At 59.5% G+C, this 57671-nt stretch carries 51 protein-coding genes (1 of these 51 only partly in view); 28 read left to right on the top strand and 23 right to left on the bottom strand.

Annotation, left to right across the window (positions count from 1 at the left end):
* From DQN55_RS02175 to DQN55_RS02130, 10 genes are all read left to right on the top strand, one after another.
* On the top strand, positions 1–272 hold the 3' portion of the coding sequence (locus DQN55_RS02175) for an Lrp/AsnC family transcriptional regulator (RefSeq protein WP_048381678.1). Its footprint begins 181 nt before the window's first position; 272 of the gene's 453 nt are visible here — the last part of the coding sequence; the start codon falls outside the window, past its left edge; its stop codon occupies positions 270–272.
* Between the two features lie 172 nt (positions 273–444).
* Positions 445–2127 carry a flavin monoamine oxidase family protein gene (locus DQN55_RS02170; RefSeq protein WP_048380777.1) on the top strand — a complete coding sequence of 561 codons (1683 nt, stop codon included), beginning with the start codon at positions 445–447 and terminating at the stop codon, positions 2125–2127.
* Between the two features lie 45 nt (positions 2128–2172).
* Positions 2173–2967: a carbon-nitrogen hydrolase family protein gene (locus DQN55_RS02165; RefSeq protein ID WP_048380779.1), complete on the top strand. Its 795-nt coding sequence runs from the start codon at positions 2173–2175 to the stop codon at positions 2965–2967.
* Positions 2968–3015: 48 nt separating this feature from the next.
* Positions 3016–5472: a pyrroloquinoline quinone biosynthesis protein PqqF gene (gene pqqF, locus DQN55_RS02160; protein WP_048380781.1), complete on the top strand. Its 2457-nt coding sequence runs from the start codon at positions 3016–3018 to the stop codon at positions 5470–5472.
* 135 nt (positions 5473–5607) lie between these two features.
* Entirely contained in the window at positions 5608–5682 is a 75-nt protein-coding gene (gene pqqA / locus DQN55_RS02155) for a pyrroloquinoline quinone precursor peptide PqqA (RefSeq protein WP_003444522.1), read from the top strand.
* An 85-nt stretch (positions 5683–5767) separates the two neighbouring features.
* Positions 5768–6679, top strand: coding sequence for a pyrroloquinoline quinone biosynthesis protein PqqB (pqqB, locus tag DQN55_RS02150; protein ID WP_048380783.1), 912 nt, complete (start codon positions 5768–5770; stop codon positions 6677–6679).
* A 69-nt stretch (positions 6680–6748) separates the two neighbouring features.
* Positions 6749–7501 carry a pyrroloquinoline-quinone synthase PqqC gene (pqqC, locus tag DQN55_RS02145; protein WP_048380785.1) on the top strand — a complete coding sequence of 251 codons (753 nt, stop codon included), beginning with the start codon at positions 6749–6751 and terminating at the stop codon, positions 7499–7501.
* Positions 7498–7773: a pyrroloquinoline quinone biosynthesis peptide chaperone PqqD gene (pqqD, locus tag DQN55_RS02140; RefSeq protein ID WP_048380787.1), complete on the top strand. Its 276-nt coding sequence runs from the start codon at positions 7498–7500 to the stop codon at positions 7771–7773. Before pqqC ends, pqqD begins: the two co-directional genes overlap by 4 nt.
* Before the next feature lie 7 nt (positions 7774–7780).
* On the top strand, positions 7781–8917 hold the full coding sequence (gene pqqE, locus DQN55_RS02135) for a pyrroloquinoline quinone biosynthesis protein PqqE (RefSeq protein ID WP_048380788.1): 1137 nt from the start codon (positions 7781–7783) through the stop codon (positions 8915–8917).
* Positions 8883–10712, top strand: coding sequence for a S9 family peptidase (locus DQN55_RS02130; protein WP_048380789.1), 1830 nt, complete (start codon positions 8883–8885; stop codon positions 10710–10712). The genes pqqE and DQN55_RS02130 overlap by 35 nt, the downstream gene beginning before the upstream one ends.
* A gap of 52 nt (positions 10713–10764) precedes the next feature.
* Here the strand turns inward: DQN55_RS02130 and DQN55_RS02125 are convergent, their stop codons facing one another.
* Both DQN55_RS02125 and DQN55_RS02120 read right to left on the bottom strand, forming a co-directional pair.
* Positions 10765–10923, bottom strand: coding sequence for a YqaE/Pmp3 family membrane protein (locus DQN55_RS02125; protein WP_010207008.1), 159 nt, complete (start codon positions 10921–10923; stop codon positions 10765–10767).
* 184 nt (positions 10924–11107) lie between these two features.
* On the bottom strand, positions 11108–12388 hold the full coding sequence (locus tag DQN55_RS02120) for an aminotransferase class III-fold pyridoxal phosphate-dependent enzyme (protein ID WP_048380792.1): 1281 nt from the start codon (positions 12386–12388) through the stop codon (positions 11108–11110).
* Positions 12389–12617: 229 nt separating this feature from the next.
* Between DQN55_RS02120 and DQN55_RS02115 the strand changes: the two genes are divergently transcribed.
* Positions 12618–13505 (top strand): LysR family transcriptional regulator, encoded by an 888-nt coding sequence (locus tag DQN55_RS02115; RefSeq protein ID WP_048380794.1) that lies wholly within the window; start codon positions 12618–12620, stop codon positions 13503–13505.
* Between the two features lie 289 nt (positions 13506–13794).
* On the opposite strand, the gene DQN55_RS02110 is transcribed toward DQN55_RS02115, so the two are convergent.
* The 7 genes from DQN55_RS02110 to bioB form a co-directional block, all read right to left on the bottom strand.
* Positions 13795–15573, bottom strand: a complete 1779-nt coding sequence (locus DQN55_RS02110) for an acyl-CoA dehydrogenase C-terminal domain-containing protein (RefSeq protein ID WP_048380796.1) — start codon at positions 15571–15573, stop codon at positions 13795–13797.
* Positions 15574–15867: 294 nt separating this feature from the next.
* Complete coding sequence (locus DQN55_RS02105) at positions 15868–17673, bottom strand: phenylacyl-CoA dehydrogenase (protein ID WP_048380797.1); 1806 nt, start codon at positions 17671–17673, stop codon at positions 15868–15870.
* Positions 17674–17933: 260 nt separating this feature from the next.
* Positions 17934–18614 (bottom strand): dethiobiotin synthase, encoded by a 681-nt coding sequence (bioD, locus tag DQN55_RS02100; RefSeq protein WP_048380799.1) that lies wholly within the window; start codon positions 18612–18614, stop codon positions 17934–17936.
* Entirely contained in the window at positions 18611–19423 is an 813-nt protein-coding gene (gene bioC, locus DQN55_RS02095; protein ID WP_048380801.1) for a malonyl-ACP O-methyltransferase BioC, read from the bottom strand. Before bioC ends, bioD begins: the two co-directional genes overlap by 4 nt.
* Complete coding sequence (locus tag DQN55_RS02090) at positions 19416–20147, bottom strand: alpha/beta fold hydrolase (RefSeq protein ID WP_048380802.1); 732 nt, start codon at positions 20145–20147, stop codon at positions 19416–19418. The genes bioC and DQN55_RS02090 overlap by 8 nt, the downstream gene beginning before the upstream one ends.
* Positions 20140–21312 (bottom strand): 8-amino-7-oxononanoate synthase, encoded by a 1173-nt coding sequence (gene bioF / locus DQN55_RS02085; RefSeq protein ID WP_048380804.1) that lies wholly within the window; start codon positions 21310–21312, stop codon positions 20140–20142. The genes DQN55_RS02090 and bioF overlap by 8 nt, the downstream gene beginning before the upstream one ends.
* 133 nt (positions 21313–21445) lie before the next feature.
* A complete protein-coding gene (bioB, locus tag DQN55_RS02080; RefSeq protein ID WP_048380805.1) occupies positions 21446–22501 on the bottom strand; it encodes a biotin synthase BioB in 1056 nt (351 codons plus the stop codon).
* An 88-nt stretch (positions 22502–22589) separates the two neighbouring features.
* Here bioB and DQN55_RS02075 point away from each other — a divergent pair, with 88 nt between their 5' ends.
* The 5 genes from DQN55_RS02075 (at position 22590) to rarD (ending at position 28413) form a co-directional block, all read left to right on the top strand.
* On the top strand, positions 22590–23330 hold the full coding sequence (locus DQN55_RS02075; RefSeq protein WP_048380807.1) for a ComF family protein: 741 nt from the start codon (positions 22590–22592) through the stop codon (positions 23328–23330).
* 57 nt (positions 23331–23387) lie between these two features.
* A complete protein-coding gene (locus tag DQN55_RS02070; protein WP_048380809.1) occupies positions 23388–24152 on the top strand; it encodes a TOBE domain-containing protein in 765 nt (254 codons plus the stop codon).
* A 73-nt stretch (positions 24153–24225) separates the two neighbouring features.
* Positions 24226–26127, top strand: coding sequence for a PhoX family protein (locus DQN55_RS02065; protein WP_048380811.1), 1902 nt, complete (start codon positions 24226–24228; stop codon positions 26125–26127).
* 212 nt (positions 26128–26339) lie between these two features.
* The gene (locus DQN55_RS02060) at positions 26340–27314 is read left to right on the top strand and encodes a serine/threonine protein kinase (protein ID WP_048380813.1); all 975 of its coding nucleotides are present in this window, start codon (positions 26340–26342) and stop codon (positions 27312–27314) included.
* A 211-nt stretch (positions 27315–27525) separates the two neighbouring features.
* Positions 27526–28413, top strand: coding sequence for an EamA family transporter RarD (rarD, locus tag DQN55_RS02055; RefSeq protein WP_048380815.1), 888 nt, complete (start codon positions 27526–27528; stop codon positions 28411–28413).
* Positions 28414–28521: 108 nt separating this feature from the next.
* On the opposite strand, the gene DQN55_RS02050 is transcribed toward rarD, so the two are convergent.
* The gene (locus DQN55_RS02050; protein ID WP_048380817.1) at positions 28522–29040 is read right to left on the bottom strand and encodes a glycine cleavage system transcriptional repressor; all 519 of its coding nucleotides are present in this window, start codon (positions 29038–29040) and stop codon (positions 28522–28524) included.
* Between the two features lie 369 nt (positions 29041–29409).
* Between DQN55_RS02050 and DQN55_RS02045 the strand changes: the two genes are divergently transcribed.
* The gene (locus DQN55_RS02045) at positions 29410–31587 is read left to right on the top strand and encodes a malate synthase G (protein WP_048380819.1); all 2178 of its coding nucleotides are present in this window, start codon (positions 29410–29412) and stop codon (positions 31585–31587) included.
* A 129-nt stretch (positions 31588–31716) separates the two neighbouring features.
* Here DQN55_RS02045 and DQN55_RS02040 read toward each other — a convergent pair whose 3' ends face one another.
* Positions 31717–32163, bottom strand: a complete 447-nt coding sequence (locus DQN55_RS02040) for a response regulator (protein WP_048380820.1) — start codon at positions 32161–32163, stop codon at positions 31717–31719.
* 298 nt (positions 32164–32461) lie between these two features.
* On the opposite strand from DQN55_RS02040, the gene DQN55_RS02035 reads away from it, so the two are divergent.
* The 7 genes from DQN55_RS02035 (at position 32462) to DQN55_RS02005 (ending at position 40680) form a co-directional block, all read left to right on the top strand.
* The gene (locus tag DQN55_RS02035; RefSeq protein WP_048381680.1) at positions 32462–34396 is read left to right on the top strand and encodes a putative nucleotidyltransferase substrate binding domain-containing protein; all 1935 of its coding nucleotides are present in this window, start codon (positions 32462–32464) and stop codon (positions 34394–34396) included.
* Complete coding sequence (locus tag DQN55_RS02030) at positions 34393–35103, top strand: 3'-5' exonuclease (protein ID WP_048380822.1); 711 nt, start codon at positions 34393–34395, stop codon at positions 35101–35103. The genes DQN55_RS02035 and DQN55_RS02030 overlap by 4 nt, the downstream gene beginning before the upstream one ends.
* Before the next feature lie 237 nt (positions 35104–35340).
* Entirely contained in the window at positions 35341–35865 is a 525-nt protein-coding gene (locus DQN55_RS02025) for an RNA polymerase sigma factor (RefSeq protein ID WP_162199351.1), read from the top strand.
* Complete coding sequence (locus DQN55_RS02020; protein WP_048380824.1) at positions 35862–36839, top strand: FecR family protein; 978 nt, start codon at positions 35862–35864, stop codon at positions 36837–36839. Before DQN55_RS02025 ends, DQN55_RS02020 begins: the two co-directional genes overlap by 4 nt.
* Positions 36840–36929: 90 nt before the next feature.
* The gene (locus DQN55_RS02015) at positions 36930–39344 is read left to right on the top strand and encodes a TonB-dependent receptor (RefSeq protein ID WP_048380826.1); all 2415 of its coding nucleotides are present in this window, start codon (positions 36930–36932) and stop codon (positions 39342–39344) included.
* A gap of 41 nt (positions 39345–39385) precedes the next feature.
* Positions 39386–40495 carry a PepSY-associated TM helix domain-containing protein gene (locus DQN55_RS02010; RefSeq protein WP_048380828.1) on the top strand — a complete coding sequence of 370 codons (1110 nt, stop codon included), beginning with the start codon at positions 39386–39388 and terminating at the stop codon, positions 40493–40495.
* Entirely contained in the window at positions 40495–40680 is a 186-nt protein-coding gene (locus tag DQN55_RS02005) for a hypothetical protein (protein WP_048380830.1), read from the top strand. Before DQN55_RS02010 ends, DQN55_RS02005 begins: the two co-directional genes overlap by 1 nt.
* A gap of 34 nt (positions 40681–40714) precedes the next feature.
* Here the strand turns inward: DQN55_RS02005 and rloA2 are convergent, their stop codons facing one another.
* The gene (gene rloA2, locus DQN55_RS02000) at positions 40715–41215 is read right to left on the bottom strand and encodes a retropepsin-like aspartic peptidase RloA2 (RefSeq protein WP_048380832.1); all 501 of its coding nucleotides are present in this window, start codon (positions 41213–41215) and stop codon (positions 40715–40717) included.
* Positions 41216–41446: 231 nt separating this feature from the next.
* Here rloA2 and DQN55_RS01995 point away from each other — a divergent pair, with 231 nt between their 5' ends.
* Positions 41447–42334, top strand: a complete 888-nt coding sequence (locus tag DQN55_RS01995) for an acyltransferase (RefSeq protein WP_048380834.1) — start codon at positions 41447–41449, stop codon at positions 42332–42334.
* A gap of 3 nt (positions 42335–42337) precedes the next feature.
* Here the strand turns inward: DQN55_RS01995 and DQN55_RS01990 are convergent, their stop codons facing one another.
* Positions 42338–42895: a DUF2780 domain-containing protein gene (locus DQN55_RS01990; RefSeq protein ID WP_048380836.1), complete on the bottom strand. Its 558-nt coding sequence runs from the start codon at positions 42893–42895 to the stop codon at positions 42338–42340.
* 264 nt (positions 42896–43159) lie between these two features.
* Between DQN55_RS01990 and DQN55_RS01985 the strand changes: the two genes are divergently transcribed.
* Entirely contained in the window at positions 43160–44236 is a 1077-nt protein-coding gene (locus tag DQN55_RS01985; RefSeq protein WP_053070910.1) for an RHS repeat-associated core domain-containing protein, read from the top strand.
* Between the two features lie 65 nt (positions 44237–44301).
* Positions 44302–45336, top strand: a complete 1035-nt coding sequence (locus DQN55_RS01980; RefSeq protein ID WP_074702834.1) for an RHS repeat-associated core domain-containing protein — start codon at positions 44302–44304, stop codon at positions 45334–45336.
* 67 nt (positions 45337–45403) lie between these two features.
* Here DQN55_RS01980 and fdhA read toward each other — a convergent pair whose 3' ends face one another.
* The 7 genes from fdhA to glyA form a co-directional block, all read right to left on the bottom strand.
* On the bottom strand, positions 45404–46603 hold the full coding sequence (gene fdhA, locus DQN55_RS01975) for a formaldehyde dehydrogenase, glutathione-independent (protein ID WP_048380838.1): 1200 nt from the start codon (positions 46601–46603) through the stop codon (positions 45404–45406).
* A gap of 88 nt (positions 46604–46691) precedes the next feature.
* Positions 46692–47549 (bottom strand): formyltetrahydrofolate deformylase, encoded by an 858-nt coding sequence (gene purU, locus DQN55_RS01970; RefSeq protein WP_048380840.1) that lies wholly within the window; start codon positions 47547–47549, stop codon positions 46692–46694.
* Positions 47550–47679: 130 nt separating this feature from the next.
* On the bottom strand, positions 47680–48312 hold the full coding sequence (locus DQN55_RS01965) for a sarcosine oxidase subunit gamma (RefSeq protein ID WP_048380842.1): 633 nt from the start codon (positions 48310–48312) through the stop codon (positions 47680–47682).
* Positions 48313–48410: 98 nt separating this feature from the next.
* A complete protein-coding gene (locus DQN55_RS01960; protein WP_048380843.1) occupies positions 48411–51428 on the bottom strand; it encodes a sarcosine oxidase subunit alpha in 3018 nt (1005 codons plus the stop codon).
* Positions 51425–51757, bottom strand: coding sequence for a sarcosine oxidase subunit delta (locus tag DQN55_RS01955; RefSeq protein ID WP_048380845.1), 333 nt, complete (start codon positions 51755–51757; stop codon positions 51425–51427). The genes DQN55_RS01960 and DQN55_RS01955 overlap by 4 nt, the downstream gene beginning before the upstream one ends.
* A gap of 14 nt (positions 51758–51771) precedes the next feature.
* Positions 51772–53022 (bottom strand): sarcosine oxidase subunit beta, encoded by a 1251-nt coding sequence (locus tag DQN55_RS01950; protein ID WP_048380847.1) that lies wholly within the window; start codon positions 53020–53022, stop codon positions 51772–51774.
* Positions 53023–53044: 22 nt separating this feature from the next.
* Complete coding sequence (glyA, locus tag DQN55_RS01945; protein ID WP_048380849.1) at positions 53045–54298, bottom strand: serine hydroxymethyltransferase; 1254 nt, start codon at positions 54296–54298, stop codon at positions 53045–53047.
* Between the two features lie 359 nt (positions 54299–54657).
* Here glyA and DQN55_RS01940 point away from each other — a divergent pair, with 359 nt between their 5' ends.
* The gene (locus tag DQN55_RS01940) at positions 54658–55698 is read left to right on the top strand and encodes a threonine aldolase family protein (RefSeq protein ID WP_048380851.1); all 1041 of its coding nucleotides are present in this window, start codon (positions 54658–54660) and stop codon (positions 55696–55698) included.
* A gap of 147 nt (positions 55699–55845) precedes the next feature.
* Here DQN55_RS01940 and DQN55_RS01935 read toward each other — a convergent pair whose 3' ends face one another.
* The 3 genes from DQN55_RS01935 to gbcB form a co-directional block, all read right to left on the bottom strand.
* Positions 55846–56148 carry a cell division protein ZapA gene (locus DQN55_RS01935; protein ID WP_048380853.1) on the bottom strand — a complete coding sequence of 101 codons (303 nt, stop codon included), beginning with the start codon at positions 56146–56148 and terminating at the stop codon, positions 55846–55848.
* Positions 56145–56375 carry a hypothetical protein gene (locus DQN55_RS01930; RefSeq protein ID WP_048380855.1) on the bottom strand — a complete coding sequence of 77 codons (231 nt, stop codon included), beginning with the start codon at positions 56373–56375 and terminating at the stop codon, positions 56145–56147. The genes DQN55_RS01935 and DQN55_RS01930 overlap by 4 nt, the downstream gene beginning before the upstream one ends.
* A 146-nt stretch (positions 56376–56521) precedes the next feature.
* A complete protein-coding gene (gene gbcB / locus DQN55_RS01925) occupies positions 56522–57622 on the bottom strand; it encodes a glycine-betaine demethylase subunit GbcB (RefSeq protein WP_048380858.1) in 1101 nt (366 codons plus the stop codon).
* Positions 57623–57671: the final 49 nt, after the last annotated feature.

Raw genomic sequence — 57671 nt, 5'->3', positions numbered from 1 at the left:
GCTTGGGGCAGCGTCTGATTGATGGCGGCCTGCAGGCTTATGTGGGGATTACGGTGCAGCCGCGCTCCGGCAAGGATGTGGTGCGTCGCTTGAGTGCGATGGCTCAGGTGCAGCAGTTGTGTGCGGTCAGTGGCGAGTTCGATTACGTGGCCTGGCTGCGCAGCGAGTCCCCTGAGCAACTGGATCAATTACTCGATCAGATCGGTAGCGTGGAAGGGGTGGAGAAAACCACGACGTCTATCATCCTCAGTAGCAAAGTCGATCGCGGATAAGCCGTTCTGTCCGACAGATAGAACATTATGTAATCCATATTCGTCATATTGACTAAAAGTAAGTCACAACGACGGCAGTTTGTGTCTTATTACCGTCTTCCATGCCCCCTATCATGGCGCCTGCCTTTTCCTATACTCAGCCTTACAGCGCGGGTCACCAGCAAGGTCAGCCATGAACAAGAATAATCGCCACCCCGTCGACGGTAAAAAACCCATCACCATCTTTGGCCCGGATTTTCCGTTTGCTTTCGATGACTGGATCGAGCATCCGTCAGGCCTGGGCAGTATCCCCACAGGCAAACATGGCGCTGAAGTAGCGATTGTCGGGGCCGGGATGGCCGGGATGGTCGCGGCTTATGAGCTGATGAAGCTGGGCCTCAAGCCCGTGGTGTATGAAGCCTCGAAAATGGGCGGACGCCTGCGCTCCCAGGCCTTTGAAGGCACTGAAGGGGTGATCGCCGAGCTGGGCGGCATGCGTTTCCCGGTGTCCTCGACAGCGTTTTACCACTACGTCGACAAACTGGGCCTCGAGACCAGCCCCTTTCCCAATCCGCTGACGCCCGCTTCGGGCAGCACCGTGATCGATCTGGAAGGTCAGACGTTCTACGCTCAAAAACTGGCGGACTTGCCTGCGCTGTTTCAGGAAGTGGCCGACGCCTGGGCTGATGCCCTGGAAGCAGGCTCGCGCTTTGGCGATATTCAACAGGCGATCCGCGATCGTGACGTACCGCGCCTGAAAGAACTGTGGAACACCCTCGTCCCGCTGTGGGACGACCGCACATTCTATGACTTCGTAGCCACCTCCAAAGCCTTCGCCAAGCTTTCGTTCCAGCACCGTGAAGTGTTTGGACAGGTTGGATTTGGCACCGGCGGCTGGGACTCGGACTTCCCCAATTCGATGCTCGAAATTTTCCGCGTGGTGATGACCAACTGCGATGATCATCAGCATTTGATCGTGGGCGGTGTCGAACAAGTGCCGCTGGGCATCTGGCGCCATGTCCCGGAGCGTTGCGCTCACTGGCCAGCCGGGACCAGCCTCAGCTCGCTGCACCACGGCGCACCTCGCACCGGGGTCAAAAGTATTTGCCGCTCACCGGACGGGCAATTTTCGGTGACCGATAACCTGGGCGTCACACGCCCTTACGAAGCCGTACTGGTCACCTGCCAAAGCTGGTTGCTGACGACGCAGATCGAGTGCGAAGAGTCTCTGTTCTCGCAAAAAGTGTGGATGGCGCTGGACCGTACGCGCTACATGCAGTCCTCCAAAACCTTCGTCATGGTCGACCGCCCGTTCTGGAAGGACAAAGATCCCGAGACCGGCCGCGACCTGATGAGCATGACCCTCACCGACCGCCTGACCCGTGGCACGTATCTGTTCGATAACGGCGACGACAAACCGGGGGTGATTTGCCTGTCGTACTCGTGGATGAGTGATGCATTGAAAATGCTCCCTCACCCGGTCGAAAAACGCGTCAAGCTGGCACTCGATTCGCTGAAGAAAATCTACCCCAAAGTCGACATCGCCAGCCGCATCATCGGCGATCCGATCACCATTTCCTGGGAATCCGACCCGCATTTCCTCGGTGCTTTTAAAGGCGCACTGCCGGGTCACTACCGTTATAACCAGCGGATGTATGCGCACTTCATGCAGCAGGATCTGCCCAGCGAGCAACGCGGGATCTTCATTGCCGGCGATGATGTGTCCTGGACACCGGCCTGGGTTGAAGGCGCGGTGCAAACCTCATTGAACGCCGTGTGGGGCATCATGAATCACTTCGGCGGCAAGACGCCTGCCGACAACCCGGGGCCTGGCGATGTGTTCCATGAAATCGGCCCCATCGCGCTGCCGGATTGACCCCGGACTCCGCCTACAGGCTCGGCTAACCACAGGAAACTCCCCATGCACGTTGCACTTTATCAATGCCCGCCCTTGCCACTGGATGTCGCCGGTAACCTGCAACGCTTGAAAACATGGGCGCTGCAGGTACGCGACGTCGATCTGCTGGTGCTCCCGGAAATGTTCCTCAGCGGTTACAACATAGGAGCCCGGGCCGTGGCCGAGCGTGCGCAGCCCCAGGATGGCGATGCCGCGCAGCAGATTGCCGAGCTGGCCAAAACCTGCAACATGGCCATCGTCTATGGCTACCCCGAGCGCGGCGAAGACGGGCGCATCTATAACAGTGCTCAATTGATCGACGCCAGGGGCCAGCGCCTGCTCAATTACCGCAAGACCCATCTGTTCGGTGAACTCGATCGCACCATGTTCACGCCCGGGCCCGATGCATTTCCTGTGGTTGAGCTCAATGACTGGAAGCTCGGCTTGCTGATCTGCTACGACCTCGAGTTCCCGGAAAACGCCCGCCGGCTGGCCTTGGCCGGTGCCGAGCTGATCGTGGTGCCCACCGCCAATATGACGCCTTACGACTTCATCGCCGACGTCACCGTGCGCAGCCGGGCCTTTGAGAACCAGTGTTACGTGGCCTATGCCAACTACTGCGCAAATGAAGGTGACATTCATTATTGCGGCCAAAGCAGTATCGCCGCGCCCAATGGCCAGCAAATAGCCCTCGCGCAGCACGAACCCGGCATGATTGTCGCGACCCTGGAACACGCGCAGCTGGCTGCCGCCAAGGCGGGGAATACGTACCTTGCCGACCGCCGTCCTGAACTTTACCGTGAGCTGGGCAAGCGCTGATTACCCGTAATCCGCTAGCATATGGGCTTCTCTGCTCCGGAAGTGCCCATGCCTGCGCTGAACCACCCTCACACCCAACGTTTGACCCTTGAAAACGGTCTGACTCTATCAGTGCGCCATGTGCCACGGCTCAAGCGTTGCGCGGCTGTATTGCGGGTCGCCGCCGGCAGCCATGACGTGCCTGCGGCCTGGCCGGGCCTGGCACATTTTCTGGAGCACTTGCTGTTCCTGGGGACCGAGCGCTTCCCGGCCCCGGACAACTTGATGGCTTACGTGCAACGTCACGGCGGTCAGGTGAATGCCCGGACCAGCGAGCGGCATACCGATTTCTTTTTTGAACTGCCGCCCACAGCGTTTGAAGGCGGCGTTGAGCGTCTGTGCGATATGCTCGCGCATCCACGCATGAAGCTGGATGAGCAGTTACGCGAACGTGAAGTGCTGCACGCCGAGTTCATTGCCTGGGCTCGCGAACCCGCGGCGCAGCGTGAGATCAAACTGTTTCAACCCCTGAACCCGGCCCACCCGCTCCGTGCATTTCACGCCGGCAACCGTTACAGCCTGCCCGTGCCGCGTGCGAGCTTTCAGCAGGCACTGAGCGGTTTCTACCAGCAGTTTTATCACGCCGGGCAGATGAGCCTGAGCCTGGTGGGGCCACAGACCGCGAACGATCTCAAAGCCTTGGCGCAACGCTGTGGTGCTCAGTTGCCCCCGGGCCAGAGTACGCCACAGCTTGACCCGCCTACGCTAATGACGGACGCGGAGCGCGCGTACCTGCATCTCGACGGTCATTGGCTGAGCGTGATGGTTGCGTGCGAGCAGTTACCTCCCGGCGCTCCCGAGGCCCTGGATTTCCTGTGCCACTGGATCAATGCCGATAAGCCGGGCGGTCTCATCGCTCATCTGCGCCAGCAACACCGGATCGACACCCTCAAAGCCGTACCGCTGTATCAATTCAAGGCGCAGGCACTGCTGCAGATTGAATTCAGCGCAACTGCCGACATCACTCAACACGCCACTCAGATCCATGAGGCATTCGCTGACTGGCTGGCCTTTTTCAATGCACAGGACTGGTCAGCCCTGCGCGATGAATACCTATTGCTGCAACAACGTCGCCAGGACGTCAGTGGTGCGCTGGAACTCGCCCGCCATGATAGTGAACAACAATCGCCGGAGCTGACGGAACACGGCGTAATGGCGCTTAAAGCGCTGCTGGAGCAGTTGCAACCCGCCTCGACATGGCAACAGGCTTGGCAACTGCCAACGCCAAACCCCTTCCTGCGCGCCGCGAAAGAACCGCTCAGTGCGGGCCTGATTCGTGGTCAGACCAGCGCTCACCGGGGCTTGCGCACGTTTGCGCAGGATCGTTTGCGCAACCGCCGAGACCTGTCCGCCATGAGTTTCAGCACGGCGCTGCCTAGCCACAGCGGTGAAGCAGCGATCTATCTGCGTTGGCAGCTGGCGGTTAACCCCGGCGCCGAGGTGCTGCCACAACTGCAAAGTCAGCTGCGCTCACTTCAGCACGATGCACGTCAGGCCGGCGTCGAGTTGTCGTTCAGCGCCGTGGGCCAGGACTGGCAACTGAACCTGCAGGGCTTCCACGAGCCGATGCCGGCGATTCTGGAGCAGGCACTGCGTGCGCTCGGCGCGGCGGCCGCCGAGCCGCGGGTCAGCAGCCCCCCAGCCATATCGTTAATACCTATTCGCCAACTGCTCAAGCGTTTACCGGATATCTGCCAGCCTTGCGCCGAGCTCTCCGTTGGCGACCTGGAGCACTGCTGGGCTTCTGCTCGCTGGGACGGTTTGGCCGTCGGCCTGCCCGCCGCCACGCAGGCCTTGATCACACCGGTGCTGAGCAAAGTCCCCGGAACACCGGATGCGCACCTGGCGCAGCCCCGCGAACACACTGCACGGCACCACTGGCACACCGAAGCCTGCGGTTCCAACGAACAGGCCGTGCTGGTGTTTTGCCCCATACCGCGACCGGATATCGCTGACGAAGCGGCCTGGCGCCTGATCGCTCACGTGGCGCAAACCCCGTTTTATCAAAAACTGCGTGTCGAGCAGCAACTGGGTTACGCCGTATTCAGCGGTTTGCGTCAATGCCATGGGCAAACAGGCCTACTCTTCGGCGTGCAATCGCCTCACGCCTCTACGCCTGAAATCTTCGAACACATCCGAACTTTCATCCGCGCCCTGCCGAATTTAATGACAGCACTCGATGAAAAATCTTTTGCAGAAGCCCGAGCAGCTTTAGCCCAACAGTTCTCGATCGAAGCATTGAGCGTGACCCGGGGCAGTGAACTGTTGTGGCATGCAAAGCTCGCAGGCCATCCGTCGGATTACCTGAAGTCCCTCTATACCGCGCTTATGACGCTGGATACAGGCACTACACTGAACGCTGCGCAGCGGATCAATCAGGATAAATGCAGCTGGCTGTGCTTGGCGACAGATCCAGAACCTGAATCGTTTATTCAAGGAAGAAGCGGATCATTACCAACGATGTAATGAGCTTTCTTTATCTCGAGGCGTTCACAAGCAGTCAAATTTAGTAAGATAGCCACCTAAGCATTTGAACAACTCCTACGGGAGCTGGACTAAATTACTACACCCCACCCACTCTACCGCTGAAGGAGTCATCTCATGGCTTGGACTAAACCGGCTTACACCGATTTGCGCATTGGCTTTGAAGTTACCATGTACTTCGCAAGTCGTTGATCTGCGACGCTTCTGAGCAGAGCAACCCAACGCCTCGGTTCGCCGGGGCGTTTTTATTTTCAGATTTGCAAGAGAACAGCCTCCCATGTTCGTCCAGATTCTAGGTTCCGCCGCCGGCGGCGGTTTCCCGCAGTGGAACTGTAACTGCGTCAACTGCGCGGGTTTTCGCGATGGTAGCCTGCGCGCCACCGCACGCACCCAGTCCTCGATTGCGATTTCCGATGATGGCGTGAACTGGGTCCTGTGCAACACGTCACCCGATATCCGCGCCCAACTCCAAGGCTTTGCGCCGATGCAGCCGGGCCGCGCCCTGCGTGATACCGGGATCAGCGCCATCATTTTGATGGACAGCCAGATCGATCACACCACCGGTTTGCTCAGCTTGCGCGAGGGCTGCCCGCACGAAGTGTGGTGCACCGACATGGTCCATGAAGATTTGAGCACCGGCTTCCCGCTGTTCACCATGCTCAAGCACTGGAATGGTGGTTTGAACTGGAACCGTATCGAGCTGCAAGGCACGTTTACCATCCCGGCCTGCCCCAACCTGCGTTTCAGCCCTCTGCCTTTGCGCAGTGCCGCGCCCCCCTATTCGCCACACCGTTTCGACCCGCATCCGGGCGACAACATTGGCCTGATCGTTGAAGACCTGCGCACCGGCGGCAAACTGTTCTATGCCCCGGGCCTGGGCAAAGTCGATGCCCCTTTACTGGAAATCATGGCCGGCAGCGACTGCCTGCTGGTAGACGGCACGATGTGGGACGACGATGAGATGCAACGCCGTGGCGTCGGCACCCGCACCGGTCGCGAAATGGGCCACCTGGCGCAAAACGGCCCCGGCGGCATGCTTGAAGTACTGGAACAATTGCCCGAGCAGCGTAAGGTGCTGATCCATATCAACAACACTAACCCGATCCTCGACGAAGACTCTGCCGAGCGCGCCGAACTGGTTCGCCGGGGCGTTGAAGTGGCCTTTGACGGAATGAGTATCAAGCTGTAAATCTCGCATAAACCCTGCAGCAGCGAGCTTGCTCGCTCCTGCAGGAGAATCATCTTCTGGAGGCATTGCATGACCCAAGCCCCTCTCTCCACCACCGAATTCGAAGCAGCCCTGCGCGCCAAAGGTGCGTACTACCACATCTACCACCCGTATCAGGTAGCCATGTATGAGGGCCGCGCTACCCGCGAGCAGATTCAAGGCTGGGTCGCCAACCGCTTCTACTATCAGGTGAACATTCCCCTGAAAGACGCAGCGATCCTGGCCAATTGTCCGGACCGCGAAGTCCGTCGCGAATGGATCCAGCGCCTGCTCGACCACGATGGTGCGCCGGGAGAGGATGGCGGCATCGAGGCCTGGCTACGCCTTGGTCAAGCGGTTGGCCTGGACCCGGATCAGCTGCGCTCTCAAGAGCTGGTGTTGCCCGGCGTGCGCTTTGCGGTGGATGCCTACGTCAACTTCGCCCGCCGCGCCAGTTGGGAAGAAGCGGCCAGCAGCTCGCTGACCGAAATGTTCGCGCCGCAGATCCACCAGTCGCGCCTCGACAGCTGGCCGCAGCATTACCCGTGGATCGATCCTGCCGGTTATGAGTATTTCCGCACTCGCCTGGGCCAGGCCCGACGCGACGTGGAGCATGGGCTGGCGATTACGTTGCAGCACTACACGACCTATGAAGGCCAGCAGCGCATGCTGGAAATTCTCCAGTTCAAACTGGACATCCTTTGGAGCATGCTTGATGCCATGACCATGGCGTATGAGCTGGATCGTCCGCCCTATCACAGCGTGACCGACCAACGTGTCTGGCACAAAGGAATCACCCTATGAGCTTCGATCGCAGCAAAATTCCGACCTGGCGCCCTGGCTACCGCTTTCAATACGAGCCCGCGCAAAAAGGCCATGTGCTGCTGTATCCCGAAGGCATGATAAAACTCAATGACAGCGCCGCCTTGATCGGAGGCCTGATCGACGGCCAACGCGATGTTGACGCTATCATTGGTGAACTGGACAAACAGTTCCCCGGCGTACCCGAGCTCGGCGCTGACATCGAGCAATTTATGGAGGTCGCTCGTGCAGAGCACTGGATCGAACTTGCCTGATAGCCTGATGCCCTTACCGCCCAAGCCAGAGGTCGGCCTGCCACTGTGGCTGCTGGCCGAGCTGACTTATCGCTGCCCGTTGCAATGCCCGTACTGCTCCAACCCGCTGGACTTCGCCCAGCAAGGCAAAGAGTTGAGCACCGAGCAGTGGATCAAGGTGTTTCGCGAAGCGCGGGAGATGGGCGCGGCACAGCTGGGGTTCTCCGGGGGTGAACCGCTGGTACGCCAGGATTTGGCTGAACTGATTGCCGAGGCGCGCAAGCTGGGCTTCTACACCAACCTGATTACTTCGGGCATCGGCCTGACCGAGCAGAAGATCAGCGACTTCAAAAAAGCCGGGCTGGACCACATCCAGATCAGCTTCCAGGCCAGCGATGAGCAGGTGAACAACCTCCTGGCTGGCTCGAAAAAAGCCTTCGCGCAAAAGCTTGAAATGGCCCGGGCCGTGAAAGCCCACGGGTATCCGATGGTGCTGAACTTCGTCACCCATCGGCACAACATCGACAAGATCGACCGCATCATCGAGCTGTGCATCGCCCTTGAAGCCGACTTCGTCGAACTCGCCACATGCCAGTTTTACGGGTGGGCCCAGCTCAACCGTGTCGGGCTGTTGCCGACCAAGGAACAACTGGTACGCGCCGAACGCATCACCAACGAATACCGGGCCAAGCTTGAGGCCGAAGGTCATCCCTGCAAGCTGATTTTCGTGACGCCGGACTATTATGAAGAGCGCCCGAAAGCCTGCATGAACGGTTGGGGCAGCATCTTTTTGACCGTCACCCCGGACGGTACTGCCCTGCCGTGCCATGGCGCCCGACAAATGCCGATCGCCTTTCCCAACGTGCGCGATCACAGCATGCAGCACATCTGGTATGAGTCATTCGGCTTCAACCGTTTTCGCGGTTACGACTGGATGCCTGAGCCTTGTCGCTCGTGCGACGAGAAAGAAAAGGACTTCGGCGGCTGCCGCTGCCAGGCCTTTATGCTCACCGGCGATGCCAGCAACGCCGACCCGGTGTGCAGCAAGTCACCGCAACACGACTTGATCCTCAAGGCGCGCGAAGAGGCCGAGCATGCCACTCAAACCATCGAACAACTGGCCTTCCGAAATGATCGAAACTCCCGACTCATCGCTAAAGGCTGAACCGTTCAGCGCCGCCCTCGCGGTGGCCGCCGGGGTAGACTTCGCCGAGCTGCGGACCAGCGCTCTTGGGCTGTTCTGGAATGAATACCGCCCCGCAGACGCCGCCTGCCGTATCTGGCACTGGCGCAACGGCCAGGCCTGTTGCCTGACACCCGCTGGCTTCAGCGTGCGCAGCCGGGTTTACGAGTATGGCGGCGGGGCCTTTTGCCTGAGCGACGACGCGGTAGTGTTCGTTAACGAGTCCGATCAACAGCTGTACCTGCAACCGCTGGATGGCAGCACCCCGCACGCCCTGACCCACGGCAACTGCCGTTATGGCGACGTGAACCATGCCCAAGGGCAGGTGCTGGCCATTGAAGAAAACGCCAATCAACATCGACTGATCAGCCTCAACCTGAGCTCACTTGAGCGCCAGGTGCTGGCCGAAGGTGCTGACTTCTACACCGCCCCCTGCCTCAGCCCAAACGCTCAACACCTGGCCTGGATTGAATGGAGCCGGCCGCATCAACCCTGGACGTCCACCCGCCTGATGCTCGCCGAGCGCCAGGACGATGGCGGCTGGGGCACCGCACGCTGCGTTGCGGGAGACAGCCGTGAGGAATCGCTGCAACAACCCCGCTTCGATGCACACAATCGACTGTACTGCCTGACGGACCGTGCGGGTTTCTGGCAACCGTGGGCCGAATCGGCCGGAGGTTTAGTGCCTGTACCAAGTGCCGCTGCCGATCATGCCCCGGCTCCCTGGCAATCGGGCGGCTGCACCTGGGTACCTCTGGAGGGCCACGCGTATCTGGCCAGCTGGACCGTAGAGGGTTTCGGGCGCTTGGGCATCCGCCATGCTGATGGCACTCAAGAAGACCTGACGGGCAATTACAGCCGCTTCCGCAGCCTGGCGCTGGATGACGCATTCATCTATGCCATCGTCGCATCGCCAGTCAGCCCGTCGGCGGTGATCCGTATTCGCCGCAGCGATCAACAGGCCGAGGTGCTGGCCGGTGGCATCGCGCCGCTGCCGCCCGAGCAGATCAGCCGCCCGCGTACTCTGCGCTACCCCTCGGGCAACAGCGAAGCACACGGTTTTTTCTACCCCTCGATGCACAATGAGGTCAAACCGCCCTTGGTGGTGTTTATCCACGGCGGCCCGACCTCCGCCTGTTACCCGATGCTCGACCCGCGCATTCAGTACTGGACCCAGCGCGGATTTGCCGTGGCCGACCTTAACTACCGCGGCAGCACGGGCTATGGCCGTGATTATCGTCAGGCCCTGCATTTGCAATGGGGGATCGTGGATGTCGAAGACGCATGTGCGGTCGTCAGCTACCTCGCCGAACAGGGGCTGATCGATGGTCAAAACGCGTTTATTCGCGGCGGCAGCGCAGGCGGCTACACCACGTTGTGCGCCCTGGCATTCCAGGATGTGTTCCGCGGGGGCGCCAGCCTGTACGGCGTCAGCGATCCGGTGGCCCTGGCCCGGGCCACCCACAAGTTTGAAGGCGACTACCTGGACTGGCTCATCGGAGATCCCGAGCGCGACGCCGAGCGTTATGCCGCCCGCACCCCGCTGCTGCATGCCAGGCAGATCCACGTCCCGGTAATTTTCTTCCAGGGCGAACTGGATGCGGTCGTGGTTCCCCAGCAGACCCGGGACATGCTCAAGGCCTTGCAGGACAACGGCATCCCGGCCAGGGCCTATTACTATCCTGACGAGCGCCACGGTTTTCGCAAAGCCAGTAATCAGGCACATGCCCTGGAGCAGGAATGGTTGTTTTATCGCGAGGTGATGGCTGCTCGGTAGGCGCTGCGCAGGCGGCACCTACCGGCGTTATTCATCGCTCGGCAGAGGGGCGTTAACGTTTTGCAATGATGTAGACCGCGTGGATGATCCCCGGGAAATAACCGCACAAGGTCAGCAGAATGTTCAACCAGAATGCCCCCGCGAAACCCACTTGCAAGAACACCCCCAGCGGTGGAAGCAGGATGGCGATGATGATTCGAATAATGTCCATCAAGTAACTCCCCAATAAGTGGGCTTAATCAAGCCCTACGATCAATCGACTCCACCGGCGTGCAGAAGGTTCAGTCCGCACGTTTTCTCCAGGCAAAAAAACGCCCCGTGCCGAACGAAACAGGCACAGGGCGACGCGTTATACCGCGAGACGGTTCTTTAAATTCTGTATACGGCGACGAGTTTCAGACGGCGACTCCACGACGGCACTGCAGCTGCGCAGTACGTACCCGGGCAAACGCACGGGCCAGACGCAGCAGCATCTCATCGATGTTACCTTTGCTGACGCACAGCGCAGGTGTGAAACGCAAACAGTCAGGCTGTGGCGCGCTGAGCAACAAGCCTTCATACCGTGCAGCCTTGACCACCGCGTCCGCCGATTCATCCGACAAGGTCAGCCCCCAAAACAACCCTTGGCCACGCAGTTCACCGTGGGCATAACGATTAGCCAGCCGGCTCAGCCCTTCACCCAGGTATTGGCCAGCGTCCCGCACCTGTTGCAAAAAACCTTTTTCCAGCAGCGTCGCGAGCACGGCACCGCCGGCCGCTGTCATCAAGGCGTTGCCATGATGGGTGCCGCCCAGCTCACCCGGTTCCAGGCAACAGGCTTTGCCGCGTGCCAGCAACGCGGCCAGGGGGACTCCGCCGCCCAGGCCTTTGCCCAGCGTGATGATGTCGGCGCGAACGCCGTAGTTCTGTTCAGCCAGCAAGGTGCCGCAACGGCCCATGCCGGTCTGGACTTCATCCAGAATGAGCAGGATTCCCAACTCACGACACAACCGCTCTACCCCTTTGAGGTAGTGCTCCGTGGCCGGAATCACACCCGCATCGCTCTGCACGGGCTCCAGCATGATGGCCACGGTTTGCGCATCAACTGCCGCGTGCAATGCTGGCAAGTCGTTAAACGGCACATTGATGAATCCCGGCATTTGCGGTTCGAAGCGATTGTCAAAAGTGCCGCTGCCCGAAGCCGACATCGCCCCAAAACTGCGCCCGTGACAGCTGTGGGTCGCGGTGATGATCCGATGCGCTCCGCCACGATGCAGCTGGCCCCACTTACGCGCCAGCTTGATCGCACCTTCGTTGGCTTCAGCGCCGGTGTTCAGAAAATGCACCTGGTCGCTTGCGGTGCTTTCACACAAACGCTCTGCCAGATCCAGCATTGCCCGGTTATAAAAGCCCGCGCCCGGATTCATCAACGACTGCGCCTGCTCGGCCATCGCCTTGATCAGCACCGCCGGGCTGTGCCCCAGGCTATTCACCGCCCCACCCTGGGTGAAGTCCAGATAAGCACGGCTGTCGCTGTCCCACATCCACGAACCCTGACCGCGTACAAACACCTGCTCCGCACGCTCGACGCCAGGCATCAGGCATTCGCGGGGATGGTGCCTGGGCATCGGGGGAACGGATGGCGCAGCCAGCTCATCCAGATGGGTAGGGGGGCGACGCAGGTTAAACAGGTTCATGCACGCGGACCTTGTGACCATAAACAGCTTCTATTTGCAATGGACAGGTTCCAGCCAGAGGGGCTGAATCCAGGGCAGGTTGTGTTGCCTTTCCTATGCAAATCACCTCAAAAATAATGCTATTCATCTGCATCCAGGGCTCTATGGCCCCTGTGGAATGGGCGTAGACTAGGCGCGTCCGGCGCTTTGAGCCATTTCGTTTTTTAAGCATTTTCGATAAGTCATACTTATGGATTTTAAACAGCTGCGTTATTTCGTCGCGGTGTATGAAGAAGGCCATGTGGGCCGTGCCGCGGAACGTCTATCCATCTCGCAACCAGCGCTGTCACAGCAGATTCGTCACCTTGAACATAACCTTGACGTGCGCCTGTTTGAGCGCAGCAGCAAGCGCCTGCTGCCCACCCTGGCCGCTCACACCCTGTACAACCACGCGCTGCCGCTGCTCGACGGATTGCAGCGGGCGAAAGAAGCCCTGCGCAATTTCCAGGGCCAAGCGTTACGCACCATTGCCATTGGTGTGCTGCAAACTGTCCACACCAGTCTGGTGCCGCAAATGCTGGAGCGGGTACGTCAGGCCCAGCCGCATCTGGTGGTACAAATCTACGAACTGACCGGGCTGGAGATCGAACGACGCTTGCTCAATGGCTCGCTCGACATCGGCATCAGCTATCTGCCGCCACGCCAGCCGGGTCTGCATGGCTTGCCGTTATATGAAGACGAGTTGCAACTGGTGATCCCGGCCGATCATCCCTTGCGGGAATTCAAAAAAGTCTCTTTGAGTCAGGCCGCCGAGCTGCCGATGTTGTTGCTGGGGGAGGAGTTTCAGGTCCGGCAAATCTGGCAAACCCAGCTCGCCAGCCTGGGACGCCGCCCGCAGGTTCAGGCTGAGCTCAATACCATGGCCGGGATTCTCGACAGTTTGCCCCATAGCAAGCTGTCCACCGTGCTGCCTGGACGTTCTCGGCATGAGCACGATAATCCGGCACTGCTCTGGAAACCCCTGAGTGAACCGAGGGTGCCGCTCAAAGTGGGATTGGTGTGTCGCGATGTACAGCGCCAGCAGGCCACATTGGAGCTGCTGCGTACGTTGCTTGAGGATGTGAAGAACCCGATGTAACCCATGCTTGTGCAGAAGCCGAGCGATGGCCTCTAAGGGTTTTGGCTGTCAGGGAGTGATAATTTTCAGACGCAGAAAAAAGAAAACCCCGCCTAGGCGGGGTTTTGCAGACTGTTTCCCTGACATCCTTTTCACTCCGCCTTCCTAGCAGAATCCTACGTGTCCGTGTTGTTGCTTTGAGCTTCCTGCTCTACGTCCATGTGAAGTAGATTAACCGTGGATCCAATCTGGCGATATGGGCGAATGTCGCTGCGTAATGTAAGCAAATGCTTACAAACGACTCAACACATTAAAAATGTGCTTCATCCAGCAAGTAAAGCGACTCGCTGCCGGCTTTTACCGAGGCACTCAATGAGTGAATACGTGGCAGCAAACGTGCGAAATAGAAGCGTGCCGTTCCCAACTTGCTGGCGTAGAACGCTTCGTCCGCGTCTTTGCCCAGCGCCGCACGCGCCATCAGTGCCCACATGTACGCATAAGTCGTGTAACCAAAAACCTGGAGATACTCGACCGAAGCCGCGCCGATTTCATTCGGGTTATTTTTTGACTGTTCCAGAACCCAGGCCGTCAACTGGTCAAGTGTGTCCAGAGCCTCGGCCAACGGCTGTGTGAACTCATTCAAGTCACTGTGCGCCGAGGCAATGAAGCCGCGAATTTCGTCAGCCAGTAAACGGTAGTACGCCCCCTGATTCGCTACGATCTTGCGGCCCACCAGGTCCAGCGCCTGAATGCCATTGGTGCCTTCGTAGATCTGGGTGATGCGCACATCACGTACCAGTTGCTCCTGGCCCCACTCCCGAATGTAGCCATGACCACCAAACACCTGCTGGCCGTGTACGGTGGTTTCAAGCCCGAGGTCTGTCATAAAGGCCTTGGCCACAGGCGTCAGCAAAGCTACCAGGCCATCGGCACGCTCACGGGCTGTCGGATCGTCACTGAACTTGGCGATGTCCAGCTGGTTCGCCACGTAGGTCGAAAAGGCCCGACCGCCTTCGTTGCACGCTTTCATCGTTAACAGCATGCGACGCACGTCTGCATGCACAATGATCGGGTCCGCCACTTTGTCCTTGGCCTGAGCACCGGTTGCAGCACGCCCCTGCAAACGGTCGCGAGCGTATTCAATAGCGTTCTGATACGAGCGCTCGCCCGAGGCCAGCCCCTGGATACCTACCCCGAGGCGCTCGTAATTCATCATGGTGAACATCGCGGCCAAACCCCGGTTGGGCTCACCGACCAGATACCCGACCGCTTCATCGAAATTCATCACGCAGGTGGCAGAAGCCTGGATCCCCATCTTGTGCTCGATCGAACCGCAGGTCACCGGATTACGCTCACCCAGGCTGCCATCGTCATTGACCATGAACTTGGGCACCAGGAACAGCGAAATGCCTTTGGGCCCCGCGGGGGCATCCGGCAGCTTGGCCAGTACCAGGTGGATAATGTTTTCGGTCAGGTCGTGTTCACCGCCAGTAATAAAAATCTTGGTACCACTGATTTTGTATGTGCCATCGGCCTGAGGCTCGGCCCGGGTCCGAATGATGCCCAGGTCGGTGCCGGCGTGAGGCTCGGTCAAACACATGGAACCGGCCCACACGCCGGCGTACATGTTCGGCAGGTAAATGGCTTTCAGCTCATCACTGGCGTGGGCATTGATCGATACACAGGCACCGGCAGTCAACATCGGGTACAAGCCGAAGGACAGGCTGGAGGAGTTGATCATTTCTTCGACCTGGGCCGATACCGCCTTGGGCATGCCCATGCCGCCGAACTCAGGATCGCCGCCAACACCGACCCAGCCACCTTCGGCGTAGGTCTGGTAGGCCTCGACAAAACCGGCTGGCGTGGAGACAGCACCGTTGTCCCAATGGCAACCTTCTTCATCGCCGCTGCGGCTCAATGGCGCAATGCTTTTAGCGGTTACTTTGCCCGCTTCTTCAAGAATGGCTTCAACCGTTTCGGCGTCTACAGTTTCAGCCAATGCAGGTAATTGCGCCCAAAGTGTGGCGACCTCAAATACTTCATTGAGGACGAAGCGCATATCGCGCAGGGGCGCTTTGTAATCAGCCATGGCAAACCTCGTAATCTCTAAACGGTGAAGCCCTGATGGGCCGTTGAATACAGGGGCAGTCTAGCCCAACAACGAATGTGATACATAGGGTCATGCTGTGACCATAAAGACACAAAAGGTCACGCCCTGTAGGAGCGAGCTTGCTCGCGATAACCTCTCCCCGGTGACCCGGATATACCGAGTTGGTTGCATCGCGAGCAACCCTGCGCCTACAGAGGATTAATGCGCGGCCACAATCAAAAAAGCCGCTTCACCCAAGGGGAGAAGCGGCTTTTAAAGGTGACTCACCGCGACTTAGTAGCCCAGGTCGAAGTCTTCTTCTTTCATGTCCATCAGGTTGCTGGCACCCGAGAGCATGGTCACTACGTGAGAACGCGTACGCGGCAAGATGCGCTGGAAGTAGAAGCGCGCAGTTTGCAGCTTGGCTTTGTAGAACGCCTCTTCCGAGGTGCCGGCTGCCAGCTTCTCAGCTGCCAGACGGGCCATGTCAGCCCAGAAGTACGCCAGGCAGGCATAACCGGAATACATCAGGTAGTCGACCGAAGCCGCCCCCACTTCTTCACGGTCCTTCATGGCCGCCATGCCGACCTTCATGGTCAGCTCGCCCCATTCTTTGTTCAGCGCCGCCAACGGTGTGACGAACTCCTGTACGGCTTCGTTGCCTTCGTTGGTCTGGCAGAACTTGTGCACGATCTTGGTAAAGCCTTTCAGGGCTTCGCCTTGGGTCATCAACACTTTGCGACCCAACAGGTCGAGTGCCTGAATACCGGTGGTGCCTTCGTACAGCATCGAAATACGGCTGTCGCGAACGTTCTGCTCCATGCCCCATTCAGCGATAAAGCCGTGACCGCCGTAGATTTGCACACCGTGGTTGGCGGACTCAAAACCGACTTCAGTCATAAAGGCTTTGGCAATCGGCGTCATGAAGGCCAGCAGTGCGTCAGCTTTTTTCTTCTCGTCTTCATCAACGCCGTATTTCACGATGTCGACTTGCTTGGCGGTGAAGTAAACCATCGCCCGGTTGCCTTCGGCGAACGCTTTGGTGGTCAACAGCATGCGACGTACATCTGGGTGGACGATGATCGGGTCAGCTGCTTTTTCAGGTGCTTTAGGTCCGGTCAGCGAACGCATTTGCAGGCGGTCACGGGCGTATTTCAAGCCACCCTGGAAAGCGATTTCAGCGTGGGACAGGCCCTGCAGGGCGGTGCCCAGGCGCGCAGTATTCATAAAGGTGAACATGCAGTTCAGGCCTTTGTTCGCCGGGCCGATCAAGAAACCGGTAGCGCCGTCGAAGTTCATCACGCAGGTCGCGTTGCCGTGGATCCCCATTTTATGCTCAAGGGAGCCGCAGGAAACCGCGTTGCGCTCACCGAGCACACCCTCTGCCTTCGGCAGGAACTTGGGCACGATGAACAGCGAAATACCTTTTGTACCGGCCGGTGCATCCGGCAGGCGGGCCAGTACGATGTGGACGATGTTCTCGGCCATGTCGTGTTCACCGGCCGAGATGAAGATCTTGGTGCCCGAGATTTTGTACGAACCGTCCGCTTGCGGCTCGGCCTTGGTCCGCAACATGCCCAGGTCGGTACCGCAATGCGATTCGGTCAGGCACATGGTGCCGGTCCATTCGCCGGTAACCAGTTTGGTCAGGTAGGTGTCTTGCTGCTCGGGGGTGCCGTGCTCGGAGATAGTGTTCATCGCGCCATGCGACAGGCCTGGGTACATGCCCCAGGACCAGTTGGCTGCGCCGACCATTTCACTGACCGCCAGGCCCAGGGATTCTGGCAGGCCCTGACCACCGTGCTCGATGTCGTGGGCCAGGCTCGGCCAGCCGCCTTCAACGAATTGTTGGTAGGCTTCTTTGAATCCGGTCGGCGTTTTAACCCCGGATTCACTCCAGGTGCAGCCTTCGATGTCACCCACGCGGTTCAGCGGTGCCAGCACCTGCTCACAGAACTTGGCGCCTTCTTCAAGAATGGCATCGACCATATCTGGAGTAGCGTCCTGGCAAGCCGGCAGGCTCTGATAGTGCGCTTCGTAACCGAGCAGTTCGTCACGAACGAAGCGAATATCACGCAAGGGGGCCTTGTAGTCAGGCATAGCGATAAACCTCTGCTGATGAATCCGGGGATGAACAACCGCGTGGATTTGTTATAGCGGTCAAACAGTTGTTTGAAACATACGTTTACGCCCTTTTATTGTCAAGCAGTGCAGTGCCTCCGTTCGTCCCATACCGGGCACAAACCTGCAGACGCAAGCATGCTCGCGATACAGGCACCGTGGTCTGTCAGGCAGACCAGCGGTGAGGCCATCGCGAGCAAGCTCGCTGTTAAAAAGTCAGGACTGAGGTGTAACGACGGTTAATCCAGCAAATCCAGCTGCAGATATTCGGCCACCGATTGTGCCGACGCTGTCTTGAGTTTTGGCACGCGGCCCAGGCAGGGAGCCGGGAGACGTTCGGCCAAGGTGGCGAGGTTTTCTTCGAGACGTGAGGTTTTCGGGCCAATGATGTTGGCCACCCAGCCCGCTAATTGCAGACCATCCCGCGCAATGGCCTCGGCGGTCAACAAGGCGTGGCTGATACAGCCCAGACGCACACCCACCACCAGAATCACGGGCAGATCCAGCGCCTGTGCAAGGTCCGACAGACTGTCCTGCCCGGACAACGGCACACGCCAACCACCGGCACCTTCAATCAGGGTGAAATCCGCTTGCCGATCCAGTACAGACCGCATCGGTTCCAGCAACGAGCGCACCGTGAGCACTACCCCGGCTTCCCGCGCCGCAATATGCGGGGCGATCGCCGGCTCAAATGCCACAGGATTCACTTCGTCATAGGTCAGTTTGATCGACGATTCAGCCATCAACGCCAGAGCATCGGTATTGCGCAGGCCTTCGGCAGTCATTTCGCAGCCCGACGCCACCGGTTTTCCTGCGGCCGTGCTCAACCCGGCTTCGCGAGCCGCATAGAGCAATCCGGCGGCAATGGTGGTTTTACCCACGTCAGTGTCAGTGCCTGTAATGAAGTACGCAGGACTCATCGCGTTTTCTCCAAAATGCCGTAGACCACCTGATACGTCGCCGGTAGCCCTTGTGGCTGACGAAACTGCTCATAGGCACTCAACAATCCTTGAAGCCGGGCCCTGCCGGTCAGTCCTTCCGGGCGACCCGGATTCAGGTTGTGTGCGCCCAGCGCCTTGAGTTCATGGGTCAGTTGCCGTACCTGCGGGTAGTGCAGCACATGCGGCTGGTTCTGCAAGCTCACAACCTGTAAATCACTGCCTGCACACAGCTGCCGATAGGTTTCGAGCTCACGAAAGCGGTTCACATGAACCTGACCATCGACTGCCTGCCAGCTCTTGCGCAGTTCGTACAAGGTGCCCACGCACAAGCTGGCAAACGCCAACACACCGCCCGGCCTGAGCACACGCCGGGCCTCGCTGAGAACCGCGCTGAAGTCCGCGCACCACTGCAGCGCCAGGCTGGAGAAAATCACATCGCAACTGTTGGCCTGCAACGGCAGGTTTTCCGCATCACCGGCCACAAAATGCTGCGCCCCACCCAACGGCCGGGCAAACGCCAGCATGCCTTGGGCGATGTCCAGCGCCAGCCCTTCACTGCCCGCAAAGCGCTCACCCAGCACCCGGCTGAAATACCCCGTGCCACTGCCCAGGTCCAACCAGCGCTGCGGCTGGATGCCTGCGGGCAAACGGGCGATCAACTGATGGCCAACCGCACGTTGCAGTTCGGCCACACTGTCATAACTGACGGCGGCCCGAGAAAACGAATCGGCCACCTGACGCTTGTCCGGCAAGTGGCCGGCCAATGTTGCAACACTCAAATCAGTCATCACCCAACTCATGTAAAAAAGCCTGGATGGCGGCCGCCAGTTCGTGGGGCGCTTCCAGTAAAAAAGCATGACAGGCCTGTTCAATCAGACCCACTTCAACATCGGGCAAAAGGGTCAATACGTCACTGGCAGCCTGTACCGGCACCAGTGCATCGAGACCGGCAAACAGGTGCAGTTGCGGCCCGCTGAATGCCTGCAAGGCACGTCGCGTATCCAGCTTGCCCAGCAGGTCGAGGCCAGCGAGCAAGGTGTCCGGTTCGGCCTTCGGTGCCCCGCCCAGCAGCAGACCCGCCAGCGATCGGGGCTCGGATGCACCTTGGCTGCACAGCAGGCAAAAACGCTTCAAGGTGGTGTTGGGGGCATCGCGAAAGTTGTTGAGGAATGCCTCAAAGGTGACGGCCGGCATAGCACTTGGCCAATCGCTACGGCTGACGAAGCTCACGTTACTGCCCAGCGTCACGAGCCCGCAGCAACGATCTCCCCGGCGTGCCGCCAATTCGCTGGCAAGCATCCCGCCCAGCGACCAGCCACCGAGCCAGACGTTGTCGGGCAGGCTGGCGTCAAGTTCGTCGAGCCAGTCGTCCAGCGCTGCCGAAAGCAGCACCGGCAAAGGTTCGATTTCGACCCGCAAGTGCTCGTCCAAACCACTCAAGGCTGCCGCCAGGGGTTCCAGCGGCGATACTCCCAAGCCCCAGCCGGGCAGCAAAATCAAACGATCACGCATGGTCGGGCTCCCACTCACGCCAGCAATCTTCAAGTGCATTTAACAATAGCTGCACCTGCGCCTCGGTGTGAGCAGCCGACAAGGTCACACGTAAACGTGCGCTACCGGCAGGCACGGTCGGCGGGCGAATGGCCGTCACCAGCAGCCCGCGCTCGCGCAGGCGCCGCGACAGCTGCACCGCTCGGCCGCTGTCACCCACCATGATCGGCTGAATCGGCGTGAAGCTGTCCATCAGTTGCAAACCGATCTGCTCCGCGCCATGGCGAAATTGGCGAATCAAGCGGTTCAAGTGCTCGCGACGCCAGTGTTCGGTGCGCAACAGTTCAAGGCTTTTCAACGTCGCACAGGCCAGGGCCGGCGGTTGGCTGGTGGTATAGATGTAAGGCCGGGCGAACTGGATCAGGCTTTCGATCAGTTCTTCGCTGCCGGCTACAAAAGCGCCGCTGGTGCCGAACGCTTTGCCGAGCGTGCCGACCAGTACCGGCACATCGTCCACGCTTAACCCGAAGTGCTCGATAATCCCGCCACCCTTGGCGCCCAGCGGCCCAAAACCATGGGCGTCATCGACCATCAGCCACGCGCCTTTGGCTCTGGCTTCACGGGCCAGCGCAGGCAAATCGGCCAGATCGCCGTCCATGCTGAACACGCCATCGGTCACCACCAGCGTATGACCGCAGGCTTTTTCCAGGCGCTTGGCCAGACTGGTTGCGTCGTTGTGCAGGTAACGATTGAAACGCGCACCGCTCAACAGGCCCGCATCAAGCAACGACGCATGGTTGAGACGGTCTTCGAGCACCGTGTCGCCCTGCCCCACCAATGCAGTGACAGCCCCGAGGTTGGCCATATAGCCGTTGCTGAACAGCAACGCACGCGGGCGTCCGGTGAACTCGGCCAGGGCTTCTTCCAGCGCATGGTGCGGACCGCTGTGGCCGATGACCAGATGCGATGCTCCGCCGCCAACGCCCCAGCGCGAGGCCCCGGCCTGCCAGGCTTCGATCACCTGAGGATGATTGGCGAGCCCCAGGTAGTCGTTGTTACAAAAGGCCAGCAAGGGCTGACCGTCCACCACCACTTCAGGCCCTTGCGGGCTCTCAAGCAGAGGGCGCTGGCGGTACAAATTGTCGGCCCGACGCGCGGCCAGACGAGTGCTCAGGTCAAAAGACATGCTGGAAATAATCCTTGTAGCCGCTGCCGAAGGCTGCGACAAGCAGCGAAACGACCCCGGCCCGGCTATGAAAAGCGAACGCCACGCGGGCCTTGTCGCAGCCTGCGGCAGCGGCTACAGGCCTGCGTCAGGTTTAAACCGCAGCGTTGTAGAACTGCTCGCCGGATTTCTGATCCATCAACGCATGCTCAATGGCCGCCTGGTGCACTTCGTCAGCGTGATCCTCACGCGCTTCGGGCAGGATGCCCAGACGGCTGAACAACTGCATGTCCTTGTCGGCCTGAGGGTTGGCTGTGGTCAGCAACTTCTCGCCATAGAAAATCGAGTTGGCCCCAGCAAAAAACGCCAGCGCCTGCATTTGCTCGTTCATGGCTTCACGCCCGGCCGACAGTCGCACATGGCTCTGCGGCATCATGATCCGCGCCACTGCCAACATGCGAATGAAGTCGAAGGGATCGATGTCCTTGGCGTTTTCCAACGGCGTGCCGGCAACTTTCACCAGCATGTTGATTGGCACCGACTCGGGGTGCTCCGGCAGGTTGGCCAGTTGAATCAGCAGATTGGCGCGGTCATCCAGCGACTCGCCCATGCCCAGGATCCCGCCGGAGCAGATTTTCATCCCGCTGTCGCGCACATAGCTCAGGGTTTCCAGGCGCTCGCTGTAAGTGCGCGTGGTGATGATGCTGGTATAGAAGTCCGGCGAGGTGTCGAGGTTGTGGTTGTAGTAATCAAGACCGGCGTGGGCCAGCGCCGCGGTTTGCTCCTGATCGAGTTTGCCCAGGGTCATGCAGGTTTCCAGGCCGAGGGCCTTGACCCCTTTCACCATCTCCAGCACGTAAGGCATGTCCTTGGCGGACGGATGCTTCCAGGCGGCGCCCATGCAGAACCGGGTGGAACCAATCGCCTTGGCGCGCGCGGCTTCTTCCAGCACGGCCTGCACTTGCATCAGCTTCTCTTTAGCCAGGCCGGTGTTGTAGTGACCCGACTGCGGACAATATTTGCAATCTTCCGGACAGGCGCCGGTCTTGATCGAAAGCAAGGTCGAGACCTGCACCCGATTGGCATCGAAATGCGCGCGGTGAACAGTTTGCGCCTGGAATAACAGGTCATTGAACGGCTGGACGAACAACGCTCGGACTTCGGCTAAAGACCAATCATGTCGCAAGTTGGCAAGGCTGCTGGCGCTCATCGGCGTATCTCTTGTTTATGCTTTGACTTGAACCTGAAGCAAGCGCCTCAGGCACGGCACGGATGCTCGGCATGTTTAAGGATGAACGATGAACTGTCAACCACAATGGATAAAGCTGGTTTACATCTGGCTATTAAGTAACCAATCATGCTTATTGTGCGATGAATCAACCGATGACGGGCTGGCCATGTGCACACCCTGCGAACTTGAGCTTCCGTGGCTGGGCGACAGTTGCCAGCGTTGCGCCTTGCCGCTGCCCATGGCAGGACTGACGTGTGGTCACTGCATCAGGCACCCCCCTGCCTTTGAGGCTGTGCATGCGCCTTGGGCCTACAGCTTTCCCGTAGACAGCCTGATCATCCGTTTCAAACACAACCGAAAATGGCCCTATGGTCGATTATTAGCCGAACTTCTAAGTCAATCGCTGCTCGATAGCTTCAACTCCGGCACCCCTCGACCCGATGTCCTGTTGCCCGTACCCCTGTCTACCCGGCGTCTGCGCAAACGCGGTTACAACCAGGCAGCAATGCTCGCTCACTGGCTCAGCCCGCTCGTGACCATCCCTTGCCATGAGCATTGGCTGCTGCGCACTCAGGACACCCCCGCGCAACAGGCGCTGGATGCCAAAACCCGCAAGCGCAATTTGCTCCAGGCATTCACCCTCGCCCCCGGGGTGCAGGTGAACGGCCTGCACCTGGCGCTGGTGGATGACGTGCTGACCACCGGTGCCACCGCTGAAAGCCTGGCCCGCCTGCTGATCAAGGCCGGTGCGCGACGGGTCGACGTGTATTGCCTGGCCCGCACCCCCAAGCCTGATGGGCCGCCTTGACGTGACCAGGTTGTACAGGCACTTTCCAGCCTTCAACCGCTTTGCGAATCCGTCGTCATGCACTTGCCCACTCTGCTCACGCAACACATCGTCCGCCGCCCCCAGCGCATCGCCTTGCTGCAGCATATTGCCGAGCAAGGTTCGATCACCGCCGCGGCAAAAAGCGCCGGTATCAGCTACAAGGCTGCGTGGGACGCCATCGATGAACTGAATAACCTGGCGCAAACCCCACTGGTGGAGCGCATCGTGGGCGGCAAGGGCGGCGGGGGCGCCCGCCTATCGGTGGCAGGCGAGCGCGTGTTGCGGCTTTACCAGCGTCTACAAGCCCTGCAAAGCCAGGTGCTGGACGCGACCGAAGACGTCGAAGACCTCGACCTGCTCGGTCGATTGATGCTGCGCACCAGCGCTCGTAACCAGCTGCACGGCAGCGTGATTGCCATTCATGGGCATGGCCACTACGACCTGATCCACCTGGAACTCCCCGGCGGTCTCACCCTGCAGGCACAAATCACCCGCGACAGCACCCAGCGCCTGGAACTCGCAATTGGCACCCCGGTGGTGGCACTGATCAAGGCCGGCTGGCTGCAAGTGATCGATACCCGGCAGGATATCGCTGCCGGACACAACCATCTGCATGGCCAGGTAGAGCAGATCCTGCAGGCCGATAATGGTCCCAGCGAAGTGCGCATCAGCCTGCCCAACGGGCAAACCCTTTGCGCCCTGACAGAGCAGCAGCACCTTGAAACACTCGGTTTGCAAGCCGGTAGCCCGACCCGGGTGCAGTTCGCGCCGTCTCTGGTACTGCTCGGTACCCCGCTGTAACTGCGTGTTGAAACATCCCTGTCACACCCGCTGATTAAGGTGACTGCAAAAATCGTCACGAGCCCAGCCTGCCATGAACCTATTAGAAGAAGATCAATCCACCGACCTTGAGCAAATCGTAGGCCTCAGTCGACGGGGGTTTATCAGCGCCGGTGCGCTGTGCGGTGCCGCAATGTTTTTGGGGGGCGGTCTTCTGAGCCGCAGCGCACTGGCTTCAAGCATCAGTGCCGGCACCAGCCAACTGCTGGGGTTTGACAGCATCGCTGCCGCCACTGCCGACAGCATCAGCCTGCCACCCGGCTACCGCTCGGCGGTGCTCATCAGTTGGGGGCAACCTCTGCAAGCCAACGGCCCCGCATTTGATTCCAGCGGCAACGGCAGCGCCGATGCTCAGGAAGTGCAGTTCGGTGACAACAATGACGGCATGAGCCTGTTCGCCTTCCCGGATGACCCGAACCGCGCCCTGATGGCGATCAACAACGAATACACCAACTATCGCTACCTCTATCCTCATGGCGGCCAGCCCACCTCTGCGCAAGAGGTGCGCAAGGCCCAGGCCAGCGAAGGCGTGTCAGTCATCGAGATCCAGCGTAAGGGCGATGCCTGGCAGTTTGTTCAAGGCTCGCCCTTCAATCGCCGTATTCATGGCAACACACCGATTCGGCTTGGCGGCCCGGCAGCGGGCCACGCGCTACTGAAAACCCGGGCAGACAACACAGGTACCCGCGCACTGGGGACGTTCCAGAACTGCGCCAATGGCAAAACCCCATGGGGCACCTACCTCACCTGCGAAGAGAACTTCACGGATTGCTTTGGCAGTTCAGACCCCGCGCAGGCTTTCGACCCGGCGCAAAAGCGCTATGGCGTGGTTGCCGCCAGCAAAGAGATCGACTGGCATCTGCACGACCCGCGCTTCGATATCGCGGTCAATCCCAACGAACTCAATCGCCACGGCTGGGTCGTAGAGATCGACCCGTTCGATCCCCAGTCGGTGCCGGTCAAACGTACCGCGCTGGGCCGCTTCAAGCATGAAAACGCGGCTCTGGCCGAAACCCTCGACGGCCGTGCCGTGGTGTACATGGGCGACGACGAACGTGGCGAGTTCATTTACAAGTTCATTAGCCGCGACAAAATCGACCACAAGAACCCCAAGGCCAACCACGATCTGCTCGACCAGGGCACGCTCTACGTCGCGCGCTTCGATGCTGGCGACAAGAACCCGGACCGCCCCAGAGGCCAGGGCCAGTGGATCGAATTGAGCCACGGCAAAAACGGCCTCGACAGCAGCAGCGGTTTCGCCAATCAGGCTGAAGTATTGATCCACGCCCGCCTGGCGGCCAGCGCGGTCGGCGCAACGCGCATGGACCGCCCGGAATGGATCGTGGTCAGCCCCAAGGATGGCCAGGTCTATTGCACCTTGACCAACAACGTCAAACGCGGAGAAGACGGCCAGCCGGCCGGTGGCCCCAACCCGCGCGAGAAAAACGTGTATGGGCAGATCCTGCGCTGGAAGGAACGCAACAACGACCACGCGGCGGCGGCATTTGACTGGGATTTGTTTGTGGTGGCGGGCAACCCGGTTGTGCATGCCAAAACCCCGAAAGGCGGCTCGGCCAACATCACCCCGCACAATATGTTTAACAGCCCCGATGGCATGGGGTTCGATGATGCCGGACGGTTGTGGATCCTGACAGATGGCGACGCCAGCAATGCCGGCGACTTTGCCGGGATGGGCAACAACCAGATGCTGTGCGCCGATCCTGCCAGCGGGGAAATCCGTCGTTTCATGGTCGGCCCGGTGGGCTGCGAAGTCACGGGTATCAGCTTCTCGCCGGATTACAAAACCCTGTTTGTCGGCATCCAGCACCCAGGCGAAAACGGCGGCTCAACGTTCCCTGAACACCTGCCCAACGGCAAACCGCGCTCCTCGGTCATGGCCATCAGCCGTGAGGACGGCGGTATCGTCGGGGCTTGAGACGACCACAGGCCTTGTAGCCGCTGCCGCAGGCTGCGAAAAGGGCCGCAGGACCTTCAATCTTTCAGGGTCGCTGCGTCACCCATCGCAGCCTACGGCAGCAGCTACAGGGGTTGGCAGAGCGGCTCCGCCCATTTCAGTCGCCCTCTGCCAACCGGTCTGCGCTAACATGCATGGCCGGACGCGGCAGCCTGCTGCGCGCAGGAGTCAGCATGTCTCATCCGTTTGCAACACTTACCCCAGATCTGGTGCTCGATGCCGTCGAAAGCATCGGTTTCTTGAGCGATGCCCGTGTGCTTGCGCTCAACAGTTATGAAAACCGTGTGTACCAGGTCGGTATCGAAGACTCGGAACCGCTGATCGCCAAGTTCTACCGTCCTCAGCGCTGGACCAACGAAGCGATCCTCGAAGAACATCGCTTCACGTTCGAGCTGGCCGAGTGCGATGTTCCTGTTGTCGCGCCCATGATTCACAACGATAAAAGCCTGTTTGAGCATGCCGGGTTTCGCTTTACCCTGTTTCCGCGCCGCGGCGGCCGTGCGCCTGAGCCCGGCAACCTCGACCAGCTGTACCGCCTCGGGCAACTGCTGGGCCGCTTGCATGCCGTGGGTGCAACCAAGCCGTTTGAGCACCGCGAAGCGCTGGGCGTGAAAAACTTCGGTCACGACTCGCTGACTACCTTGCTTGAAGGCAATTTCATTCCTCGTAGCCTGCTCCCGGCCTACGAGTCCGTGGCCCGGGACCTGCTCAAGCGCGTCGAAGACGTGTACGCCGCCACACCGCACACCAACATCCGCATGCACGGTGATTGCCACCCCGGCAACATGATGTGCCGCGACGAGGTGTTCCATATCGTCGACCTCGATGACTGCCGCATGGGCCCCGCGGTACAGGATTTGTGGATGATGCTGGCGGGCGATCGCCAGGAGTGCCTGGGCCAGTTGTCTGAGCTGATGGACGGCTACAGCGAGTTCCATGACTTCAACCCTCGTGAACTGGCGTTGATCGAACCGCTGCGCGCCCTGCGCCTCATGCATTACAGCGCCTGGCTTGCCCGTCGCTGGGACGACCCGGCCTTCCCCCACAGCTTTCCCTGGTTTGGCACCGAACGCTATTGGGGCGATCAGATACTGGCCTTGCGCGAGCAATTGTCGGCCCTGAATGAAGAGCCATTGAAACTGTTCTGACCTACTCGAAAACCGATCCTGTAGCCGCTGCCGAAGGCTGCGTCCGGCGGCAACGCCGTCGTAAAGCCTGCGACCGGGATCTCCTGGGGGAACCTGGTCCTCAGGATTTACGATCGCTTCGCAATCGGACGTAGCCTTCGGCAACTGCTACAAATTTTGCTTACACTCTTCTTCTCTTTTCGTCCGTTAGTTGCCTAAGCAAGGATTCTGCATGCAAGCCGCCAACCCGCGTCGCGGGTACATCTTAGGCCTCAGCGCCTATATCATCTGGGGACTCTTCCCGCTCTACTTCAAACTGCTGGCCAGCGTACCCGCGGCCGAAATCATCGTGAACCGGGTGCTCTGGTCTGCGTTGTTCGGGTCGTTGTTGCTGCTGTTCTGGAAACACCCCGGCTGGTGGCAGGAACTGCGCGACAACCCCAAGCGCATCGGTGTGCTCACCCTCAGTGGTCTGTTGATTGCCGGCAACTGGCTGACTTATGTGTGGGCCGTGAACAACGACCGCATGCTGGAAGCCAGTCTGGGTTACTACATCAACCCGCTGGTGAACGTGCTGCTCGGCATGTTGCTGCTGGGCGAGCGCCTGCGCCGCCTGCAGTGGATCGCCGTCGGGCTGGCAGCCGTGGGTGTGGCCCAACAGGTATGGCAAGTCGGTAGTTTGCCGTGGGTGTCACTGGTACTGGCGCTGACCTTTGGTTTTTACGGACTGATCCGCAAGCAGGCACCGGTCCAGGCGCTGCCGGGCCTGGTGGTGGAGACATGGATTCTGGTGCCCATCGCAATAGGCTGGTTGCTGATGCACCCGGGCGCCAATAGCGCCCAGGCAGCGTTCTGGACCAGCTCCGAAGCCTGGTTACTGGTCGCCGCCGGCCCGGCCACGCTGATCCCGCTGGTGTGCTTTAACGCCGCTGCGCGACATCTGCCCTACACCACTCTGGGCTTCATGCAGTACCTGGCCCCCACTCTGGTGCTGATCCAGGCCGTTCTGCTGTTTGGCGAGCATTTATCCGACAGCACGTTGATCGCGTTCATGTTCATCTGGGCCGGATTGGTGGTGTATAGCCTCGATGCCTGGTTCAGCATGCGCCGCCGTAACTGATCAAAAAACGTACAGATCGTTGCAGGCCTTGCCCTATAAGGCCTGCAACATGTTCTCCAAAGGTTATCCACAGGCGGATGCAGCGTTTCATGGGATAACCCCTGTGGATTAATCGTCGGTGCGCAGCATCAGCTCAACCACCAGTTCGTCGGCCAGGGTTTCAAGGCGCCGTTGCAACACCTCCAGCGACAACGTCAACGGCACGGCCAGTATCGCTTCGGCGTGAAACAACGGCTCATTGCTCATGGGAGCAGGCCGCACATCGGTCACCAGCCGCTCCAGGTTGACGCCGTGCTCCGTCAGCACCTGGGTAATGTCACGCACAATGCCGGGACGGTCGTTACCCACCAGTTCCATCGCGATGGGCTTCCAGGTGCAGGATTGCTCAATCCCGCTTTCAGCAATCAAGACCCGAATCCCTTCCGCACTCAAACCTTGTAGCGCATCCACCAATCCGTCATGGGCTTCGGCAGGCACGCCTACGCGCAGGATCCCGGCAAATTGTCCGGCCATTCGCGACATTCGACTTTCCAGCCAATTGCCGCCGTGTTCTGCGATGCACTGAGCGATACGCTCAACCTGCCCGGCCTTGTCCTGAGCAAAGACCGTAATCACGAGATGGTTCATGGCGCGGCTCTCTTGTTAGGAATCGGTTGAGTATAGGCACTGAGCGCCACATCGACGCAGGCCTTGCAGGCGCCAGGGCGATAAAGAATTGTGTACTGTTTTTATAATTATCTGGAACAACCTATGTATTTCTTGAGAACATCCTGTTCTTCTATGTGACCGATCGCCTGAAAACGGTCGAAGAACGACGTGATTAGTCTGATTTTCACATCTGCAATTGATCATGTAGTATGCCCCGGCGACCACTACATAATTAGCAACACGGTTCGCCAAGGCGTCTGCTATACCCCGTACAACCCCGCCAGCATGAGCTCACGCGGTGTTTTGAGAAGCGCTCCAGGCTTTAAATAAAAATGAGTGAGGCAAGCAATGACTGAACACGTTCAAGTCGGTGGCCTGCAGGTCGCCAAAGTCCTGTTCGACTTCGTAAACAACGAAGCCATTCCCGGTACCGGCCTCGACGCCGACCAGTTCTGGGCCGGTGCTGACAAGGTCATCCATGACCTGGCACCCAAGAACAAAGCACTGCTCGCCAAACGCGATGATCTACAGGCGCGGATTGATGCCTGGCACCAGACTCATGCCGGCAAAGCCCATGACGCCGTGGCTTACAAAGCCTTCTTGCAAGATATCGGGTATCTGCAGCCAGAAGCTGCGGATTTCCAGGCAACGACGCAAAACGTCGATGACGAAATCGCCCGCATGGCTGGCCCGCAGCTGGTGGTGCCGGTCATGAATGCACGCTTTGCCCTCAACGCCTCGAATGCCCGCTGGGGCTCGCTGTACGACGCGCTGTATGGCACCGATGCCATCAGCGAGGCCGATGGCGCAACGCGGGGCAAAGGCTATAACAAGGTCCGTGGTGACAAGGTCATCGCCTTCGCCCGCGCTTTCCTGGATGAGTCCGCGCCACTGGCCACCGGCTCTCATGTTGACGCCACGGCTTATGCGATTGTCGACGGTGCCCTGCGCGTCACGCTCAAGGGCGGTGCCCACTCGGGCCTGCGCGACACTGCGCAATTGATCGGCTACCAGGGTGAGGCCACAGCACCGATTGCCATCCTGCTGAAACACAACGGCCTGCATTTCGAAATCCAGATCGACGCTTCCAGCGCCATCGGCCAGACCGACGCGGCCGGCGTTAAAGACGTGCTGATGGAATCCGCCCTGACCACCATCATGGACTGCGAAGACTCGGTCGCCGCCGTCGATGCGGATGACAAAGTGGTGATCTACCGCAACTGGCTTGGCCTGATGAAGGGCGACCTGAGCGAGCAAGTGTCCAAGGGCGGCGAAACCTTTACCCGCACCATGAACCCGGATCGCGCGTACACCACGCCTGAAGGTGGCACCGTCAATCTGCACGGTCGTTCCCTGTTGTTCGTGCGTAACGTGGGCCACTTGATGACCATCGACGCGATTCTCGACAAGAACGGCAATGAGGTGCCCGAAGGCATCCTCGATGGCCTGCTGACCAGCCTTGCCGCGATCCACAGCCTCAATGGCAAGTCCTCGCGCAAAAACAGCCGCACCGGCTCGGTGTACATCGTTAAGCCAAAGATGCACGGTCCTGAAGAAGCGGCGTTCACCAATGAGCTGTTCGGTCGCATCGAAGACGTGCTGAAGCTGCCACGCAATACGCTCAAAGTCGGGATCATGGACGAAGAGCGCCGCACCACGATCAACCTCAAGGCGTGTATCAAAGCTGCCAGCGAGCGTGTGGTGTTCATCAACACCGGCTTCCTGGACCGCACCGGCGACGAGATCCATACCTCGATGGAAGCCGGGCCGATGGTGCGCAAGGCAGACATGAAAGGCGAAAAGTGGATTTCGGCGTATGAGAACAACAACGTCGATGTCGGCTTGAGCACTGGCCTGCAAGGCCGTGCGCAAATCGGCAAAGGCATGTGGGCCATGCCCGACCTGATGGCCGCGATGCTGGAACAGAAAATCGCTCACCCGCTGGCCGGTGCCAACACCGCCTGGGTGCCTTCACCGACCGCCGCTGCCTTGCACGCGTTGCATTACCACAAGGTCGACGTATTTGCCCGCCAGGCCGAGCTGGCCAAGCGCGCACCGGCATCGGTAGATGACATTCTGACCATTCCGCTGGCGGTGAATCCGCAGTGGAGCGCCGAGCAGATCCAGAACGAGCTGGACAACAACTCGCAAGGCATTCTGGGTTACGTGGTGCGCTGGATCGATCAGGGTGTCGGTTGTTCGAAAGTACCCGACATCCATGACGTCGGTTTGATGGAAGACCGTGCAACGCTGCGTATTTCGAGCCAGCACATCGCCAACTGGCTGCGTCATGGCATCGTCAACCAGGCTCAAGTCCTCGAAAGCCTCAAGCGCATGGCCCCTGTGGTCGACCGTCAAAACGCCAACGACGCCCTGTACCGTCCGCTGGCACCGGACTTCGACAGCAACATCGCCTTCCAGGCGGCGGTCGAACTGGTGATCGAAGGCACTCGACAGCCCAATGGCTACACCGAGCCGGTGCTGCATCGCCGTCGACGTGAGTTCAAGGCTAAAAACGGCGTGTAAGTAAGCGCTCGCTAAAGCCCGGCCTGAATGAACAACACCCCAAACGCTGGATACCCGTCCGGCTTTTGGGGTGTTTTCATCAGCGGCTACGGTCGACAACGACAGCCGCCTGTTCTCAGGTTTTCGGGATCACTGGTCTGGCAGGTGCAACTCGCGCCTGATGAGTTCCAGTAATCTCTCGACATCTATCGGCTTGAGCAGAAAATCCACCACGCTCAGGTGCATGGCATCGATCGCATCCCGAACCTCTGCATTGCCGGACATGATGATCACCGGCAAGGCCGCCAGTTCCGAATGGCGTACCTTGCGAGTCAGGTGCAAGCCATCATGGGGTTCCATGCGCAGGTCAGTCAGGATCAAACCGATAGACGTGTTGGACTTGAGCAGCGCCAGCGCTTCAGCTTCATTACTGGCGGCCACGCAGTCAATGCCGTGCAATTCCAGCAACTCTAACATCAGCTCCCGAGACGCCTCGTCATCTTCCACCAGCAACACGCAATCCTGGGCCGAAGGTGCTTGCATCACCTCTTTCAAGGCCTCACGTTCATCGTCGGTCAAAATATCGTGTTCTGTCATACAGGTCTCGAAAGCTGCGCTATCAGCTGAGTATCCCAGTGGCGTAGTCGGCTATCCCTCTATCGTGTCCCAATGTGCGCTTTGACGCGTGTATTTCCAAGCCCTCCAGCGTAAGAAAACAGCAAAAAGCCCATGAGTTTTTTCAAAAGCCGTCCACGGGTGCCTCTCCATAGACTTACGTCCAATGGGCACCCACGTAAAGACAACCGAGCATGAAGGAATGAGACACCTCGTGGGGCGCGCCCCACCCCGTCATAACAACAACGGCTAACCAAAGGCCAGGCACGCGGTAATGGCAATGAGCAAATCGGATGCGTTTCTCCAGGCAGGGAAAACAGCAGTGCTGCAGAACATTCACGGCACCATGCAGTTTTTGCAGCGATTCCCGCCCTTTAACCAAATGGAAAACACTCACCTGGCGTACCTGGTCGAGCAGTGTCAACTGCGCTTCTATGGCCCCGGTGAAAGCATCATCCGGCCAACTGACGGGCCGGTGGAGCACTTTTACATCGTCAAGCAAGGCCGTGTCGTGGGCGAACGCACCCATGTAGGTCGCGAAGAAGCGCAAACCACCTTTGAAATCACCACCGGTGAGTGCTTCCCCCTTGCAGCCTTGCTGGGCGAACGTGCCACCCGCACCGAACACCGCGCCGCCGAAGACACGTTTTGTCTGCAGCTGAACAAGCTGGCCTTTATCAAGCTGTTTGCCCTGTCGGAAGAGTTCCGCGACTTTGCCCTGCGTGGCGTCAGCAGTTTGCTCGACAAAGTGAATCAGCAGGTTCAGCAGAAAGCCGTTGAAACCCTTGGCACCCAATACTCGCTCAATACCCGCCTGGGTGAGCTGGCCATGCGGCACCCTGTGATGTGCCGCCCCGAAACCGCTCTGCGCGAAGCCGTGCGCCTGATGCATGAGCAACAGGTCGGCAGTATCGTGGTGGTCGACGCGCAGCAGGCGCCATTGGGAATTTTTACCTTGCGTGACCTGCGCCAGGTGGTGGCCAGCGGTCTTCAGGATTTCGAGCAAGCCATCCACTTGCACATGACCCCGCAGCCGTTTTACCTGAGCCCAGACCACAGCGCTTTCGACGCCGCCATTGCCATGACTGAACGGCACATTGCCCATGTGTGTCTGGTCAAGGATCAACGCCTGTGCGGCGTGGTGTCCGAACGCGACTTGTTTTCCCTGCAACGGGTGGACCTGGTGCACCTGGCCCGCACCATTCGCCACGCACCACGGCTGGAGAACCTGATCAATCTGCGCGGTGAAATAGGTCAACTGGTGGACAGGATGCTGGCCCACGGCGCCTCCTCTACCCAGATCACTCACCTCATCACCCAGCTCAACGACCACACCGTGCGCCGGGTAATCGAGCTGGTACTGGCCGACAAAGGCGACCCTGGCGTGCCCTTCAGCTGGCTGTGCTTTGGCAGCGAAGGCCGGCGCGAGCAAACGCTTTTCACCGATCAGGACAACGGCATTCTGTTCGACGCCAAAGACGGCGCCGAGGCCGCCGATATCCGTCAGCGCCTGCTGCCCATCGCGCAGCAAATCAACCAGCATCTGGCTGCCTGCGGCTTCACCTTGTGCAAGGGCAACATCATGGCCGGCAACCCCGAGCTGTGCCTGTCACGTGCGGAATGGGCCCGACGTTTTGCCGCGTTTATCCGCGAGACCACCCCCGATAACCTGCTGGCATCCACCATCTACTTCGATTTGCGCGTGGTCTGGGGGGATAAACAAGGCTGCCAGCAGTTGCGCCGCGGCATTCTGGAGCAAGTGGCCGATAACCGACTGTTCCAGCGCATGATGGCCGACAACGCGCTGCGCCATCGTCCGCCCGTGGGGCGTTTCCGCGAGTTTGTGCTGGAACGCAAAGGCAGCGACAAGGCCACCCTGGACCTTAAAATCCAGGGTCTGACACCTTTTGTCGACGGCGCCCGGCTGCTGGCACTGGCCCATGGCGTCGAAGCCAACAACACCCTGGAACGGTTACGCCAACTGGTGACATTGAACGTGATTGATCCGCAGGACGGCGCAGCCTATGAAGAGGCGTATCACTTTATTCAGCAAACCCGCATGCAGCAGCATCAACGGCAAACCCGGGAAAACCGCCCGTACTCCAATCGACTCGACCCTGACCAATTGAACCAGCTGGATCGGCGGATCCTGCGTGAGGCGCTGCGCCAGGCCCAGCGCCTGCAAAGCAGCCTGGCCCTGCGGTACCAGTTATGAGTTTTCTGTCCTGGCTGTTACCCCGTAAAAAGCCGGTGTTGAGCCTTGAGCAACAACAGCGCGTGTTGCAACTGCCGCCTGCCGCGGGGTGGAGCGATATGTCTTTGCGCCAGCAGCGCTGGGTTGTTGTCGATCTGGAAACCAGTGGTTTGAACCTCAACCGCGATCAGGTGCTGTCGATTGGCGCGACAGTGATTGAAGACGGGGCGATCGATCTGGGCCAATCGTTTGAACGCACCTTGTTGCGCGCTCACACCCCGCTCAACCCCAGCGTGCTGTTACATGGTCTGGGGCCCGGTGCGATTGCCGCCGGCAGCGACCCCGCGCAAGCCCTGCTGGATTTTCTGGCATTTGTCGGTGAGAGCCCGTTGCTGGCGTTTCATGCACCGTTTGACCAGCACATGCTGGCCCGGGCCCTGAAGGACAGCCTTGACTACCGCTTGCAGCACCCGTTCATGGATGTAGCAATGCTGGCCCCCATGCTCTGCCCGCAGGTCACCCAGCGTGATGCGGGGCTGGATCGGTGGATTGAGCACTTCAACCTGCAGATTGAAAACCGCCACAACGCCAGCGCCGATGCCTTGGCCACCGCCGAACTGGCGTTGATCCTGTTCAGCCGGGCCCGGGCCCAAGGCATTCACAGCCCGCTTGCCCTGCAACAACGGCTGAACCAGTGGCAACGGCGCAAACAGGTCCACAGCTTCTAAGCATGGCAGCACACCTTCTCGCAGCCTTCGGCAGCGATGACAGGCGCAGTAGTCTGAAAACACCGGGGCGTATCCAATGGGGCGCGCGACAGGGTTGCCGTAGCAGTTGACGAGTGGAACGAGGCTACGTCCGGCTTTTGATCTGGCTGCCTGCCATCCGATGAGTGTCAATTGCGCATCACTATTGGCTCTGACACAATCGCGAATAATTATCGTTAGTTAAAACTGCAACCGGTGATGTCTTTGTCGTCAGCCCAAACCCCGCACAGTGAACTGGTTGGATCGCTTTATCGCGACCATCGCGGTTGGCTGCTGGCGTGGTTGCGCCGCAACGTAGCGTGTCCGCAACGGGCCGAAGACCTCAGCCAGGATACGTTCGTGCGGCTGCTGGGGCGTACTGACCTCAAGGCACCCCGTGAGCCCCGCGCATTTTTGGCAGCGGTCGCCAAGGGCCTGCTGTTTGATTACTTCCGACGCGCGGCACTGGAACAGGCCTACCTCAACGAACTGATGCTGATCCCCGAGGCCGAGCAACCCTCGCCCGAGGAGCAGCAACTGATCCTTGAAGACCTCAAGGCCATCGATCGTCTGCTGGGCAAGCTGTCGAGCAAGTCCCGCTCCGCCTTTCTCTATAGTCGCCTCGATGGCTTGAGCCACGCTGAAATCGCCGAGCGCCTGGGTGTGTCCGTACCCCGCGTGCGCCAGTATCTGGCCCAAGGCATCCGCCAGTGCTACATCGCCCTGTACGGTGAACCGGCATGAGCGCCGTCAGCTCCAAACCGGTCTCGGCGCGGGTGCTGGATGCCGCCATCGCCTGGCAACTGTGCCTGGATTGCGGCAATGGCAGCGCGATGGAGCAAGCCGAATTTGCCAAGTGGTATGCCGCCAGCGAAGAACACGCTCGCGCCTGGTTGCAATTGGGCATGCTCGACCACCGTTTCAGCAGCACCACTGTCCCGGTCCGTAAGGCCTTGCTGAGCGCCCGCAGTGGTGTGCAGCAACGCGTGCGCAAACTCGGCGGCGGCCTGGCAAGCATTGTCTTGGTGTGTGGCCTGGCCTTGTTCGCCGGTAAAAACTATCTGCCCCTCGATTACTGGATGGCCGACCAGCGCACCGCGACCGGCGAGCAACGCCAACTGCGCCTGGCCGACGGTACCCTGCTCAACCTCAACACCCACAGCGCCGTAGACGTGCGGTTTGACGATAAAACCCGTCTGATCGTGCTGCATGAAGGTGAAATCCTCGTGCAAACCGGGCATGACGACCCCCGGCCATTTATCGTGCAAACCGCCGATGGCAACTTGCGTGCATTGGGTACACGGTTTCTGGTCAAGCGCGAGGATGACGGCACGCGCCTCAGCGTGTTGCAGTCCCGGGTCGCTGCCCATCCGCAAGGCAGCCCCGATGAACGTATCTACAGTGAAGGCCAGCAGGTGCTGATGCATCGCGACAGCCTCGGACAGATGCTCGCCGTCAATGTCGGCGCCGATGCCTGGACCCGCGGCATGCTGGTGCTCGATAACGTGCGCCTGGCCGATATGGTTCGCGAGCTCAACCGTTATCACCGGGGCCACCTGGGTGTCGAACCCGAGGTCGCCGATCTGCGCATCACCGGCAGCTTCCCGCTGAATAATCTCGAGCTGGCACTCAATGCCTTGCAGCCTACCCTGCCGGTGCAGATCCAGCAGCGTACGCCATGGTGGGTCACAGTCAGCGCCAAGGCGCAAACGCGCTAAATACAAATAATTTTCGATCAGCCCTATCACTTTCCGAAATTCGTTCGGCATAAAGGCATTGAGAAACACTTCCATTCAGGAATTCGCCGAATGTCACGTACCCTCGACACGCTTTTGCGCCCAAGTCTGCTGGCCATTGCCATCGCCCTCAGCGCTCCGCTGGCCAGTACTGCGCTGATGGCCGCCGAGCAAAGCTCGACCGCCCGCAGCTACAGCCTGCCAGCCGGGCCGTTGGCCACCACACTGAATCAGATCGCCAGCCAGGCGGGTGTGACGCTGGCCATTGATTCTTCTCTGCTGGCCGGTAAAACCTCGGCCCCGGTCGAAGGCACATTCGAAGCCACCACGGCCCTGCGCGAAGCATTGCGCGGGACGGGGTTGCAGTTGCAGCAGAGCGGCAGCGGGTCTTACACGTTAGTCCCGGTGGTCGAAGGCGCATTGACCCTGGGTGACGTGAACATTAACGCCGCAGCAGTGGCCGAAGGTTCGGAAGCCGCCGGGTATGTCAGCGAGAACATCAGCAATGTCGGCGCGCTGGGCGGGATGAAGTTGCAAGACACGCCCTATTCCATGAGCGTCACGTCTCAAGCACTGCTCAAAAACATGCAGGCCACCTCGCTGGATGACGTGTTCAAACGCAACCCGTTCACCCAAGTGTATTCCCCGACAGGGGCGGGCTATGCCAGCGCAGTCAATATTCGTGGTTTCAGCAGCTCGGGCAGCCTGAACATTGCCAACGACGGCCTGCGCTTTACCACAGGCGCAGATGCAGGCAACTTTCTGGAAGAAACCGAGCAACTGGAAGTCATCACCGGTCTCACCGGTTTTTTGTATGGCCCCGCCTCTCCCGGTGGTTTGGCCAACTACGTGCTTAAACGCCCGACCTATCAAAACTATCGCAGCGTGACCCTGGGCAATGCCGGCGGTGACAACTATTACCTGCATGGTGATTTCGGTGGCCCCATCGATGATGAAGGCAAATTTGCCTATCGCTTGAACCTGCTGACCCAGGATGGCGAAACCGCTATCGACATGCAGAAGCGCCGTCGGGAAATGATCAGCCTGGCGGTGGACTGGAACGTCAGCGACGACCTGCAAATCCAGTTCGACGCTTCGCACAAGAAAACCCAAATCCGCGGTGTCACCAGTTATTGGTACTTCGGGGATCAGGCGCTAAGACCTCGCGCTTCGCAGTTGGACAACGACAAGTTGTACAGCCAGAAGTGGGCATTCTCGGACAACGAAACCGACAAGGGCGGCGTGCGAGCCACATGGCGTCTGGACGACACCTTCACCCTGCGCGGTGCTGTCTCCTCGCAGAAATACACCGAAGAGAACACCTACACCGGCCCGACCGTCTACAGCGCGGGGGGATATACCCAACCGTTGTATGCGTTTGCACCAATCGAGCATCAGGAAAACTCGGCTTACCTGTTCCTGGACGCGGCCTTCGAGACAGGTTCGATCGGCCATAAAATGACCTTGGGTTACCAGGGTAACAACTCGCGCATCAAGCAGTACGAGGACCATGTCCCCAGTTCGCCACCGCAATATGTCGATGTGGGCGGCGGCACCTTACCCTTCGGCACGGGTCAGCAAGTCGACAAACCCGGCTACTCGATCGGTAATGGCAACAAACGTCTGGCGAGCACGTCTCAATCCAACAATTTCCTGATTGGCGACGTCATCACCCTCAACGATCAATGGTCGAGCATCCTTGGCGTGACCCGGACTCAAATCAAGTCTTATGCCAATGACTTCATCTACTCCTCACCCGAGAAGAAAACCCGCTACGACGAGAGCAAGACGTCACCCAGCGTGTCGCTTATTTACAAGCCTGTGCCTTGGCTGACCACCTATGCCACCTACATCGAAGGTCTTCAGGCAGGTGGGACGGCACCTTACAACGCGCTGAACGCAGGCGAAATCTTCGCCCCGCAAGTCAGCAAACAGTACGAAATAGGCGCCAAGGCCACCGTGGGCGAAACCTTGCTGACCCTGGCCTTGTTCAACATCGAGAAACCCAACGGGTTCCTCGGCGAGTCGATGGTTTACACCGAGAGCGGCACCCAGGTGAACAACGGCCTGGAGTTCAGCGTAACGGGCAAAGTCACACCCGAGATGACCGTGATCGGCGGCTTCACCTTGCTTGATCCGAAGATCAAAGACGCCGACGTCAAAGCCAATGACGGCAATGCGCCGGTGAATGTCGCCAAGCAACTGGCCAAGGTGTATGCCGAATACGACATCAACAGCGTACCTGGCCTGGCCCTGACCGGTGGCGCGTTCTACACCGGCAAGCAGTACACCGACGAAGCCAACGACTACCAGTTGCCGTCCTTCACCACCTTTGATGCGGGCGCGCGCTATCGCATGAAGGTGTCGGAGAACGATCTGACCTTGCGCATGAACGTCAGTAACCTGGCGAACAAAGAGTACTGGCTCAACAGCCATTACCTGGGCGATCCACGCACCGTACAGTTCTCAGCCCAGCTGGAGTTCTAAAGCGCTCCTGCAGTGGTTGTTTTTTTGTATTTGGGAACATCATGAAAAGCAAAACCATCCGCCGCTGGTCTTTTATACATACCTGGACCAGCCTGATTTGCACCGCCTTTTTGCTGATGCTGGCGCTGACCGGTTTGCCGTTGATTTTTCACCATGAAATCGACCATCTGCTGGGGGACGCGCCAGAGTTGCGGCAGATGCCCGAAGGAACGCCTCATCTCAATCTGCAACAACTGGTCAAGGCCGCCGAGGCTCATCGGCCCGACGAGGTGATGCAGTATTTCGGCTACGACGAAGACGAGCCCAATGCAGTAGTCGCGATCATGGCCGCCACGGCGGGTACCGAGCCCAACTCGTCGCATACCTTCATGCTCGATGCGCGCACCGGCGAAGCCCTGGAAATGCCGTCGGCCAATGGCGGGATCATGATGGTCATGCTGCGCCTGCACGTCGATATGTTTGCCGGCCTGCCCGGCAAGCTGCTGCTAGCGTTCATGGGGCTTTTGTTTGTGCTGGCGATCATCTCGGGCGCGGTGCTGTACTTGCCGTTCATGCGCCGTCACGACTTCGCCATGGTACGCACCGACAAATCCACCCGCCTGCGCTGGCTCGACCTGCATAACCTGATCGGAGTCGTGACCCTGACCTGGGCTCTGGTGGTGGGCGTTACCGGGGTCATCAGCGCCTGTGCCGACCTGATTATCGCCGCCTGGCGTACCGACAGCCTCAGCGCGATGGTCGAACCTTATCGCGACGCGCCCCCCCTGACCCGGCTCGCGCCGGCCAGTCGCCTGCTGGACATCGCTGCCACGGCCGCCCCCGGCATGCGCCCGGACTTTATCGCCTTTCCCGGTACACGGTTCTCCAGCGAGCATCATTACGGGGTATTCATGAAGGGCAGCACGCATCTGACTTCACATCTGCTGACACCGGTGCTGATCGACGCCAGTACGCTTGAAGTCACCGCTGTGGCCGAACGGCCGTGGTACATGGATGCGATGGGCATGTCTCAGCCCCTGCACTTTGGAGACTACGGCGGCATGCCGATGAAGATTCTCTGGGCAGCCCTCGACCTGCTGACCATCGTGGTGCTCGGCAGCGGCCTGTACCTGTGGTGGGCACGCCGCCGCACAGCCAAGGAAAACACCTGATGAAACCGCGTCAGTCGAATTTCTGGAAGGTGTTCTCCATCCCCCTGGCCATCGCCCTGATCAGCGCAACGGGACTGTTCAGCGCACTGCTGGATGACGGTGCGTGGGATACGCTGAGCTGGCTCGGCCTGGGCATACCGGTGTGGATCAGCCTGCGCGGGTTGCTCCGCCGCCGGCAAGCATGACCCCCCGACAACGGAACCTGCGCAGGTCGTTACATCAGCAATCCGGTTTGTCGGCCGTGTAACGGCGCGCCGGGTTTACCGCGGCGTCAAACTCACGCAAGGCCTTGGCACCGATCAGCAGCGGGTAATTGAAACTGCTGCGGTCGGTGAGGTTGACCTCAACCGTGCGCTTGACGTTGCCCAGGCACATCTCCAGATCGACGACCGGACGCTTGGCGCTTTCTGCCGACTCCTTGTCTTCATCTTCATCCGCACGACTTTTGATTTTGCTGATCCGCGCCACTTTGTGCTCGTAGACTTTTTTACTCGCGCCATCGGTGGCCAGCTGGAAGCGCACCCACGGCTCGCCATCGCGGGTGAAGGTTTCGATGTTCTTGGCCGACAGCGAAGCGGTCAACGCGCCGGTGTCCATCTTGGCTTTGAGGGTTTCGCCGATCTCAGGCAATTTGATGTATTCGTAGCGCCCGTACAGGGTCGGATCGGCGGCCATCACCGGCAATGCCAACAGGGATAGCAAGGCTAGAACAGACTTCATGGCGGCATTTTCCTTTCATGACTGGCCGCCTGCGGGAGAGCGAACAGGCTCGTCATGCAGGCGACTCGGTGGGTCGGGTTTTCCGGGGTGATGCTATCGCGAGCACGCTCGCATCGACAGTGTTCAGTACACGGTAACCCATGACGTGTGAAACATTTGTCAGCCAGACGATTTGGCGATCTGAAGCCGTCTGCTTATCATGGCCGGTCACTGGACGTTCAAGAGTTATTTATGCGCCGCCTGCTCACCGGCTGTTTGGTTACCCTGTTATTGCTGTGCAACACCCTGATCCTGTTCGGGCCGCTCATGCTGTTTGCGCTGCTCAAACTGGTGTCACCGGGGCGCCTGCGCGATTACAACTCCAGCGCGGTCATGTGGATCGCCGAAACCTGGTCCGAGATCGACAAGCGTATTTTTGCCCTGTGCCTGCCCACCCGCTGGGACATACGCGGGGCAGAAGGCCTGAGCCGCGACACGTCGTACCTGGTGATCAGCAATCACCAGTCATGGGTCGATATTCCGGCGCTGATGCAGGGGTTGAACCGACGCACGCCGTTCTTCAAATTCTTTCTGAAAAAAGAACTGATCTGGGTACCTTTTCTGGGGCTCGCCTGGTGGGCGCTCGACTACCCGTTCATGAAACGCTATTCAAAGGCTTTTTTAGCCCGGCACCCGGAGCTCAAGGGCGAAGACCTCAAGATCACCCGGGCCGCCTGTGAACTGTTCAAGCGCCAGCCGGTGACGGTGGTCAATTACCTCGAAGGCACACGCTTTACCCCGGCCAAGCGCGCCCAACAACAATCGCCCTATACCTACCTGCTCAAACCCAAGGCGGGGGGCGTGGCGTTTGTACTGGCAGCGATGGGTGAACAGCTGGATGCCGTGCTCGATGTGACCGTGGTGTATCCACAGCCGGACATTCCAGGCTTTTGGGCGCTGATCAGCGGGCAAGTGCCCAAGGTGATTGTCGACATTCAGACCCGCGAGCTGGACGCGGCGTTGTGGCAGGGCGATTACGAGAACGATCCGGTGTTCCGCGAACATGTCCAGAGCTGGATCAACCAGCTCTGGATCAAGAAAGACCAGCGCATCAGCACCTTGCGTGCCGAGCGCGGCTAAGGGTTAAACGCCCCAGGCGCTGCCCAGTTTGCCCAGCAACGAAGTACCGACACCTTCACCGCCCAGGTACTTGAGAATGATCGGGGCGAATTGACCGACCATGCCGCTGTCCATGCCCAGGGCCTTGAACGCGGCGTCCAGCTCAGCAGTGTTGGACACGTTGCTGACAGCGCTGGTCGCTGCCGAGCTGACACCATCGGTTTTACCCAGCAAGCCGCCCAGTTGGCTCAGTTGACCCAACGCGCCTGCGCCAGACAGTTTGTTGATGCCCGGCACTTCCTTGGTCAGTTCCGAGTAGTCGGAGCCGGTCAGTTGGTTCTTGGCCAGGCTCAACATCGCACCCACACCGCCTGCTGCCTGTTCCGGCTTAACGTCAAGCTTGGACAGTTCGCCCAGCAGACCAGCCGCCTGCAGCGACTTGTCTGTGCTTGCGCCATTGCCGTTGCCGCCTTGAACCTGAGCCGCGATACCAGCCACGTCGCTCATGCTGAAACCTGCAAACACCGGGCTCGCCGCCACAGTCATCAATGTTGCCAGTGCCACGCCGCTCAACTTTTTCATCGCTTCAACCTCTAGAACCAAAAAACCACCCGGTAGCGAGCAGTAAAACTGTGAGTTTGACCCAAAACCGAGGCAGATGTTCCCAAGTGCCACTATCGAATCTATCGGTGCTCGATGTTAAATCAAAACAGTCTGCTGCGCGCTGCCTACGGTGGCGCTGCCCAGTCATTTACCGCACCAAAACCTAACAGTTCTGCTAGCTATACAGGTTCAGCGCCCCAAGGGATGCTAGGTTCTGGTTCGCATCAATGACTGGAGTTCAGTATGGCCCCCGCCCGTAATGTCTTGGTCAGCCGTTATCAGTACGACCCGCTGGATCGCCTGACAGGTGCCCACAGCACTCAGCGCTTTTACAGCCACACGCGCCTCGCCAGTGAGATTGAGAACGACGGCAGCACGCGCTTTCTCGAACACGGCACCCAACCATTGGCACTGCAACGACTGGGCACCGCCGCCGACACTACATTGCTAGCCACCGACGCGCACACGTCGGTGTTGACCAGCCTGCCTGCTGCCGCCAGCCCCTCCACTCATCACTACACACCCTACGGCCATCAAGCCGCAGCGAGCAGCCGGCCAGGAGTACCGGGATTCAACGGCGAACACCACGACCCGCTGACCGGCCATTACTTGCTGGGGCAAGGGTATCGGGCATTCAACCCGGTGTTGATGCGTTTCAACAGCCCGGACAGTTTGAGCCCGTTTGAGGAGGGGGGAATTAACGCGTATGCGTATGGCCAAGGTGATCCGGTAAATCGGGTAGACCCAAGCGGGCACTACGCGTCCCGCTTCCTGAATTTTCTCTCTCGTGGCGTGATAAAAGCCCAATCCCGCATCACGGGCGCGCAGGTTAAATCCGTTAAAAATGTGACACGACTTTCGGAAGGCATCGTTGCGTTCGAGGACACTTACAAAAACAAAAGCAGGCTGAACTTTATTGGTCATGGGACGGAGTTCGAAGGTGGCTACCGCTTAAAGTACGATGACAAAAACGCCATTAATGCAGCCTCACTTTATAACCTGGCGTCTAACCACGGACTTGCCGTAAAGCAGTATGAAAACTTGCGCACAGTCATGTGCTATTCCGGCGATGGCGGGGCCAACTCATTCGGGGCCGAGTTGTCTTTGATCACAGGCCGCCCGGTAAAAGCCTACCAGGGGACGGTGATGACATCAGACCCCGATCAAATCATTCCACCGCTCAAAGTTGGCGAAACCTATTCATCGCGCACCGTGTTCGCCATTGAGAAGAACCGCGCGCCCACCAAATATTTACCCCGGGCTTTTAAACAAAACTTCAGACCCGTTACCTATGGCTCAAACATACGAGCAACCAACTGATTCATCGAGTTGAGGCAAGCCCTTCAGGGTCACCTGTACATATTCACACTTACGGGAGTTCCAGCATGTTGCCCCACAACGTTCTGCTCAGCCGTTATCAATACGACCCGCTGGATCGCCTGAGAGGTGCCCATGGCGCCCAGCGCTTTTACAACAAAACACGCCTCGCCACCGTCATCGAGGATAAGCGCAACACGTGTTTTTTTGAGCACGACGCCCAACCATTGGCCCTGCAACGACTGGGCACTGCTCTCGACACCACATTGCTGACCACCGACGCACACGCCTCAGTCTTGAGGAGCCTGCCCTCCAGCGCCAACCCGTCTGTTCATCACTACACGCCCTACGGCCACCGAGCCCTGGTGAGCAGTCTGCCGGGCTTCAACGGTGAGCAGCCGGATCCGCTGACCGGTCATTACTTGCTGGGGCAAGGGTTCCGGGCATTCAACCCGGTGTTGATGCGTTTCAATAGTCCGGACAACCTGAGTCCATTTGGCCAGGGCGGCATGAACGCGTATGCCTATTGCGCAGGCGATCCGATAAACCGGGAAGACGACACAGGGCATTTTTGGCAACACCTGATCAGTGCCTGGAAAGGGTTTCAAAACCGGGTCGGTTTAAGGGTTCCGTCACGGCAAAGGCAATCGTCAATCGCGTCGACTTCTTCGCTTCCTTTTCCTTCTATTTCCAGAGCCTCGTCCGTCTTTTCAATTTCACCCACGGCCTCAGGCTCCCTTGCTCCTGCGACGCCTCCAGTGGCTACGGTGTTGGGTGGTAAGAGTGCCGCATGGACCACGCGGGAAGTTGAAGCATTGCAGGCGTTCAATGTGCCGCCGTTACCCAGATCCGACTCAATAGACTTGAATGATCTTGCGCAGGTATCAGACAACGTTCTGGGTGAAAGACGAATGGGGATGTATTTATCTGAAGACGACGCTGATCTTATGGCACTGCGCCGCCACTTTGCCGAGGGCTTGCCACAAAGACGCTCAAGTCTTCCTGAATATGCCAATTTCGCCCCCCCGGACTATGAGTGGGTAAAAAAAAGCACCGCCCGAAAAAAACAACGCCCCCTGGGCGCAATCCGGAGGGCGTTGTAAATCGAGTGGCGCTTCACACCGTCTGAATGGACGCCCACAACAAGCGGGCGTCGGTTCACTCCAGGCTTCAGTTGCCGCTGAACATCTTGTGCGGATCGATCACAAACTTCTTCGGCACGCCGGCATCGAACTCGCCATAACCGCGTGGAGCCTGGTCCAGGGTAATCACTTCAACGCCAACAATGTCGGCAATTTTGATGCGGTCCCACATGATGGCTTGCATCAGTTGGCGGTTGTACTTCATGACCGGCGTCTGGCCGGTGTGGAAGCTGTGGGATTTGGCCCAACCCAGGCCAAAGCGGATGCTCAGGCTGCCTTTTTTCGCTGCGGCGTCCACGGCGCCCGGATCTTCGGTGACGTACAGGCCGGGAATACCGATTTTGCCCGCGACGCGCACGACACCCATCAGTGAGTTGAGCACTGTGGCCGGGGCCTCATGCTTGACGCCGTCATGGCCGTGACCACGGGCTTCAAAGCCTACGGCATCGACGGCGCAGTCCACTTCGGGCTCACCCAGCAATTCGGCGATCTGCTCGTGCAGCGGGGTGTCCTTGGACAAGTCAGCGATTTCGAACCCTTGAGCTTTGGCATGAGCCAGTCGAATCGGGTTCACGTCGCCCACAATCACGACGGCGGCACCCAGCAAACGCGCCGAGGCTGCCGCTGCCAGGCCCACCGGACCGGCACCGGCGATATACACCGTGCTGCCCGGGCCGACGCCGGCGGTCACTGCACCGTGATAACCGGTGGGCAGAATGTCGGAGAGGCACGTCAGGTCACGGATTTTCTCCATGGCTGCATCACGGTTCGGCAGTTTGAGCAGGTTGAAATCGGCATACGGCACCAGCACGTATTCGGCCTGGCCACCGACCCAGTCACCCATGTCCACGTACCCGTAGGCGCCGCCAGGACGGGCCGGGTTGACGGTCAGGCACACGCCGGTGTTTTGTTCCTTACAGCTGCGGCAGCGACCACACGCCACGTTGAACGGCACGGACACCAGATCGCCGACTTTCAGGTGCTCCACATCACGCCCGGCTTCAATCACCTCGCCAGTGATTTCATGGCCCAGCACCAGCCCGGTTTGCGCAGTGGTACGGCCACGCACCATGTGTTGGTCGGAACCGCAGATGTTGGTCGATACCACACGCAGGATCACGCCGTGATGAATCGGTTTGCCCTGGGGATTCTGCATCTTGGGGAAAGGAATGCTTTGCACTTCAACCTGGCCATTGCCCAGGTACACCACGCCGCGATTGTCAGCCATCTGTATCACCCTTCTTGTAGTTGGTGGGTGAACTGCATGCGGCAAGCCGCAAGCAGATCTGTTTTCAGCTTAGAACGAGGTGCCCTCCCTAGAGCACCACCGTACGACCTCCATTTAGGAAAACACGCCGCTCAATGTGATACCCCACTCCCCGTGCCAACGTCTGGGCCTCGATGTCACGGCCTTTGGCGATAAGGTCTTCGGGATAATGGCTGTGATCAACCGGCTCGACCCCTTGGGCAATGATCGGGCCTTCATCCAGGTCGTTGTTAATGTAGTGCGCCGTGGCGCCGACCATTTTGACGCCCTTCTCGTAAGCCTGGTGATAGGGCTTGGCCCCTTTGAAACCGGGCAACAGCGAGTGGTGAATGTTGATGGCCTTGCCATCGAGCTTGCGGCACAGCTCGGGAGAGAGGACTTGCATGTAGCGCGCGAGGATCACCAGCTCGGCACCGGTGTCTTCGATCACTTGCCACACCTTGGCCTCTTGCGCAGGCTTGTTGCGCGGGTCCAGTGCGAAGTGGTGGTAAGGGATGTCGTGCCATTGAGCCAGGGGCTCAAGGTCGGGGTGATTGGAAACCACAGCCACCACGTCCATCGACAATTGGCCAATGCGCTGCCGGTAGAGCAGATCGTTGAGGCAGTGATCCGCCTTGGACACCATGATCAGTACTTTGGGACGGTAATGCGGGGGCGTCAGTTCAAAGCTCATACCGAAGGCTTGAGCCCGTTCGGCCAGGCCTGAACGAAATTCGGTTTCGTCAAAACCGTCCGGCTGACGGAACTCCACACGAATGAAAAACCGCGCCGAGCGCTGGTCGTCAAAGGAATGGTGCTCGGTGACGTAGCAGCGCTGTTCGAACAGAAAACGCGTCACCGCGTCCACCGTTCCCATGACGCTAGGGCAGTCGGCAGTGAGAATCCAGGTGTCCGGGGCACGGCTCATGGGGAAGTTCCTTATTGTTGTCCAGGTCTGTAGGAGCGAGCTTGCTCGCGATCCAGTCAACGCGGTCTATTTGAAAAAACCGCAGCGCTCAGATCGCGAGCAAGCTCACGCCCACAGGGGGTGTGTCTGGTCAGGCCTCAACACTCAGTCCGAACTCTGCAGCCGCGTCTTGCAACCATAGCCACCAATAGTCAGAAAAGCTGCGACGGATCAGCAGTTCCCAGGTGTCTTCGCCGGTATGCCGGATCACCAGCTGTGACTTGGCGAATACGGTGCCGACCGCCTTGCCCACCGGAAAGTTGTCAGGGTGAACGTCATAGCTGGTGGATTTCATCAGCACTTCGCGCACTTTCGGCCCGCTCAGTTCCAGCAGCTGTTGCCCGCCGCTGACGTTGACCACTGAGATGTGCAGCCCGACCAGCGCCGCTCGCAAGGCTTGCTCCACCGCATATTCCTGGCCGCCAGGTACGATCAGCAGCCACTCATCCGGGCCCATCCACTGCAGCGACGACTCGCCTTTGGCCACCAGGCTCAAGGCCACGGGCAGCTCCAGGCCCAAGGCCTTGTGTACGCCTTCGGCAAAGGCCGGGTCCTTGGCATCGCCACGCAAGGTCAGGTGCCCGAGGAGTTTTTTCTCGCGCACAGTGACACCGGGATTCTTGCGTCCCTTGCCGACCAGGCCGCCGAGATTGGCGTGGTGCAGCGATGATTCGGCTTTCGCACCCGAGTCCGGGCGTTGTTGGTAAACGTTGGCTGTGCTCATGGGTCACCCGCTAAAAATGGTGGTGTTCGACCAACCTGCATCGCGAGCCAGGCACTGACCGACAGAAATGCGGCGTGCTTGCTCGCGACAGGTTTCACTCAAATATTTTGCCGTTCGCCTTTCGGGTCGAAGAACACCGAAGACACGATTTCGGCTTCGATCACAGTGCCATCGGCCAACGGTGCAAATACCCGCTCACCCATGCGGCTGAGACCGCCCTTGACCACGCCCATCGCAAACGAATAACCCAACGAGCCGCAGGTGTAACTGGAAGTCACGTGGCCGACCATGCTCATCGGGATCGACTGGCGAGTGTCGAACACCAGCTGTGCGCCTTCAGGCAACCATTTGGTCGGGTCGACCGGCTTGAGGCCGACCAGTTGTTTACGCTGTTCGCGTACACAGTCTTCGCGGTTCATGCCACGCCAGCCGATCCACGAGAACGGTTTGGTCCGGCCTACACACCAGCCCATGTTCAGGTCATCCGGAGTCATGGAGCTATCGGTGTCCTGGCCAACGATGATGAACCCCTTTTCCGCACGCAATACGTGCATGGTCTCAGTCCCGTACGGCGTCAGGTTGTACGCCTTGCCGGCCTCGGCGATTTTCTCCAGTACGCCCATTGCGTAGTCGGCCTGGATGTTGACCTCGTAGGACAGCTCACCGGTAAACGAAATACGGAACACCCGTGCCGGCACGCCGCCCACCAGGCCTTCTTTCCAGGTCATGAACGGGAAGGCTTCGCGATCCAGGTCGATGTCCGTCACTTCACTCAGCAGTTTGCGGCTGTTAGGGCCGGACAAGGTCAGCGTCGCGTAGTGGTCGGTCACCGACGTGAAGTACACCTTCAGCTCTGGCCATTCGGTCTGTTGATAGATTTCCAGCCATTGCAGGACGCGTGCCGCGCCGCCGGTGGTGGTGGTCATCACAAAATGGTTGTCCGCCAGACACGCCGTCACACCATCGTCAAAGACCATGCCGTCTTCTTTGCACATCAGACCGTAGCGGGCTTTGCCCACGTCAAGCTTGGTCCAGGCGTTGGTGTAGATGCGGTTGAGGAACTCCCGCGCATCCGGGCCTTGAATGTCGATTTTGCCGAGGGTAGAGGCATCGAGAATCCCGACGCTGTCACGGACCGCCAGGCACTCGCGCTTGACCGCCGCATGCATGTCTTCGCCATTGCGCGGGAAGTACCACGGACGCTTCCATTGGCCGACATCTTCAAACTCGGCGCCTTGCTTGACGTGCCACGCCTGCAGCGCGGTGTAGCGCACCGGCTCGAAGATATGCCCACAATGCCGGCCCGCTACCGCGCCGAATGTCACCGGCGTGTAGTTGGGACGGAACATGGTGGTGCCCATCTGCGGGATGCTCACGTTCAGCGAGCGCGCGGCAATGGCCAACCCGTTGACGTTACCGAGTTTGCCCTGATCGGTACCGAAGCCCAGCGCGGTGTAACGCTTGACGTGCTCGACCGACTCGAAGCCTTCACGGGTCGCCAGTTCGATGGCGGCAGCAGTGACGTCGTTCTGCAGATCGACAAATTGTTTCGGCGCCCGCGCCGTGGCTTTTTCATGGGGCACCTGAAACAGCGCCAGCGTCGGCTCTTCATGATGATTCAGGGCTTTGGGCAGCACGCCTTCAACCGGTTTGAAGCCGGCTTCGCTGGCCGCCCGTACGCCGCCTTCGAACCCGTCAGCCAGGCTGTCGGCGAGGCTGTACACGCCATTGATACCGCCCACACACACGCGCTTTTGCGGCGCTTCGCCAGGTACAAAACCCAGAATATCTTCGCGCCAGGTCGGCTTGCCACCCAGGTGCGAAGCCAGGTGCACCACCGGGCTGTAACCGCCCGAGGTCGCTACCAGATCGCACTCCAGCCATTCGCCGGGGCTGGTGACGCTATGGGATTTGAGGTCAATCGCCGCCACACGGGCACCGGTGACATGTTTGCTGCCGCGCGCTTCAATCACCGCGCTGCCGGTCAGGATCCGGATGCCTTTGGCCCGCGCTTCTTCAACCAGGGCGCCGCGTGGATTGCTCCGCGCATCGGCGATGGCCACGACTTGCTGGCCGGCGTCGAACCAGTCCAGAGCGACGCGATACGCGTGGTCGTTGTTTGTGCTCAGCAACATTTTTTTGCCTGGCGCCACGCCGTAGCGGCGCACGTAGGTGGACACTGCGCCCGCCAGCATGTTGCCCGGTACGTCGTTGTTGCCGTAAACCAGTGGACGTTCGCAGGCACCGGTGGCCAGCACCACGCGCTTGGCCCGTACCCGGTTAATGCGCTGACGCACCTGACCGATCGGAGCCCGGTCACCAAGGTGGTCGGTCAGGCGCTCGTGAATGGTCAGGAAGTTGTGGTCGTGATAGCCGTTCACCGTCGCCCGGGGCAGCAGCACGACGTTCGGCAGTGCCTTGAGTTCAGCGATGACTTTGGCCACCCACTCCATCGCCGGTTTGCCGTCGAGGCTTTCACGGCTGTCGAGCAGGCTACCGCCGAATTCTTCCTGCTCATCGGCCACGATTACCCGTGCCCCACTGCGTGCGGCAGCCAAAGCGGCAGCCAGGCCCGCAGGGCCCGCGCCGACGATCAGCACGTCGCAATGGTGGTTCATGTAGTCGTAGGTGTCCGGGTCATTCTCGGTCGGCGAACGGCCCAGACCGGCAGCCTTGCGGATGTACTTCTCGTAAGTCATCCAGAACGACTGCGGGTACATGAAGGTTTTGTAGTAGAAACCCGGCGGCATCAGCTTGCCGCCGACTTTGCCCAGAATCCCCATCATGTCGTTGTTGACGTTGGGCCAGCCATTGGTGCTCGTGGCAACCAGCCCCTGGTACAGCGCCTGTTGCGTAGCGCGCACGTTAGGGATCTGCGTGGCCTCGGTCGCACCGATCTGCAGCACCGCATTGGGCTCTTCGGCACCGGCGGCAAAAATGCCCCGTGGCCGTGAATATTTAAAGCTGCGGCCAATAATATCGACACCATTGGCCAGCAGTGCGGCCGCCAGACTGTCGCCTTCGTAGCCTTTGTATTGTTGGCCGTTGAAGGTAAAGGTCAGCACTTTGGAGCGATCGACGCGGCCGCCGTGGGGCAAGCGATGGGTCTGGCTCATACTTTTTCTCCCAACTCGCAAGTTGCCGTTGTGGTCAGCGGCGCGGTCTGTTCGGTGAACTGCGGTTTGCTGCCGATCAGGTAAGTCTCAAGGATCTCGTACGTCACCGTGTTGCGCGTAGCGTTGAAGAACTGGCGGCAGCCGGCGACGTGGTTCCACAGTTCATGGTGCAAACCGCGAGGGTTGTCACGAAAGAACATGTAGTCGCCCCACTCCGCATCGGTGCATGCATTGGGATCGAGGGGGCGCGGAATGTGCGCCTGGCCGGACGCGTGAAATTCCTCTTCGGAGCGAAGCTCGCCGCAATGGGGACAGAAGATGTGCAACATGAGTGATTCTCCTGTTAGTGGGCGACGGCGGCTGCGCCGTGTTCGTCGATCAGGGCGCCGTTGTGGAAACGGTCGATGGAAAACGGTGCGGCCAGGGGATGCATTTCACCTTTGGCCAGGCTGGCGGCAAACACGTTGCCCGAGCCCGGAGTGGCCTTGAAGCCGCCCGTGCCCCAACCGCAGTTGAAGAACAGGTTGGGTACCGGCGTTTTGGAGATGATCGGGCAGGCGTCTGGCGTGGTGTCGACGATGCCGCCCCATTGACGGTTCATGCGCACGCGGGACAACACCGGGAACATCTCGACAATCGCTTGAACAGTGTGCTCGATCACCGGGTACGAACCGCGCTGGCCGTAGCCGTTGTAGCCGTCGATGCCGGCGCCGATCACCAGGTCGCCCTTGTCGGACTGGCTGATATAGCCGTGCACAGCGTTGGACATGATCACGCTGTCGATAATCGGTTTGATCGGCTCCGACACCAGCGCTTGCAGCGGGTGCGATTCGATGGGCAGGCGGAACCCCGCCTGACGCGCCATGTGCCCGGAGTTACCGGCCGTCACCACACCGACGCGCTTGGCGCCGATAAAGCCTTTGCTGGTTTCAACGCCGATGCATACACCGTTTTCCTTGCGAAAGCCCAGCACTTCGGTTTGCTGGATCAGGTCGACACCCAGCGCGTCCGCTGCCCGGGCAAAGCCCCAGGCCACGGCATCGTGGCGAGCAACGCCGCCACGGCGCTGTACGGTAGCGCCCATCACCGGATAACGGGTGTTTTTGGAGCAGTCCAGGTACGGAATTTCGTCCGCAACTTGCTGGGCATTCAGCAGCTCGCCGTCCACGCCATTGAGGCGGTTGGCGCTGACCCGGCGTTCCGAGTCACGAATGTCTTGCAGGGTATGGCACAGGTTGTACACGCCGCGCTGCGAGAACATGACGTTGTAGTTCAGGTCCTGGGACAGGCCCTCCCACAGTTTCATCGCGTGCTCGTACAGATGCGCCGACTCGTCCCACAGGTAGTTGGAGCGCACGATGGTGGTGTTGCGCGCCGTATTACCGCCGCCCAGCCAGCCTTTTTCGACCACCGCCACATTGGTGATGCCGTGCTCCTTTGCCAGGTAGTAGGCCGTCGCCAGCCCGTGCCCACCGCCGCCAACGATGACCACGTCGTAGACCTTTTTCGGGATCGGCGTGCGCCACATCTTCTGCCAGTTTTCGTGGTGGCTGAGGGAGTGTTTGAAGAGGCCGAAGCCTGAATACCGTTGCATAGGATTTACTCCAAAACCGCTCTCAGCGATAAACCGGGAAGTCTTTGCACAGCGAAGTCACCTGGCGGGCAACGTCAGCTTCGATGTCGGCATCGCCGAGATGATCGAGGATGTCGCAGATCCAGCCAGCCAGCTCCGTGCATTGCGCCACTTTGAAGCCGCGCGAGGTCACCGCCGGGGTGCCGATCCGCAGGCCGGATGTGACGAAAGGTGATTGCGGATCGTTAGGCACAGCGTTTTTGTTGACGGTGATATGGGCACGACCCAATGCAGCATCGGCGTCTTTGCCGGTTAGGCCCTGGCGGATCAGGCTGACCAGGAACAGGTGATTGTCGGTACCGCCCGAGACCACGTCGTAGCCGCGCTTGATAAACACCTCAGCCATGGCCTGGGCGTTGTCGAGCACTTGTTGCTGGTAGGTTTTGAAGCCCGGCTCCAGGGCCTCCTTGAAGCACACCGCCTTGGCTGCAATCACGTGCATCAGCGGGCCGCCCTGACCACCTGGGAACACAGCCGAGTTGAGCTTTTTCTCCAGCGCTTCGTTGGCCTTGGCCAGAATCAGGCCGCCACGCGGGCCGCGCAGGGTTTTGTGCGTGGTGGTGGTGACCACATCGGCATACGGCAGCGGGTTCGGGTACAGACCGGCAGCCACCAGGCCAGCGACGTGGGCCATGTCGACAAACAGGTAGGCGCCGACTTTGTCAGCGATTTGGCGAAAACGCGGGAAATCGAGGATTTGCGAGTAAGCCGAGAACCCGGCGATGATCATTTTTGGCTGATGCTCAACGGCCAAACGCTCAACTTCGTCGTAATCAATGGTGCCGGTCGCGGTGTCGATGCCGTACTGCACGGCGTTGTAGAGCTTGCCCGAGAAGCTGACACTGGCGCCGTGGGTCAAGTGGCCGCCATGGGCCAGGCTCATGCCCAGCACGGTGTCGCCTGCGTTGAGCAAGGCCAGGTAGACCGCGGCATTGGCCTGGCTGCCGGAGTGCGGCTGCACGTTGGCGTAATCGGCACCGAACAGTTGCTTGGCGCGATCGATGGCCAGTTGCTCAACTTTATCCACATGCTCGCAGCCGCCGTAATAGCGCTTGCCCGGGTAGCCTTCAGCATATTTGTTGGTCAGACCGCTGCCCTGAGCCTCCATGACGCGCTGGCTGGTGTAGTTCTCGGAGGCGATCAGCTCGATGTGATCTTCCTGACGCTGATCTTCGGCATTCATGGCCGCTAACAAGACGTCGTCGTAACCCTGAATCTGATCCTGCTTGCTGAACATTGCGTTCTCCCAGCGCCAGCGCGCCTTTGGTCTCGGTGAGGCGTGTGCCAGATGGCATGCCCTTTGAGCCAGATGGTAGGGCTGGAACGGGGGAAACAAATGCCTACGGACGCCACGCAATGGTGCGTTTACGACATGGCGCCTTTAGCCGCAGCAGAAGGCTGCGATAACGCTCACACGACGCCCTGTAAAAGCCCCGCCCACTGCGAGGTCGCTCGCAACCTGGAGCAGCGGCTACAAGTGTCGTGTCGTTTGTGGACTATTATTTTGTAGGGTGTTTCCGCACCTAAAGCCGTGTCTGTGCACCCGGAAGATTCTTGGATAAAGTGCACAGCATTCTTCAACCATGGAACCGGGAAATGACTGACAAGAGCCAACAATTCGCCAGCGACAACTACTCCGGTATCTGCCCTGAAGTCTGGAGCGCCATGGAACAGGCCAACGTCGGCCACCAACGCGCTTATGGCGAGGACGAGTGGACGCTGCGCGCCGCCAACGACTTCCGCAAACTGTTCGAAGCCGACTGCGAGGTGTACTTCGCCTTCAACGGCACCGCCGCCAACTCCCTGGCGCTGTCGTCGCTGTGCCAGAGCTTCCACAGCGTGATCTGCTCGGAAACCGCCCACGTCGAAACCGATGAATGCGGCGCCCCGGAGTTCTTCTCCAACGGCTCGAAACTGCTGACCGCCCGCTCGGTAAACGGCAAGCTGACGCCCGATTCGATCCGCGAAATCGCCCTCAAACGCAAAGACATCCACTACCCGAAACCCCGTGTGGTAACCATTACCCAGGCCACTGAAGTGGGCAGCGTGTACCGTCCGGAAGAAATCCGGGCCATCAGCGCCACCTGCAAGGAGCTGGGCCTGAACCTGCACATGGACGGCGCGCGCTTTTCCAATGCCTGCGCCTACCTGGGCTGCTCGCCGGCGGACCTGACCTGGAAGGCCGGTGTCGACGTGCTGTGCTTTGGCGGTACGAAAAACGGTATGGCGGTGGGTGAAGCGATTCTGTTCTTCAACCATGACCTGGCCGTGGACTTTGACTACCGCTGCAAGCAGGCTGGGCAACTGGCTTCAAAAATGCGCTTTTTGTCTGCGCCTTGGGTGGGCTTGCTGGAAAACGACGCCTGGCTCAAGCACGCACGCCACGCGAACCATTGCGCCCAGTTGCTGAGCCAATTGGTGAGTGACATTCCGGGGGTTGAGCTGATGTTTCCGGTGGAGGCCAACGGTGTGTTTCTGCAGCTTTCGGAGCCGGCAGTGACCGCCTTGACAGCCAGGGGCTGGCGCTTCTACACCTTTATCGGCGACGGCGGCGCGCGCTTCATGTGCTCGTGGGACACCGCTGAGGCACGGGTTCGGGAATTGGCCGCGGATATTCGCGAAGTCATGGCGGGGTAAAAACAGCAGCGGCTACGGATTATCCGTAGCCGTTACCGAGTAGAACGAGACGAGGTCCGGCACTGGATCTTGATCCACCTGCCCTTCGGAGGCCGAATCCTGCGACTGCTTCGCAGCCGGACGCGGCCTCGCTCCGCTCGACCGCTGCTACGATTGTCCGAGCGTTCGTTCAATCACATCGACCGTGGCGCTGACTTGCTCTTGATAACGGTCGAGTTCCTGTTTGTGACGCTGCTTGAGTTCAATCTGTTGCGAGCACAGATTCAACGCAGCCAGCACCAGCAATTTGTCCCCGATCAAGCTCGGGTACTTTCTTTTCGTATCGGCCAAGGCAACGTTCAACATCACCGATGCCGCCACCAGGGTTTTCTGCTCCCCTTCAGGCGCCTTGATCGAATAGTCGTTGCCCAGAATCGAGACGACTTTTATTCCGTCTCTGTCCGCGTTCATGCGTTGACAGGGCTCACGCTCGCGCGCTCAACCAGGGCTTGAATGCGGGCAGCAGTAGCGCCTTGCTTCTCTTCGTGTTCCATCAGGCTCAGTTGCAGGCTTTCATTTTCGTCTTTGGCCTGGGCCAGCTCAGCGTTCAGCGCAGTGTTGGCGTCCAACAGCTCTTGCTTTTGTTGAACCAGGTCGCTGACCAGTTGTTCCAGTTTGCTAAGGGATGATTCCATCATGGTGGTGATCTCAAGCAGTTTCAGAGGGCGCGTACGATAAAGAAAAGTCGGCAGCTAAGCTAGCGCCGACCTTGCTTTCAGACCCCTAAAGACTGTGGTTTCGGTGCTTTGTTCCCGAACACCGCACAGGCCCGCCCCTGCTGTTTTTAGAATTCGATACGCACATCGCCCTTGGGCACACTGCAGCACGAGAGAATATAGCCTTCAGCCACGTCTTCATCGGTGATGCCGCCGTTGTGCTCCATGTCGACTTCGCCGCCCAGTTTCAGCACCTTGCAGGTGCCGCAAATGCCCATGCCGCAAGCTTTGGGGATGAGCAAGCCGAGTTTGGCGGCGGCCGCATGTACGGTTTCGGCCGGGCCCACGCGGATACTCTTGCCCGACGCGGTGAACTCCACCTGGTTCAAGTCCGCGGCATCCAGCTCCGGCGCGTCGGCCGCCTGCTCGGCTTGCTCCACGGCATCAGCCCGAGCTTCGGGTGGCGTCGCCCCGAAAGACTCTTCATGGTAGCGGCTCATGTCAAACCCGCAGCCTTCCAACAGGCGCTTGACGGCGCTCATGTAGGGCGTCGGCCCGCAACAAAACACTTCGCGTTCCAGGAAGTCCGGGGCCATCAATTCCAGCATCTTGTGATTCAGATAACCGCGATAGCCGGCCCACGGCTCGCCCAACCCGTGTTTTTCACAAATCAGGTGCAGGCTGAAGTTATCGATACGCGACGCCATATGCTCCAGCTCGCGGTGATAAATGATGTCTTTGGGCGAGCGGGCGCTGTGGATAAACACCATGTCGACATTGGCATTGGTGTCGTAAAACCAGCGCGCCATGGACATGACCGGGGTAATCCCGACGCCGCCGCTGAGGTACAGCACTTTGGGGCTAGGCGCATCAATGGCGTTGAACAACCCGACCGGGCCGTGAACCGCCAGCTCCTGCCCTTCGTGCAGGGTGTCGTGCAGCCAGTTGGACACGCGTCCGCCCGGAACACGCTTGATCGTCACCGAAAAACTGTAGGGCACTGATGGCGAGCTGGAGATGGTGTACGAGCGCATCACCGGAGAACCTTCAATTTCCAGCTCCAGGGTCACGAATTGCCCGGGTTTGAAAAAGAACAGGATCGGCTGGTCCGCCATAAAACAGAAGGTGCGCACATCCCAGGTTTCCTGAATGACTTTGACGCATCGCACGATGTGTCGGCCATTAGCCCAGGTCTGGGTGGTTACCGGATTCAGAAAGGTGTTGGACATGCGCTTCTCCACGGCCGACTGTTGGCCTCTTGGTGGCGATTTTGCGCAT

The organism is Pseudomonas taetrolens (genome assembly GCF_900475285.1).
GTDB lineage: Bacteria > Pseudomonadota > Gammaproteobacteria > Pseudomonadales > Pseudomonadaceae > Aquipseudomonas > Aquipseudomonas taetrolens.
This window is presented reverse-complemented; position numbering and strand designations above follow the sequence as displayed.

Coding starts and splice junctions, on each gene's coding strand:
- DQN55_RS02075 (WP_048380807.1), top strand. CDS start 22,590: ATGAACTGTCAACCACAATGGATAAAGCTGGTTTACATCTGGCTATTA.
- DQN55_RS01950 (WP_048380847.1), bottom strand. CDS start 53,022: ATGCAACGGTATTCAGGCTTCGGCCTCTTCAAACACTCCCTCAGCCAC.
- DQN55_RS02045 (WP_048380819.1), top strand. CDS start 29,410: ATGACTGAACACGTTCAAGTCGGTGGCCTGCAGGTCGCCAAAGTCCTG.
- DQN55_RS02170 (WP_048380777.1), top strand. CDS start 445: ATGAACAAGAATAATCGCCACCCCGTCGACGGTAAAAAACCCATCACC.
- pqqE (WP_048380788.1), top strand. CDS start 7,781: ATGCCCTTACCGCCCAAGCCAGAGGTCGGCCTGCCACTGTGGCTGCTG.
- DQN55_RS01980 (WP_074702834.1), top strand. CDS start 44,302: ATGTTGCCCCACAACGTTCTGCTCAGCCGTTATCAATACGACCCGCTG.
- DQN55_RS02050 (WP_048380817.1), bottom strand. CDS start 29,040: ATGAACCATCTCGTGATTACGGTCTTTGCTCAGGACAAGGCCGGGCAG.
- DQN55_RS01995 (WP_048380834.1), top strand. CDS start 41,447: ATGCGCCGCCTGCTCACCGGCTGTTTGGTTACCCTGTTATTGCTGTGC.
- DQN55_RS02030 (WP_048380822.1), top strand. CDS start 34,393: ATGAGTTTTCTGTCCTGGCTGTTACCCCGTAAAAAGCCGGTGTTGAGC.
- DQN55_RS01960 (WP_048380843.1), bottom strand. CDS start 51,428: ATGAGCCAGACCCATCGCTTGCCCCACGGCGGCCGCGTCGATCGCTCC.
- DQN55_RS02125 (WP_010207008.1), bottom strand. CDS start 10,923: ATGGACATTATTCGAATCATCATCGCCATCCTGCTTCCACCGCTGGGG.
- DQN55_RS02025 (WP_162199351.1), top strand. CDS start 35,341: ATGTCTTTGTCGTCAGCCCAAACCCCGCACAGTGAACTGGTTGGATCG.
- bioD (WP_048380799.1), bottom strand. CDS start 18,614: ATGAGTCCTGCGTACTTCATTACAGGCACTGACACTGACGTGGGTAAA.
- DQN55_RS01955 (WP_048380845.1), bottom strand. CDS start 51,757: ATGTTGCACATCTTCTGTCCCCATTGCGGCGAGCTTCGCTCCGAAGAG.
- DQN55_RS02005 (WP_048380830.1), top strand. CDS start 40,495: ATGAAACCGCGTCAGTCGAATTTCTGGAAGGTGTTCTCCATCCCCCTG.
- DQN55_RS01990 (WP_048380836.1), bottom strand. CDS start 42,895: ATGAAAAAGTTGAGCGGCGTGGCACTGGCAACATTGATGACTGTGGCG.
- DQN55_RS02165 (WP_048380779.1), top strand. CDS start 2,173: ATGCACGTTGCACTTTATCAATGCCCGCCCTTGCCACTGGATGTCGCC.
- DQN55_RS02020 (WP_048380824.1), top strand. CDS start 35,862: ATGAGCGCCGTCAGCTCCAAACCGGTCTCGGCGCGGGTGCTGGATGCC.
- DQN55_RS02065 (WP_048380811.1), top strand. CDS start 24,226: ATGAACCTATTAGAAGAAGATCAATCCACCGACCTTGAGCAAATCGTA.
- DQN55_RS01985 (WP_053070910.1), top strand. CDS start 43,160: ATGGCCCCCGCCCGTAATGTCTTGGTCAGCCGTTATCAGTACGACCCG.
- DQN55_RS02040 (WP_048380820.1), bottom strand. CDS start 32,163: ATGACAGAACACGATATTTTGACCGACGATGAACGTGAGGCCTTGAAA.
- DQN55_RS02090 (WP_048380802.1), bottom strand. CDS start 20,147: ATGCGTGATCGTTTGATTTTGCTGCCCGGCTGGGGCTTGGGAGTATCG.
- pqqC (WP_048380785.1), top strand. CDS start 6,749: ATGACCCAAGCCCCTCTCTCCACCACCGAATTCGAAGCAGCCCTGCGC.
- DQN55_RS02105 (WP_048380797.1), bottom strand. CDS start 17,673: ATGCCTGACTACAAGGCCCCCTTGCGTGATATTCGCTTCGTTCGTGAC.
- DQN55_RS01930 (WP_048380855.1), bottom strand. CDS start 56,375: ATGATGGAATCATCCCTTAGCAAACTGGAACAACTGGTCAGCGACCTG.
- pqqD (WP_048380787.1), top strand. CDS start 7,498: ATGAGCTTCGATCGCAGCAAAATTCCGACCTGGCGCCCTGGCTACCGC.
- gbcB (WP_048380858.1), bottom strand. CDS start 57,622: ATGTCCAACACCTTTCTGAATCCGGTAACCACCCAGACCTGGGCTAAT.
- rloA2 (WP_048380832.1), bottom strand. CDS start 41,215: ATGAAGTCTGTTCTAGCCTTGCTATCCCTGTTGGCATTGCCGGTGATG.
- DQN55_RS02015 (WP_048380826.1), top strand. CDS start 36,930: ATGTCACGTACCCTCGACACGCTTTTGCGCCCAAGTCTGCTGGCCATT.
- DQN55_RS01940 (WP_048380851.1), top strand. CDS start 54,658: ATGACTGACAAGAGCCAACAATTCGCCAGCGACAACTACTCCGGTATC.
- DQN55_RS02060 (WP_048380813.1), top strand. CDS start 26,340: ATGTCTCATCCGTTTGCAACACTTACCCCAGATCTGGTGCTCGATGCC.
- DQN55_RS02115 (WP_048380794.1), top strand. CDS start 12,618: ATGGATTTTAAACAGCTGCGTTATTTCGTCGCGGTGTATGAAGAAGGC.
- DQN55_RS01935 (WP_048380853.1), bottom strand. CDS start 56,148: ATGAACGCGGACAGAGACGGAATAAAAGTCGTCTCGATTCTGGGCAAC.
- purU (WP_048380840.1), bottom strand. CDS start 47,549: ATGAGCCGTGCCCCGGACACCTGGATTCTCACTGCCGACTGCCCTAGC.
- DQN55_RS02110 (WP_048380796.1), bottom strand. CDS start 15,573: ATGGCTGATTACAAAGCGCCCCTGCGCGATATGCGCTTCGTCCTCAAT.
- bioF (WP_048380804.1), bottom strand. CDS start 21,312: ATGTCTTTTGACCTGAGCACTCGTCTGGCCGCGCGTCGGGCCGACAAT.
- pqqF (WP_048380781.1), top strand. CDS start 3,016: ATGCCTGCGCTGAACCACCCTCACACCCAACGTTTGACCCTTGAAAAC.
- DQN55_RS02070 (WP_048380809.1), top strand. CDS start 23,388: ATGCACTTGCCCACTCTGCTCACGCAACACATCGTCCGCCGCCCCCAG.
- bioC (WP_048380801.1), bottom strand. CDS start 19,423: ATGACTGATTTGAGTGTTGCAACATTGGCCGGCCACTTGCCGGACAAG.
- bioB (WP_048380805.1), bottom strand. CDS start 22,501: ATGAGCGCCAGCAGCCTTGCCAACTTGCGACATGATTGGTCTTTAGCC.
- glyA (WP_048380849.1), bottom strand. CDS start 54,298: ATGTTCAGCAAGCAGGATCAGATTCAGGGTTACGACGACGTCTTGTTA.
- rarD (WP_048380815.1), top strand. CDS start 27,526: ATGCAAGCCGCCAACCCGCGTCGCGGGTACATCTTAGGCCTCAGCGCC.
- DQN55_RS02130 (WP_048380789.1), top strand. CDS start 8,883: ATGATCGAAACTCCCGACTCATCGCTAAAGGCTGAACCGTTCAGCGCC.
- pqqB (WP_048380783.1), top strand. CDS start 5,768: ATGTTCGTCCAGATTCTAGGTTCCGCCGCCGGCGGCGGTTTCCCGCAG.
- DQN55_RS01965 (WP_048380842.1), bottom strand. CDS start 48,312: ATGAGCACAGCCAACGTTTACCAACAACGCCCGGACTCGGGTGCGAAA.
- DQN55_RS02035 (WP_048381680.1), top strand. CDS start 32,462: ATGAGCAAATCGGATGCGTTTCTCCAGGCAGGGAAAACAGCAGTGCTG.
- fdhA (WP_048380838.1), bottom strand. CDS start 46,603: ATGGCTGACAATCGCGGCGTGGTGTACCTGGGCAATGGCCAGGTTGAA.
- DQN55_RS02010 (WP_048380828.1), top strand. CDS start 39,386: ATGAAAAGCAAAACCATCCGCCGCTGGTCTTTTATACATACCTGGACC.
- DQN55_RS02120 (WP_048380792.1), bottom strand. CDS start 12,388: ATGAACCTGTTTAACCTGCGTCGCCCCCCTACCCATCTGGATGAGCTG.